Annotated in this window: 56 protein-coding genes and 1 riboswitch (2 of these 57 only partly in view); of the genes, 28 read left to right on the top strand and 28 right to left on the bottom strand. The window is 48.2% G+C overall.

Annotated features, from left to right (window positions below; all coding sequences use genetic code 11):
- Window positions 1–341, top strand: the 3' portion of a protein-coding gene (degS, locus tag SHEWANA3_RS03630) for an outer membrane-stress sensor serine endopeptidase DegS (RefSeq protein WP_011715859.1). 742 nt of this gene lie to the left of the window's left edge; 341 of the gene's 1,083 nt are visible here — the last part of the coding sequence; its start codon lies beyond the left edge, outside the window; the stop codon is at window positions 339–341.
- A 165-nt stretch (window positions 342–506) separates the two neighbouring features.
- On the opposite strand, the gene SHEWANA3_RS03625 is transcribed toward degS, so the two are convergent.
- The 3 genes from SHEWANA3_RS03625 to SHEWANA3_RS03615 are packed head-to-tail and all read right to left on the bottom strand — an operon-like array spanning window position 507 to window position 2,242.
- Window positions 507–947 carry a PaaI family thioesterase gene (locus tag SHEWANA3_RS03625; RefSeq protein ID WP_011715858.1) on the bottom strand — a complete coding sequence of 147 codons (441 nt, stop codon included), beginning with the start codon at window positions 945–947 and terminating at the stop codon, window positions 507–509.
- Between the two features lie 33 nt (window positions 948–980).
- Window positions 981–1,385 (bottom strand): hypothetical protein, encoded by a 405-nt coding sequence (locus SHEWANA3_RS03620; RefSeq protein WP_011715857.1) that lies wholly within the window; start codon window positions 1,383–1,385, stop codon window positions 981–983.
- Window positions 1,382–2,242, bottom strand: coding sequence for an alpha/beta fold hydrolase (locus SHEWANA3_RS03615; RefSeq protein ID WP_011715856.1), 861 nt, complete (start codon window positions 2,240–2,242; stop codon window positions 1,382–1,384). The genes SHEWANA3_RS03620 and SHEWANA3_RS03615 overlap by 4 nt, the downstream gene beginning before the upstream one ends.
- Window positions 2,243–2,322: 80 nt before the next feature.
- Between SHEWANA3_RS03615 and SHEWANA3_RS03610 the strand changes: the two genes are divergently transcribed.
- Window positions 2,323–2,901: a TetR family transcriptional regulator gene (locus tag SHEWANA3_RS03610; RefSeq protein WP_011715855.1), complete on the top strand. Its 579-nt coding sequence runs from the start codon at window positions 2,323–2,325 to the stop codon at window positions 2,899–2,901.
- A gap of 99 nt (window positions 2,902–3,000) precedes the next feature.
- Here the strand turns inward: SHEWANA3_RS03610 and murA are convergent, their stop codons facing one another.
- Genes murA through mlaF form a run of 7 tightly spaced genes read right to left on the bottom strand, consistent with a single transcriptional unit; the run spans window position 3,001 to window position 7,624 of the window.
- Entirely contained in the window at window positions 3,001–4,260 is a 1,260-nt protein-coding gene (gene murA / locus SHEWANA3_RS03605) for a UDP-N-acetylglucosamine 1-carboxyvinyltransferase (RefSeq protein WP_011621482.1), read from the bottom strand.
- A 12-nt stretch (window positions 4,261–4,272) separates the two neighbouring features.
- Complete coding sequence (locus tag SHEWANA3_RS03600; protein WP_011621481.1) at window positions 4,273–4,524, bottom strand: BolA family protein; 252 nt, start codon at window positions 4,522–4,524, stop codon at window positions 4,273–4,275.
- Between the two features lie 16 nt (window positions 4,525–4,540).
- Window positions 4,541–4,825: an STAS domain-containing protein gene (locus tag SHEWANA3_RS03595; RefSeq protein WP_011715854.1), complete on the bottom strand. Its 285-nt coding sequence runs from the start codon at window positions 4,823–4,825 to the stop codon at window positions 4,541–4,543.
- 5 nt (window positions 4,826–4,830) lie between these two features.
- A complete protein-coding gene (locus SHEWANA3_RS03590) occupies window positions 4,831–5,484 on the bottom strand; it encodes an ABC transporter substrate-binding protein (RefSeq protein WP_011715853.1) in 654 nt (217 codons plus the stop codon).
- A gap of 11 nt (window positions 5,485–5,495) precedes the next feature.
- Window positions 5,496–5,969, bottom strand: a complete 474-nt coding sequence (mlaD, locus tag SHEWANA3_RS03585; protein ID WP_011715852.1) for an outer membrane lipid asymmetry maintenance protein MlaD — start codon at window positions 5,967–5,969, stop codon at window positions 5,496–5,498.
- A 54-nt stretch (window positions 5,970–6,023) separates the two neighbouring features.
- Window positions 6,024–6,809 carry a lipid asymmetry maintenance ABC transporter permease subunit MlaE gene (gene mlaE, locus SHEWANA3_RS03580; protein ID WP_011715851.1) on the bottom strand — a complete coding sequence of 262 codons (786 nt, stop codon included), beginning with the start codon at window positions 6,807–6,809 and terminating at the stop codon, window positions 6,024–6,026.
- Window positions 6,806–7,624 (bottom strand): phospholipid ABC transporter ATP-binding protein MlaF, encoded by an 819-nt coding sequence (gene mlaF, locus SHEWANA3_RS03575; RefSeq protein WP_011715850.1) that lies wholly within the window; start codon window positions 7,622–7,624, stop codon window positions 6,806–6,808. The genes mlaE and mlaF overlap by 4 nt, the downstream gene beginning before the upstream one ends.
- Window positions 7,625–8,186: 562 nt before the next feature.
- On the opposite strand from mlaF, the gene SHEWANA3_RS03570 reads away from it, so the two are divergent.
- The 11 genes from SHEWANA3_RS03570 (at window position 8,187) to mgtE (ending at window position 16,571) form a co-directional block, all read left to right on the top strand.
- Complete coding sequence (locus SHEWANA3_RS03570; RefSeq protein ID WP_011715849.1) at window positions 8,187–9,164, top strand: KpsF/GutQ family sugar-phosphate isomerase; 978 nt, start codon at window positions 8,187–8,189, stop codon at window positions 9,162–9,164.
- Complete coding sequence (kdsC, locus tag SHEWANA3_RS03565; protein ID WP_011715848.1) at window positions 9,164–9,715, top strand: 3-deoxy-manno-octulosonate-8-phosphatase KdsC; 552 nt, start codon at window positions 9,164–9,166, stop codon at window positions 9,713–9,715. The genes SHEWANA3_RS03570 and kdsC overlap by 1 nt, the downstream gene beginning before the upstream one ends.
- On the top strand, window positions 9,712–10,272 hold the full coding sequence (gene lptC, locus SHEWANA3_RS03560) for an LPS export ABC transporter periplasmic protein LptC (RefSeq protein ID WP_011715847.1): 561 nt from the start codon (window positions 9,712–9,714) through the stop codon (window positions 10,270–10,272). The genes kdsC and lptC overlap by 4 nt, the downstream gene beginning before the upstream one ends.
- Complete coding sequence (lptA, locus tag SHEWANA3_RS03555; protein WP_011715846.1) at window positions 10,259–10,810, top strand: lipopolysaccharide transport periplasmic protein LptA; 552 nt, start codon at window positions 10,259–10,261, stop codon at window positions 10,808–10,810. The genes lptC and lptA overlap by 14 nt, the downstream gene beginning before the upstream one ends.
- Window positions 10,807–11,538 (top strand): LPS export ABC transporter ATP-binding protein, encoded by a 732-nt coding sequence (lptB, locus tag SHEWANA3_RS03550; RefSeq protein WP_011621471.1) that lies wholly within the window; start codon window positions 10,807–10,809, stop codon window positions 11,536–11,538. The genes lptA and lptB overlap by 4 nt, the downstream gene beginning before the upstream one ends.
- Window positions 11,539–11,643: 105 nt before the next feature.
- Window positions 11,644–13,119, top strand: coding sequence for an RNA polymerase factor sigma-54 (locus tag SHEWANA3_RS03545; protein WP_011715845.1), 1,476 nt, complete (start codon window positions 11,644–11,646; stop codon window positions 13,117–13,119).
- A 28-nt stretch (window positions 13,120–13,147) separates the two neighbouring features.
- A complete protein-coding gene (gene hpf, locus SHEWANA3_RS03540; RefSeq protein ID WP_007650503.1) occupies window positions 13,148–13,435 on the top strand; it encodes a ribosome hibernation promoting factor in 288 nt (95 codons plus the stop codon).
- A 2-nt stretch (window positions 13,436–13,437) separates the two neighbouring features.
- Window positions 13,438–13,881: a PTS IIA-like nitrogen regulatory protein PtsN gene (gene ptsN, locus SHEWANA3_RS03535; protein ID WP_011621469.1), complete on the top strand. Its 444-nt coding sequence runs from the start codon at window positions 13,438–13,440 to the stop codon at window positions 13,879–13,881.
- Window positions 13,878–14,732, top strand: a complete 855-nt coding sequence (gene rapZ / locus SHEWANA3_RS03530; RefSeq protein WP_011073702.1) for an RNase adapter RapZ — start codon at window positions 13,878–13,880, stop codon at window positions 14,730–14,732. The genes ptsN and rapZ overlap by 4 nt, the downstream gene beginning before the upstream one ends.
- The gene (locus SHEWANA3_RS03525) at window positions 14,719–14,994 is read left to right on the top strand and encodes an HPr family phosphocarrier protein (protein ID WP_011627201.1); all 276 of its coding nucleotides are present in this window, start codon (window positions 14,719–14,721) and stop codon (window positions 14,992–14,994) included. Before rapZ ends, SHEWANA3_RS03525 begins: the two co-directional genes overlap by 14 nt.
- Before the next feature lie 212 nt (window positions 14,995–15,206).
- A complete protein-coding gene (gene mgtE / locus SHEWANA3_RS03520; protein WP_011715844.1) occupies window positions 15,207–16,571 on the top strand; it encodes a magnesium transporter in 1,365 nt (454 codons plus the stop codon).
- A gap of 74 nt (window positions 16,572–16,645) precedes the next feature.
- Here mgtE and SHEWANA3_RS03515 read toward each other — a convergent pair whose 3' ends face one another.
- The gene (locus SHEWANA3_RS03515) at window positions 16,646–17,473 is read right to left on the bottom strand and encodes a molybdate ABC transporter substrate-binding protein (protein ID WP_011715843.1); all 828 of its coding nucleotides are present in this window, start codon (window positions 17,471–17,473) and stop codon (window positions 16,646–16,648) included.
- 239 nt (window positions 17,474–17,712) lie between these two features.
- Entirely contained in the window at window positions 17,713–18,405 is a 693-nt protein-coding gene (locus tag SHEWANA3_RS03510) for an OmpA family protein (RefSeq protein ID WP_011715842.1), read from the bottom strand.
- A gap of 655 nt (window positions 18,406–19,060) precedes the next feature.
- On the opposite strand from SHEWANA3_RS03510, the gene SHEWANA3_RS03500 reads away from it, so the two are divergent.
- Window positions 19,061–19,294 carry a transposase gene (locus SHEWANA3_RS03500; protein ID WP_011621463.1) on the top strand — a complete coding sequence of 78 codons (234 nt, stop codon included), beginning with the start codon at window positions 19,061–19,063 and terminating at the stop codon, window positions 19,292–19,294.
- Window positions 19,295–20,019: 725 nt separating this feature from the next.
- Here SHEWANA3_RS03500 and SHEWANA3_RS03495 read toward each other — a convergent pair.
- Both SHEWANA3_RS03495 and SHEWANA3_RS03490 read right to left on the bottom strand, forming a co-directional pair.
- Window positions 20,020–20,877: a PA4780 family RIO1-like protein kinase gene (locus SHEWANA3_RS03495; protein WP_011715841.1), complete on the bottom strand. Its 858-nt coding sequence runs from the start codon at window positions 20,875–20,877 to the stop codon at window positions 20,020–20,022.
- Window positions 20,878–21,147: 270 nt separating this feature from the next.
- Window positions 21,148–21,483, bottom strand: coding sequence for a hypothetical protein (locus SHEWANA3_RS03490; RefSeq protein WP_244096596.1), 336 nt, complete (start codon window positions 21,481–21,483; stop codon window positions 21,148–21,150).
- A gap of 207 nt (window positions 21,484–21,690) precedes the next feature.
- On the opposite strand from SHEWANA3_RS03490, the gene SHEWANA3_RS03485 reads away from it, so the two are divergent.
- Complete coding sequence (locus tag SHEWANA3_RS03485; protein ID WP_041412925.1) at window positions 21,691–22,239, top strand: DUF2799 domain-containing protein; 549 nt, start codon at window positions 21,691–21,693, stop codon at window positions 22,237–22,239.
- A gap of 34 nt (window positions 22,240–22,273) precedes the next feature.
- Here the strand turns inward: SHEWANA3_RS03485 and SHEWANA3_RS03480 are convergent, their stop codons facing one another.
- Entirely contained in the window at window positions 22,274–23,044 is a 771-nt protein-coding gene (locus tag SHEWANA3_RS03480; protein ID WP_011715838.1) for a phosphatase PAP2 family protein, read from the bottom strand.
- 205 nt (window positions 23,045–23,249) lie between these two features.
- Between SHEWANA3_RS03480 and SHEWANA3_RS03475 the strand changes: the two genes are divergently transcribed.
- The gene (locus SHEWANA3_RS03475) at window positions 23,250–25,190 is read left to right on the top strand and encodes a GGDEF domain-containing protein (RefSeq protein WP_011715837.1); all 1,941 of its coding nucleotides are present in this window, start codon (window positions 23,250–23,252) and stop codon (window positions 25,188–25,190) included.
- 175 nt (window positions 25,191–25,365) lie between these two features.
- Here SHEWANA3_RS03475 and nrfA read toward each other — a convergent pair whose 3' ends face one another.
- The gene (gene nrfA / locus SHEWANA3_RS03470) at window positions 25,366–26,769 is read right to left on the bottom strand and encodes an ammonia-forming nitrite reductase cytochrome c552 subunit (RefSeq protein WP_041412542.1); all 1,404 of its coding nucleotides are present in this window, start codon (window positions 26,767–26,769) and stop codon (window positions 25,366–25,368) included.
- Between the two features lie 242 nt (window positions 26,770–27,011).
- Here nrfA and narQ point away from each other — a divergent pair, with 242 nt between their 5' ends.
- A complete protein-coding gene (narQ, locus tag SHEWANA3_RS03465; protein ID WP_011715835.1) occupies window positions 27,012–28,808 on the top strand; it encodes a nitrate/nitrite two-component system sensor histidine kinase NarQ in 1,797 nt (598 codons plus the stop codon).
- The gene (locus SHEWANA3_RS03460; protein ID WP_011621455.1) at window positions 28,801–29,430 is read left to right on the top strand and encodes a response regulator; all 630 of its coding nucleotides are present in this window, start codon (window positions 28,801–28,803) and stop codon (window positions 29,428–29,430) included. The genes narQ and SHEWANA3_RS03460 overlap by 8 nt, the downstream gene beginning before the upstream one ends.
- Before the next feature lie 88 nt (window positions 29,431–29,518).
- Here SHEWANA3_RS03460 and SHEWANA3_RS03455 read toward each other — a convergent pair whose 3' ends face one another.
- On the bottom strand, window positions 29,519–29,893 hold the full coding sequence (locus tag SHEWANA3_RS03455; protein WP_011715834.1) for a YacL family protein: 375 nt from the start codon (window positions 29,891–29,893) through the stop codon (window positions 29,519–29,521).
- Between the two features lie 180 nt (window positions 29,894–30,073).
- Between SHEWANA3_RS03455 and SHEWANA3_RS03450 the strand changes: the two genes are divergently transcribed.
- A complete protein-coding gene (locus SHEWANA3_RS03450; RefSeq protein ID WP_041412541.1) occupies window positions 30,074–31,039 on the top strand; it encodes a zinc transporter ZntB in 966 nt (321 codons plus the stop codon).
- Between the two features lie 54 nt (window positions 31,040–31,093).
- Here the strand turns inward: SHEWANA3_RS03450 and SHEWANA3_RS03445 are convergent, their stop codons facing one another.
- The 3 genes from SHEWANA3_RS03445 to SHEWANA3_RS03435 all read right to left on the bottom strand — a co-directional run bounded on the left by SHEWANA3_RS03445 (window position 31,094) and on the right by SHEWANA3_RS03435 (window position 34,559).
- A complete protein-coding gene (locus SHEWANA3_RS03445; RefSeq protein WP_011715832.1) occupies window positions 31,094–32,209 on the bottom strand; it encodes a succinylglutamate desuccinylase/aspartoacylase family protein in 1,116 nt (371 codons plus the stop codon).
- Window position 32,210: 1 nt separating this feature from the next.
- Entirely contained in the window at window positions 32,211–33,566 is a 1,356-nt protein-coding gene (gene lysC, locus SHEWANA3_RS03440) for a lysine-sensitive aspartokinase 3 (RefSeq protein ID WP_011621451.1), read from the bottom strand.
- 143 nt (window positions 33,567–33,709) lie between these two features.
- Window positions 33,710–33,884: riboswitch (Lysine riboswitch) on the bottom strand.
- Between the two features lie 240 nt (window positions 33,885–34,124).
- Window positions 34,125–34,559: a DUF3293 domain-containing protein gene (locus tag SHEWANA3_RS03435; protein ID WP_011715831.1), complete on the bottom strand. Its 435-nt coding sequence runs from the start codon at window positions 34,557–34,559 to the stop codon at window positions 34,125–34,127.
- 586 nt (window positions 34,560–35,145) lie between these two features.
- Between SHEWANA3_RS03435 and arcA the strand changes: the two genes are divergently transcribed.
- A complete protein-coding gene (arcA, locus tag SHEWANA3_RS03430; RefSeq protein ID WP_007644695.1) occupies window positions 35,146–35,862 on the top strand; it encodes a two-component system response regulator ArcA in 717 nt (238 codons plus the stop codon).
- Window positions 35,863–36,214: 352 nt separating this feature from the next.
- On the opposite strand, the gene SHEWANA3_RS03425 is transcribed toward arcA, so the two are convergent.
- Window positions 36,215–38,506, bottom strand: coding sequence for a S9 family peptidase (locus tag SHEWANA3_RS03425; protein ID WP_011715830.1), 2,292 nt, complete (start codon window positions 38,504–38,506; stop codon window positions 36,215–36,217).
- Window positions 38,507–38,802: 296 nt separating this feature from the next.
- On the opposite strand from SHEWANA3_RS03425, the gene SHEWANA3_RS03420 reads away from it, so the two are divergent.
- The 6 genes from SHEWANA3_RS03420 (at window position 38,803) to SHEWANA3_RS03395 (ending at window position 44,961) form a co-directional block, all read left to right on the top strand.
- Entirely contained in the window at window positions 38,803–39,795 is a 993-nt protein-coding gene (locus SHEWANA3_RS03420; RefSeq protein ID WP_011715829.1) for a class 1 fructose-bisphosphatase, read from the top strand.
- 607 nt (window positions 39,796–40,402) lie between these two features.
- Window positions 40,403–41,392, top strand: a complete 990-nt coding sequence (locus SHEWANA3_RS03415; protein ID WP_011715828.1) for a nuclease-related domain-containing protein — start codon at window positions 40,403–40,405, stop codon at window positions 41,390–41,392.
- 116 nt (window positions 41,393–41,508) lie between these two features.
- Window positions 41,509–42,072: a hypothetical protein gene (locus SHEWANA3_RS03410; RefSeq protein WP_011715827.1), complete on the top strand. Its 564-nt coding sequence runs from the start codon at window positions 41,509–41,511 to the stop codon at window positions 42,070–42,072.
- On the top strand, window positions 42,069–43,061 hold the full coding sequence (locus SHEWANA3_RS03405) for a DUF262 domain-containing protein (RefSeq protein ID WP_011715826.1): 993 nt from the start codon (window positions 42,069–42,071) through the stop codon (window positions 43,059–43,061). The genes SHEWANA3_RS03410 and SHEWANA3_RS03405 overlap by 4 nt, the downstream gene beginning before the upstream one ends.
- A gap of 533 nt (window positions 43,062–43,594) precedes the next feature.
- Entirely contained in the window at window positions 43,595–44,083 is a 489-nt protein-coding gene (locus tag SHEWANA3_RS03400) for a TIGR00645 family protein (RefSeq protein WP_011621445.1), read from the top strand.
- Window positions 44,084–44,490: 407 nt separating this feature from the next.
- Complete coding sequence (locus tag SHEWANA3_RS03395) at window positions 44,491–44,961, top strand: hypothetical protein (RefSeq protein ID WP_011715825.1); 471 nt, start codon at window positions 44,491–44,493, stop codon at window positions 44,959–44,961.
- A 62-nt stretch (window positions 44,962–45,023) separates the two neighbouring features.
- Here the strand turns inward: SHEWANA3_RS03395 and SHEWANA3_RS03390 are convergent, their stop codons facing one another.
- From SHEWANA3_RS03390 to SHEWANA3_RS03360, 7 genes are all read right to left on the bottom strand, one after another.
- Window positions 45,024–46,274 (bottom strand): dicarboxylate/amino acid:cation symporter, encoded by a 1,251-nt coding sequence (locus SHEWANA3_RS03390; protein ID WP_011715824.1) that lies wholly within the window; start codon window positions 46,272–46,274, stop codon window positions 45,024–45,026.
- A 390-nt stretch (window positions 46,275–46,664) separates the two neighbouring features.
- Window positions 46,665–47,537, bottom strand: coding sequence for a Wadjet anti-phage system protein JetD domain-containing protein (locus SHEWANA3_RS03385; protein WP_011715823.1), 873 nt, complete (start codon window positions 47,535–47,537; stop codon window positions 46,665–46,667).
- Window positions 47,525–48,745: a hypothetical protein gene (locus SHEWANA3_RS03380; protein WP_011715822.1), complete on the bottom strand. Its 1,221-nt coding sequence runs from the start codon at window positions 48,743–48,745 to the stop codon at window positions 47,525–47,527. Before SHEWANA3_RS03380 ends, SHEWANA3_RS03385 begins: the two co-directional genes overlap by 13 nt.
- A gap of 42 nt (window positions 48,746–48,787) precedes the next feature.
- Window positions 48,788–49,441 carry a hypothetical protein gene (locus SHEWANA3_RS03375; RefSeq protein ID WP_037422308.1) on the bottom strand — a complete coding sequence of 218 codons (654 nt, stop codon included), beginning with the start codon at window positions 49,439–49,441 and terminating at the stop codon, window positions 48,788–48,790.
- An 11-nt stretch (window positions 49,442–49,452) separates the two neighbouring features.
- Complete coding sequence (locus tag SHEWANA3_RS03370; protein ID WP_011715821.1) at window positions 49,453–53,124, bottom strand: ATP-binding protein; 3,672 nt, start codon at window positions 53,122–53,124, stop codon at window positions 49,453–49,455.
- A 224-nt stretch (window positions 53,125–53,348) separates the two neighbouring features.
- Window positions 53,349–53,960 carry a response regulator gene (locus SHEWANA3_RS03365; RefSeq protein ID WP_011715820.1) on the bottom strand — a complete coding sequence of 204 codons (612 nt, stop codon included), beginning with the start codon at window positions 53,958–53,960 and terminating at the stop codon, window positions 53,349–53,351.
- Complete coding sequence (locus SHEWANA3_RS03360) at window positions 53,957–55,945, bottom strand: PhnD/SsuA/transferrin family substrate-binding protein (protein ID WP_011715819.1); 1,989 nt, start codon at window positions 55,943–55,945, stop codon at window positions 53,957–53,959. Before SHEWANA3_RS03360 ends, SHEWANA3_RS03365 begins: the two co-directional genes overlap by 4 nt.
- A gap of 254 nt (window positions 55,946–56,199) precedes the next feature.
- On the opposite strand from SHEWANA3_RS03360, the gene dsrO reads away from it, so the two are divergent.
- Both dsrO and nrfD read left to right on the top strand, forming a co-directional pair.
- On the top strand, window positions 56,200–56,955 hold the full coding sequence (gene dsrO / locus SHEWANA3_RS03355) for a sulfate reduction electron transfer complex DsrMKJOP subunit DsrO (RefSeq protein WP_011715818.1): 756 nt from the start codon (window positions 56,200–56,202) through the stop codon (window positions 56,953–56,955).
- Window positions 56,945–57,200 carry the start of an NrfD/PsrC family molybdoenzyme membrane anchor subunit gene (nrfD, locus tag SHEWANA3_RS03350; RefSeq protein ID WP_011715817.1) on the top strand. The gene runs 839 nt beyond the window's last position, so 256 of the gene's 1,095 nt are visible here — the first part of the coding sequence; it begins with the start codon at window positions 56,945–56,947; the stop codon falls past the right edge of the window. The genes dsrO and nrfD overlap by 11 nt, the downstream gene beginning before the upstream one ends.

Genomic DNA, 57,200 nt, shown 5'->3' with positions numbered 1-57,200 from the left:
TTATGGGTAAACTGATTAAAAATGGTCGAGTGATCCGTGGTGCCTTAGGGATATCTGGCGAACCGATTAACCCTGTTGTGGCGCAAATCCTCAACCTACCCGATTTACGTGGGGTATTAGTCACAGGCGTCGATCCTAATGGCCCTGCGGCACGGGCGCATCTACAACCAAGGGATGTGATCATCAAATACGATGGCGAAGATGTGCCAGGGGTCGAAATGCTGATGGATAGAATTGCCGAAACTACGCCCGGCAAGAAAATCATGATGACGGTTATCCGCCAAGGCAAAGAGCAAGTATTGCCGGTGATTATCGATGAAAAGGTCGTCGTCGATAATTAAGCTCAGTAAGCTACCTTGATTAATCTCAGAATGAGGCATGTATAGAACCTCATTCTGAGCCATCCTAAAATCACCTATTACTTCATCCCTCAATTAGCAAAGCTATTTATCTCGCACTGCAATTTTTAACTGACTTTGCTCAAACAGTGACTCTTGTTATCGCTTTTAAAAGTTTGGCCTCTTGATAAAACAAGTGGCAGAACCGCTCGCAAGTAACTTCCCCTCACTGTTTCGAATCGTGCCTTCGGCAATACCCAGCGAGCGAGAAATATGTGTCACTTTCGCTTCAGCAATAAGCTGCTCATTCATGGGGACAGGTCTCATCATTTTAACGGCTAAATCCACAGTCCCGTAGCTAACACCGGCTTCTAGCAGGCTATGTACAGCGCATCCGGTGACAGAATCCAATATCGTTGCAGCAAACCCTCCGTGTACGCCTCCCATAGGATTACAATGTTGTTCCGTTGCACAGCAACCCAATACAACCGCGCCGGAGCTCACTTGAAGATTAAACATACCCATAGTGTCAAAAATCGTTGGAGGTGGTATGTCGCCGTTGATGATAGCGCTTAAATGTTCCAATCCGCTGAGATGAGAGATATTCAATTTTTATCCTTGTAATAAATAATGCAGAGTGAATTAACGAGCAACAATACGAAGCGAATTTTTATAAAGCAGCAAGATGTAACCAATTAATATGCATCCCATTATTGCTTCTAAAGCGATAAACAAATGGATTTTCATCGCAATGCTATTTATCGGAGCGTAGTTGTAATGCCCAAGCGTAAGTATGTTGCATACTCCGTAAACGATAAGAATTGCGGCGCCTATATGATGATGCCCTTTTTTAATCACGTAGAATCCTAACGGCGCCAGAGGTGTCATAACAAACCAAAAGAGATCAACAAGCTTAGGATTTAACCAGTTTGGTTCAGGGTAATGGGCAAAAAAAAGTATGTTATCGACGTAATGCAGAACACTGCTCAAAAACGTAGCAATCAGTATCCATTTGAGGGGAATTAACCATGGTCTCGATGTGCTCATATTGCTTTATTTTCCTTATTAATCGCCGTGAACCAATCTAAACTGGCTTGCCATAGAGGAATCGCGTTTTTACGGAAGTACCCCATATGCCCAATCTTGCCGCCTAAGATCTTTGGAGAGAGATCAAGACGGGTTAATGGCGCATTACTGTAGTGCTGAATAAACGCATCTCGCGATTCAGGCATAGCCCAAAGATCATCTAGCGCATTGGCTGCAACCATAGGGGTCTGTACCGATTGGAAGAGTTTTTCAATTCCATCCATGGTGGGATCATCAAAAAAGTAATGACGAAAACGACACCAGTGCCGCCATTGCTTAAACACGTTTTTTGGCAGATCTTCGCCCATTCCCAATAGGTTCCAAGCGCAGTATCCCTTCCACCACGTTAGGAGCGGCAGAACGATATTCCACATCGTTAGTACTTTAGCTTGTTCAAACAAGGGCATATAACCATGCCACCCCGCGCCTGTACCAAATATATAAGCACCTGTGACTTTTTGATGATTTGGCAGTAAACCAAATGCATGACCACCATAGGAATGGCCAACAATAAAGAGTGGGGCGTCATCTTTACTCATAAACTGGACTGCGGCAGCGAGATCTTGTTTACCCCAGTCGAGAAGGTTCATTTCAAAACCCTCTAGCGTTTCAGGTTTGGATTGTCCTATTCCACGGTAATCAAAGGTTAATGTTTCAAATCCTTGTTCACTTGCAAATTGAGCAAAGCGGCGATAAAACGCCTGCGGCACACCAGTCGCCCCCGCAACAATGACTCGACCTTGCATAGCCTTTTCTGTGCAAAACAGCTGGCCACGGAGTAAATAATGATCTTCCGTGTAAAACGATGTTGAGATCATAGCGCTCACTAATTATAACGAGTGTCTTAATGTGTTTTTGATGCTAGCCTATAACAACTGTTATAACAAGTGGGATTTTCATGGGCACAATCTCTAATGAGGGTCGTCAGCGGGTCATTGAAGCCGCCGCAATCATGCTTGCTTCAAGCGGTTTACGAGCCATAAGCATTCGTGAAGTGGTCAAGTTTTCAGGTACTCCGCTTGGTTCCGCGTATCACAACTTCCCCGGAGGAAAACAGCAGATAATTACTGAAGCCATTATTTGGGCAGGTACTCAAGCATCCGCGCAACTCAGTGCTTGTCTTGATAAAGATCGAAACAACGGCATTAATTTGTTTTTATCACTGTGGCGCCAACGTCTTGTTGGTTCACAATATCGTCATGGCTGTCCGATTGTTGCAGCAGCGATAGAACTGCCAGAAGAGGATGAAGCTTCAGAAATAAAAGCGGCAGTAGCACGGGTATTCAGTGATTGGCAATCATTATTAGCTCAACACTTTGAGTCATTAGGTCACACAAAGGCCTCAGCCAATGCCATGGCACTTAGCATTATTGCCTGCATTGAAGGCGCGGTTGTAATGTGTCGGGGATACCAAAGCATTGAACCCTTCGATACTATTTTGGAATGTATTCCTAAATTAGTTGAGAGGACTCTCTAACTTACTCTTACTTATTCCCCTGTCTTTTCAGCTGAATGAATACAATAAAAAAACCAGCACTTGGCTGGTTTTTTATTGGGAGCGAATCCTACGCGAATGTTATTGCACACGCTCTACATGCGCGCCCAATCCTTGGAACTTCTGCTCGATATGCTCATAACCGCGATCTAAGTGATAGATGCGATCGACGATGGTTTTACCATCGGCGACTAAACCTGCGATCACTAAACTTGCCGAAGCGCGTAAATCGGTCGCCATCACCTGCGCACCACTCAAAGACTCAATGCCTTGAATAATGCAGGTATTGCCTTCAAGCTCCATGTTCGCGCCCATACGGATAAGTTCTGGCACGTGCATAAAGCGGTTTTCGAAGATGGTTTCGGTAATGGTCGCCGTGCCCTGGGCTAATACGTTGAGCACGCAGAACTGCGCCTGCATATCGGTTGGAAAACCTGGGTATGGCGCCGTCTTGATATTTACCGCTTTCGGACGCTTGCCTTCCATATCGAGCTCAATCCAATCTTCACCAGTGGTGATCTTGGCGCCCGCATCTTCAAGTTTCGCGATAACAGACTCTAACGAAGCAGGATCGGCCTTTAAGCAACGGATACGACCACGGGTCACAGCTGCGGCCACGAGGAAGGAACCGGTTTCGATACGGTCTGGCATCACGCGGTACTCACAGCCCTGTAGACGCTCAACGCCTTGAATACGCAGTGTGGCACTGCCAACACCGGTGATCTTCGCGCCCATGGCAATCAAACAGTTAGCCAAGTCGATCACTTCTGGTTCACGGGCTGCGTTTTCAATCACGGTTTCGCCATCGGCAAGTGCCGCGGCCATCAACAGGTTTTCGGTCGCTCCGACGCTCACCATGTCCATAAAAATATGGGCGCCCTTTAAGCGACCATCGACACGGGCCTTGATATAGCCTTCTTTCACTTCAATCTTGGCGCCCATCATTTCGAGGCCATGTAAGTGAAGGTTTACTGGACGGGCACCAATGGCGCAGCCACCGGGTAATGACACATCTGCGGTGCCATAACGGGCTAATAACGGGCCAAGGATCAGAATCGAGGCACGCATGGTCTTAACGAGATCGTAAGGTGCGCAGAACTCGTTAAGGTTCTTGGTCGAAATACGGATTTGACCATTGCCTAATTCATCCACATCGGCGCCTAGGCAGCGCAGCAATTTACAGCTGGTGCTCACATCGCGCAAATTGGGGACATTCGACACAATAAAATCAGTCTCGGCTAACACGCCTGCCATCAGAATCGGCAGCGCAGCATTTTTAGCGCCGGAAATAATCACATCACCAGCAAGCGGAGGGCTTGCTTGAATCGCTAATTTATCCACTTTTCCTCACTACTAGCTGTTGAAAATTTTCTCGCGTTTCCATTGAGTCGGCGTGAAAGTTTTAATCGTTAATGCATGTAACTCACCGCTGGCGATATAGCTCATCAGGGGTGCATAAATGGCTTGTTGTTGTTTTACACGGCTCATGCCGTCAAAACATTCACCGACGGCGATCACTTTGTAGTGGCTGCCATCGGAGCTGGCGTGCACTTCATCGAGTGCTAACGCGTCACGTAAAATCTGTTCTATTAAGCTGCATTCCATGAAATTCGTTACCTTTTCAATTCGCTTCTTCGGTGAAGAAGGACTGTAAATCATATAAATCGATTAATTTTTTTAGCTGATCCGACGCTGAGCACAACTGCAATGGCGTGCCATGCTGACGCACTAACGCCAGCAAAAATGCCACGCCAGCACTGTCGCTGTACTCCAGCTCAGTGAGCGACAACATTTGGGTATCTTGGCTTAACAGGCTCTGCCTTTGCGGCCAAAGTGCGACCACTTGCTCCTGTGATAAACGCCCTTTGAGGTGGCAAATTTTACCCTGTTGCACAAATTCAACCACGGCGCTTACTTCCCTGCTTTAGACTGTTTAGTCACTTTGTCTTTGGTGCGCTCTTCCAGCATCTTGATCACGGCATCAATTCCCTGTTGGCGGATAAGATTCGAGATTTCAGATTGCTTAGAGGACAGCAAACTCACGCCTTCGGCAACTAAGTCAAACGCCTTCCAAGAGTCATCCTTAAGGCGACGCACTTTAAACAACAGCTTAATCGGCGGACGACCCGCTTCGATAATCTGTACGTTGACATCGACAATCTTCTCATTGCTGAAATCACTACCGGGAGAAAACTCCACTTTTTGGTTAGTGTATTCGGTAAACGCTTGGGCATAGGTTGAGACTAGGTAGCCTTCGAAGGCATCGACGAAGCGATTGCGCTGATCTTCGGTAGACTCTTTTAAATACTGGCCTAACACTTTGTATGAGGCGTATTTATAGTCGATATAAGGCATCAACTCTTCGCGCACAATCACTTTTAAATGATCCGCATCGGCGTCGATCAAGGCTTTATCTTGATGAAAGCGGTCGAAGGTTTTGTTGGCAACGGATTTCACCATGGCGTACGGGTCCATAGTGTTAATCGGTGCATCATCCGCCAGTGCGGTCGTTGCGGTAAATATCCATACTAACGGCAGTAAAAAGCGCGATAAGCGTTTCAACATAGCGGTAACCCCTATTTATCCTTTGAACCCATACTATATAAGAACTGACCAATCAGATCTTCTAACACTAATGCGGAGCGAGTATCGTCAATCTTGTCGCCATCCTTAAGCATACTCACGTCATCATCGACAAAGCCCGGTGTTAATCCGAGGAACTGCTCACCGAGTAAACCTGAAGTTAAAATAGCTAAGCTACTGGTTTCAGGGAATTTATCGAAACGCTTGTCCATTACAATCGTCACCACAGCCACCAGTTTGACTGGGTCTAAATCTATCTTACTCACGCGGCCAACCACTACGCCGCCGACCTTGACCGGAGAGCGTACCTTTAAGCCACCGATATTGGTGAAGTTGGCGGTGAGGGTATAGCTGCTGTCGCTGGTCTGCACTTCGATATTGGCGACTTTAAACACCAACACCAAAAAGGCCGCTAAGCCCGTTAAGAGAAACATACCCACTAATAATTCAATTTTTCGTGTCAACATGCTCAGTTACCACTCTGTTAATCCGTCTATCTGTATCCTTGGCGCTGCAATCCGTTAGCGGCCAAACATCAGGGCTGTTAGTAAAAAGTCCAATGCCAGTACGGCGAGGCTCGATTGCACCACGGTTGAGGTGGTTGCACGGCTGATCCCTTCCGGATTCGGCACCACTTGATAACCACGGTATAAGGCAATCCAAGTCACCACCACGGCAAACACGCCGCTCTTAATCAGGCAGTTCACTATGTCTTGGCGCCATTCGACCGAGGCTTGCAGAATCGACCAGAAGGCCCCGCCATCGATGCCTTTCCATTCCACACCCACTAAATGGCCGCCATAAATGCCTACCGCAGTAAACATCAGCGCCAATAACGGCATGCTGATCACCCCCGCCCAAAAGCGTGGCGCAATGATTTGCCTAAGTGGGTCAATCGCCATCATCTCTAAGCTGGATAACTGCTCTGTACTCTTCATCAGACCGATTTCGGCGGTCAGCGCCGAACCAGCGCGGCCAGCGAATAATAATGCTGTGACCACAGGACCGAGTTCACGTAGTAAGCTTAAGGCCACCATGGGGCCTAAGCTCTCCTCAGTACCGAAACCAACTAAGATGTTGTAGCCCTGCAGCGCCAACACCATGCCGATAAACAGGCCCGAGACCACAATAATGACCATAGATTGTACGCCGACCACATAGATTTGGCGCACTAATAATGGAAAACCTTTACGCACCCGAGGCCAGCGAAAAATCGCGCCCCAGAGCATCAGGCCCGCACGGCCAAAACCGAGCACTAAATCGATAGCGCTGCGGCCGAGGTCGGCAATACTGTCGAATAACTTCACTTGCCAGCTCCTTTAGCCATTAATTCTTGCTGATAATCCTTCGCCGGATAGTGGAAAGGCACAGGGCCGTCGGGCGCGCCTTGAATAAACTGTTTGAGCTGCGGATTGTCCGCATGCTTTAACTCCTCAGGCGTGCCATGGGCAATCACTCTTTTATCGGCCACCACATACACATAATCTGCAATTCCGAGCACTTCATCCACATCGTGGGACACGACAATCGAGGTCAGATTCAACGCATCGGAGAGTTCACGGATAAGCTTCACCAGCACGCCCATGGAAATCGGGTCTTGTCCGGCAAAAGGCTCATCGTACATCACCATTTCAGGCTCAAGGGCGATCGCCCGAGCAAGGGCGGCGCGGCGCTGCATCCCACCGGATAACTCACTTGGCATCATCTGCGCGGCGCCGCGCAGACCAACGGCTTCGAGCTTCATTAATACGATTGAGCGAATAATCTCTTCAGGTAAACCCGAGTGCTCACGCAGCGCAAAGGCAACGTTATCGAAGACGTTGATATCGGTGAATAAGGCGCCACTTTGAAACAACATGCTCATGCGCTTACGCAGTTCGAATAATTGGCTACGACTCGCGGCATGCACATCCTGACCATCGAACAACACTTGGCCGCTATCGGGCGTTAATTGGCCACCGATAAGCTTGAGCAAAGTGGTTTTACCTATACCACTGGGGCCCATAATGGCGGTGACTTTGCCCCGAGGGATAGACAGGCTAATATCTTCATATATGACACGCTGGCCACGGCTGAAGCCCAAATGACGGATCTCAACCAACGGCGTTTGTTCTTGAGTCATGCTTGATTCCGATATTTGAAAAGAGGTGGCCTACGCTTCCTGCCCAGACCAATCGAAGAGCCGCAAATTGTACGTAATTGCGCTTTAACCTACAACAGAATCGACACTATCGTCCTGCGATACTTTCAATTTGCCTCATTTCCAGCGAGAATGCGCCCTAAGTTTTCGCTCTGTGAAGCTAAAGTGTTACTTAATGTTTTCGCCCTTGTTGATAAATCAGCAAGTTTGTTTAGTTAAGGCTAATAAGATAAGCGAAATCACACTGAACTAGGCAAGACAACTTAACTCAAAAGCCATATTGAATGTCAAACTGGTTATCATGGCGGCCATAGCCATAAAAGTGGCAGCGCTAAAACAACCAAGACGATGATTTTGCTCAAGGCATTCAATCGCTAAACGGGTTATCCTGCCCCATTGCCGCCAACCCTATAGGCAAGGGCAGAACAATAAAACGCTACTCCGAGTAAGAAGCCGTTAATTTTATCATCTTTATCGCGTACCAAATTGTGCTATTCCAATCCCAGAACGGGGCGACAAAGACAATGCAAGAAGAGAGATAGACATGGTAGACCAATCACAATTGCGCCAGTGGGGCTGTAAAGTCATCGATATTGAAAAATCGGCCCTCGACAATCTTTATCAATATGTCGATTCCGTTGAATTTGCCCAAGCCTGCGAGTTAATTCTCAACTGCACCGGCAAAGTGATAGTGATGGGGATGGGGAAATCAGGCCACATTGGCAATAAAATCTCGGCCACCCTCGCCAGCACAGGCACCCCAGCGTTTTTTGTCCACCCCGGCGAAGCCAGCCATGGTGACCTAGGCGTGCTTTCGGACAATGATGTAATTCTTGCGATTTCAAACTCGGGCGAGTCGAGCGAAATCCTCGCGCTGATGCCGGTCATTCAACGTAAAGCCATTCCCGTGATTGCCATGACAGGCAAGCCAGAATCCACCATGGCGCGTCTCTCTAAAATTCATTTATGTATTGAGGTGCCAGAGGAAGCCTGTCCGCTTGGGCTGGCGCCAACTTCAAGCACCACGGCAACCTTAGTCATGGGCGATGCCATCGCCATTGCGCTGCTGCAAGCTAAAGGCTTTACCCGGGAAGATTTCGCCATGTCCCATCCGGGCGGCGCCTTAGGTCGTAAGCTGCTGCTAAAAGTCAGCAACGTGATGCACAGCGGTGATGATTTACCTTTGGTTAAACACGATATCTGCATTACCGATGCCCTGTATGAGATCTCCAAGAAAGGCTTGGGCATGACTGCGGTTATCGATGAGCAAAACAAACTCGTGGGTATCTTTACCGACGGCGATCTGCGCCGGGTTATCGACGCCCAAGTCAACCTTCGCACTACGCCGATTGCCGATGTGATGACGCGAAACTGTGTCACAATTACTGAAAACGTTTTAGCGGCGCAGGCGCTGCAAGTGATGGATTCCAAAAATATCAACGGCCTGATAGTGATAGATAAAGAACATCATCCTGTCGGAGCCCTCAATATGCTCGATATGGTTAAAGCGGGAGTGATTTAATGCCACAGCAAGGTTTTTACGGCCCCATCAGCGACGATGTTTGGCAAAGGGCGCAAAAAATTAAACTGCTGATCTGCGATGTGGACGGAGTGTTTTCCGACGGCCGCATTTATTTGAGCAACGCAGGGGAAGAGCTCAAAGCCTTTCACACCCGCGATGGTTATGGCGTGCGTTCATTACTGACCAGTGGTTTTAATCTGGCGGTTATCACTGGCCGTCAGTCTAAAATTGTCGAAAACCGCATGACGGCGCTGGGTGTGACGCATATTTATCAGGGCGTGGATAATAAATTCGTGCCCTATGAAGAGCTGCTGTCGCTCTACAATGTCACCCCAGAAGAAGTCGCCTATATCGGTGATGATATTGTCGACCTGCCGGTGATGAATGTGGTTGGCCTTGCCGTCTGCGTCGCCGATGGGCATCCCTATGTCCGCCAACACGCCCATTTTGTGACTCACTTAAATGGTGGACATGGCGCACTCAGGGAACTCACGGATCTGCTCTTATTGAGCCAAAATAAGTTCACCTCCGCCCATGGGATGAGCATATGAGTCGTGTGACCCTCGCCATTATCGCCTTTTTTGGTACTGCGCTGGTGCTATATTGGCAAGTGCAGCAAAAACGTGGTGGCGATACGGATGACAGCTTGAACGTCAGCGACAGACCCGATTACATTATCGAAGATCTGCGCAGCATTGAGTTTAATGAGCAAGGGCAAGTTAACAGTCGCGTCACGGCAAAGCACATGGAACACTATGAGCTGAAAAACCAAACCGACTTTACTGAGCCCGTCTATCTTGTCTATCCCGACCAAGGTAAAGCAAAATGGCAGATCCGAGCCGATCAAGGTCGACTCAATAAAGATACCGGCAAGGTTGTATTAGAAAATAATGTTATTATCGATGCCATCAGCCCTGGTGAACCCATACAGACATTGTCCACCAGTTTTTTAGAACTCGATCTCAACACTATGATAATGACCTCTGACCGCATCATTTACGTCACAGGGAAAGATTTTAATATTCAAGGGCAAGGCCTTTATGCCGACCTTAACGCGCAGGAAGTGCAATTGACCAGTCAGGTAGTAGGAACCTATGAAGCAAAATAACATATTACTTGCCGGCCTAATGCTAATCACCAGCATGAGCGCCTTCGCCAAGGTCGGTGACTTACAGCAAGAAGTGAAAATTAAAGCCGTTAGCCAAACTGCGGACATTAAAAACAACCAGATCATTTTCTTCGGTCCGGTTGAAGTCACCCAAGGCTCGATTAAAATCCATGCAGATCAACTACGTGCATTCTCTGCCGAAGGGGAAAACAGCAAGATTTTAGTGGCAACGGGTAACCCTGCAACTTACAGCCAAATTCTCGACGATGGACGCCCAGCGTCGGCTAGCGCCAAAGAAATTCGCTACGAAATGGCGACCCGCACCCTGACCTTAACAGGCTCAGCAACCCTAGACCAAGCGGGTAGCCAAGTGACGGGTAACCTCATCCGTTACGATATTATTCAGCAGAAACTGATCGCTGAAAGCACGGGTAGCGGTGATGATCGCGTGATTACTATTATTCAACCTGACAACTATCAGGAAGAGATCAAGAACCAGCCCGCGGACAAACCTGTGAAAAAACAGGACTCTAAATGACCCAAATCACCTTAAAAGCACAAAATCTCGCTAAGAGTTATAAGAGTCGTCAGGTTGTGAAAGATGTCAGCCTGACGGTGAAAACGGGTCAAGTCGTCGGCCTACTCGGCCCAAACGGCGCGGGTAAAACCACCACCTTTTACATGGTCGTGGGCTTAGTCAAAAGCGATAAAGGCCATATCTTTATCGACGATGATGATTTAACCGCCGATCCCATGCACCTGCGCGCCCGCAAAGGCATTGGTTACCTGCCACAGGAAGCCAGTATCTTTCGCAAGCTGACCGTGCACGACAATATCATGGCGGTACTGCAAACCCGTAAAGAGCTCAATCGCGACCAACGCGAAGAAGAGCTGGAACATCTGCTCGAAGAGTTCCATATCACCCATATTCGCGATAGCCAAGGCATGTCGTTATCGGGCGGTGAACGTCGCCGCGTCGAAATTGCCCGCGCCTTAGCGGCCAATCCTAAGTTTATTCTGCTCGATGAACCCTTCGCCGGTGTCGACCCGATTTCGGTTATCGATATCAAGAAAATCATCGAACAACTTAAGAGTCGAGGCCTTGGGGTACTGATCACAGACCACAATGTGCGCGAAACCTTAGACGTCTGTGAACATGCCTACATTGTCAGTCACGGAAACCTGATTGCCGAAGGAACTCCCGCAGAGATCTTAGACAATCAGCAAGTTAGGGCTGTGTACTTAGGTGAACAATTCAGGCTATAGTTACTTAAACAGAGCCAATTAGCCTTGAATTTTGGCTTATCAGCGCCATCAATATGATAACAAGCGGCCTAAATTCAAAATAATAACGTAGGGATCAGCGGTAACATGAAAGCGTCACTCCAGCTCAAACTGGGTCAACAGTTAACCATGACGCCACAACTTCAACAGGCCATTCGTCTGTTGCAACTGTCGTCATTGGAACTGCAGCAAGAGATCCAGCAAGCCTTAGACTCTAATCCTCTTCTTGAGCTGGAAGAGGAGCAATTCGACGCGCCTACCGAACGTAAGCAAGATATCGCCGATACCGACTTTAGCGAAACGACAGCTCAGCCACAGGAACAAGATAATTCCACCGTGGACATTGCCGAGTCGTTGACCAAAGAATCCCTGCCCGAAGAACTACCCATGGACACCACTTGGGATGAAGTCTTTACCGCATCGCCAAACTCAGGTTCTGGCGCCAGCCGTGAAGATGACATGCCCTTCCAAGGGGAAACCAGTGAAGGCCTGTACGAACATTTAGAATGGCAGAAAAACCTCACGCCCTTCTCTGAAACCGATTTAGCTATTGCCACCGCGATTATTGATGCCATCGACGATCAAGGTTATCTGACTCAAAGTACTGAAGATATCCTCGAGGCCATGGGCAATCCTGAGATCGAGCTGGATGAAGTCGAAGCCGTACTCAAGCGCATTCAACACTTCGATCCCGTCGGTGTCGCCGCAAGGGATTTAAGCGAATGTCTGCTTATCCAACTCTCTCACTTTGCGCTGGATACCCCACACCTCGAAAACGCCCGCATGTTGATCAAAGACCATTTAGATCTGATCGCCGCCCGCGACTTTAGATTGTTGATGCGTAAGACCAAACTCAAAGAGGACGAGTTAAGGGAAAGCATAGCGCTGATCCAAACCTTAAATCCTCGCCCCGGTTTGCTCATCACTCCTGTTGATGAAGAATATGTCATCCCCGATGTATCAGTGTCGAAGAAAAATGGTCGCTGGGTGGTCGAGTTAAATCCAGACTGCATGCCAAAAATCAATGTTAATCAGCAATATGCAGCCATGGCGCGCAGTACCAAAAGCCAAGCCGATAGCCAATTTATCCGCGGGCACCTGCAAGAAGCCAAGTGGTTTATCAAAAGCCTTGAAAGCCGTAACGAAACACTGCTCAAGGTGGCAAACTGCATAGTGCAATATCAACAGGGCTTCTTCGAATACGGTGAAGAAGCCATGAAACCTATGGTCCTAAACGATATCGCCGAGGCGGTAGAGATGCATGAGTCCACCATTTCACGGGTGACCACACAAAAATACATGCATACCCCAAAGGGACTTTTTGAACTAAAATATTTCTTCTCAAGCCACGTCGGGACTGATGATGGCGGTGAGTGCTCATCCACGGCAATCAGAGCCTTCATTAAGAAACTGGTTGCAGCGGAAAACCAGAAAAAACCATTAAGCGACAGCAAGATGGCGCAACTTCTGGCAGAACAGGGAATTAACGTTGCGCGCAGAACCATTGCGAAGTACCGAGAGGCGATGCTTATTCCCCCTTCCAATCAGCGTAAAAGTTTATAGCCTAAAGTGGAAATCGGAGGACGTTTATATGCAAATAAACCTGAGTGGACACCATATCGAGATTACTGAATCGTTACGGGCTTATGTTGAGGAAAAGTTTTCAAAACTTGAACGTCATTTCGAACAGATCAATAATGTGCACGTTGTGCTCAATGTTGAGAAAATGCAACAAATTGCCGAAGCGAGAATCAACCTCACCGGTGGTGAAGTCTTCGCGACTTCAGAGCATGCAGATATGTATGCTGCCATAGACGTCCTGATCGACAAGCTTGATCGTCAGGTTATTAAACACAAAGAGAAGTTAACAAAACACTAGCAATGGAACTTCGTACCATACTGCGGCCGGAATGCACGACCTGCGCCACTCCGGGCAGTAAGAAAAAGGTACTGGAACTTATCAGCGACTTAGCCGCTGCCCAGTACCCCACCCTCTCATCTCAAGAGATCTTCGAAAGCCTAGTGGCGCGCGAAAAGATGGGGAGCACAGGTATAGGTAACGGCATCGCCATTCCACATGGTCGATTAACCGATATAACACAACCCATAGCCATATTGGTGAAATGTGAGGAGCCGATAGCCTTTGATGCTATCGATAAACAACCTGTCGACATTTTATTTGCGCTGCTGGTGCCTGCTGACCAATGTCAACAGCACTTAAGCACTTTGTCCTGCATGGCAGAAAAGCTCAGCGACAAACAAATATTGAAGCAATTGCGCAAGACGCATGATGAAACGGAACTCTATCAGGTAATCACTGGATGAAACTGGTCATAGTGTCAGGGCGCTCAGGCTCGGGCAAATCGGTCGCACTAAGAGTGCTTGAAGATCTCGGCTACTATTGTGTCGATAATCTTCCTTTGCCGCTGATTGGCAGCTTACTCGAACAGCTCAAGGGCAGTAACGATCTCGTCGCCATCAGCGTCGACGTGCGTAACCTGCCGGAGCAAGACAAGGTACTCGTCAAACAGCTCGCAAGCCTGCCAGAGGGCACTGAACTTACCAGCTTTTTCTTAAATTCCAGCGATAAAGTACTGTTAAAGCGCTACAGCGAGACTCGGCGCTTACATCCCTTATCTAAGAGCCGAGTATCGCTGCAGGAAGCCATTAAGCTTGAAGGCAAATTGCTCGAGCCACTGTCACAGCAAATGGATCACTACATAGATACCTCGAATCTGAATATCTATGAACTGAGCGACCAAGTACGGCAAATCCTGCTTGGAAGTGTCGATAAGGAACTGGTGATCAACTTCGAGTCCTTCGGTTTTAAGCATGGTATGCCAACCGAAGCCGACTTTATGTTCGATGTGCGCTTTTTACCCAATCCCCATTGGGAACCTGAGCTGCGCCCCCTCACCGGCTTAGATGAACCTGTGGCAGAGTTTTTAAATCGCCAGCCACTGGTCAATAAGTTCATCTGGCAAATCGAGAATTTACTCGAAACTTGGTTGCCCCACTTAGAGCGTAATAACCGCAGCTATCTGACCATAGCCATCGGCTGTACCGGCGGTCAACACAGATCGGTTTACGTGGCCGAGCAACTGGCTAAACGCTTTAGCAACGGCAAACACAAAGTGAATGCCCGCCATCGAGAGTTAAGTCATGCCAAAGCTTGAGCGCCAAGTCACCATCTGCAATAAACTCGGCTTACATGCCCGCGCCGCCACTAAGCTCGTGGTGCTTGCGTCTGAGTTTGATGCCAGCATTACGCTGATCCAAGGTGAAAAACAGGCCTCTGCCGCCAGTGTTTTAGGGCTACTGATGCTAGAAACCGGCATGGGTAAAACCATTACCCTGATTGCCGAAGGCCCAGATGCCGAGCCCGCGCTCAATGCCATTTGCGCGCTTATTGACGCTAAGTTCGACGAAGCCTGTTAATCGTATCGACATCTCATCTCGATGATCCCTGCCGTTATTCAGTACCCTGTTTGGTTTTGATTTCAGCACCTTATACCAGTAAAACACATTTGTGACTCGACGCCCTCCCGTGCACTCAATTACAATATACTGCTGCGCTTTGGCTTAAGTCCTTTGGCTTAAGTCCTCAACAGCCAAACGTCCCTATCCACCGTCGCCACCTTGGAGGAAACATGCCTGTAGAAGCCTCAGACAGCTTACAAGTCGAACAACGTCTCGACCAACTGAGCCATGCCCTCAATAGCGGTATGTTTGTGCATGTCAGGCAAATGCTGCAAAACATGGCGGCGTCGGATATCGCATTGATTTTAGAGTCCTCGCCCCCTAAAGCGCGGCAAGTGCTATGGCAACTTATCGATCAAGATCAGCTCGGGGATATTCTCGATGAACTCAGTGAAGAGCTAAAAGATCCGTTGATCCGCGCCATGAGCCCTGAACGGGTCGCCAAGGCCACCGCCAGTATGGATACGGACGATCTCGCTTATATCCTGCGAAGCTTGCCGGATACCGTCTATAAGCAAGTATTGCAGTCTATGAGCCTGCAAAACCGCCAGCGGGTCGAGCAGGCGCTCTCCTACCCCGATGAAACCGCGGGCAGCCTAATGAACACAGATACAGTGACCTTAAGGCCCGATGTGAATATCGATGTGGTACTGCGTTATTTGCGCCAACGGGGCAATCTGCCCGACACCACTGACACCTTATATGTGGTGGATAAACACGATCGCGTACTCGGCGGGGTTAAACTTGCGGATCTGCTCACCTGCGATCCCAATACTCATATCAGCAGCATTATCGATACCGATATCGAGAGCATTCCCGTGGGCATGTCCGACAGCGAAGTAGCACAGCTGTTCGAGCGCCATGACTGGGTATCTGCGCCAGTGGTCGACAGTGATGGCAAGTTACTCGGGCGTATCACCATCGATGACGTGGTGGATGTTATCCGTGAAGACGCCGAGCACTCCATGATGGGGATGGCGGGGATGGACGACGATGAAGACACCTTCGCCCCTGTGGTAAAGAGTACTTTACGCCGCTCACTCTGGCTGACGATTAACCTGTTTGCCGCCCTGCTGGCGGCCTCTGTCAGCAATATGTTTGAAGGCACAATCGAACAATTCGCCACGATTGCGATTTTAATGACGATTGTACCGAGCATGGGCGGGGTCGCGGGTAATCAAACCTTAGCCCTAGTGATCCGTGGGATTGCCTTGGGCCATATTGGCCAGAGTAACGCCCGCTGGCTGATTGGCAAAGAACTCGCCATTGGCTTTTTGAACGGCCTAATGTGGTCGATTTTGGTGTTTATCGCGGTATTAGTTTGGAAAGATGATATGGCGCTTGCCAGCCTGATTGGCGGTGCAATGCTCATCAATATGACTGTCGCAGGACTGGCTGGCGCCAGTATTCCGCTGATCTTAAAGCGTTTAAAAGTAGATCCGGCGTTAGCGGGCGGTATGGTGCTTACCACAGTCACCGATGTTATTGGCTTATTTGCCTTCCTAGGATTAGCGACCCTGTATTTAATGCACTAGCACAGGCCTAAGCCTTGCTAAAACGAGCAACAAAAATGGCGCCATAGGGCGCCATTTTTAATAGACGATTAGCACTATTTTTTAGGCGGCTGAAAGCCATAGCCCGTTAAAATCGCTTGTCCATCAGGGGATAAAATAAACTCGGCCAGAGGCGCGGCCGCACTATTGGCATCCTTTAACACCAATAGGCCATAGTCGGCGCCAACGGCTAACTCTGGCGGTAAATCGACAATCTTGAGGCTAGGCACTTCTTTTTGTGCCAGCACCGCATTGGTGCAATAGGTTAAGAATACGTCCGCCAGCTTATTTTCCATCACCCAAGCATAGGGATTGCGATCTTTGGGTGGTTTAGCACTCTCTGGCCCACCCGTTAGCTGCAAGGCTTTGGTTTCTAATGTGGTTTTTGCATTAGCTTTTAAAGCCTCGGCTTTCGCAAACACTGCCCAAGCATAATCCCCCGCGGGATCGGCTTTTGGAGTTGACGTACCAAGCTTAATTTGCGGCGCGAGCAGGGTGTCTAATAAGTTCGCACTGGTGAGTGGTACATCCGCCAGGGCAATGGCACAGAGCTGGTTACGGGCAAACATTTGCACCTGTTGACCCGCTCCCGCATCGACTAAGGCCTGCGGGTGTTTCATATTCGCCGAAGCGAAAATATCCACTCGCTCACCCTCTTGGATCCGCTTGAGTAATAAGCCCGAAGGCGCATATTGCGCCGCGACTTTAGCGTCGGATTTCGCTTGATAAGCGGCAATAATATCGTTCATCGCCGCCTTTAAACTGCCTGCAGCCCTGAGTTCAATAGGGGTTGTCACCTCAGCGCTCGTTGGCGCGCCTTGTACCATTCCCGCCATCAATGTCGACCCTAAACTGATTGCTAACACTAAACCCTGTTTTGCCATGCTGTTATCTCCGTTTGCACAGGAAAATGTCCTAGTGCATACAAGACGGCAAAACCTTTAGCGGATCAAGTATTACCGCTGCTGGATAAATTCAAATCGGGACGATTGTGGCCAAGATCACTTAAGTTGTTTAGGTGAATGGACAAATTGTCCCCGAATGCAAAATGTTGCCTAATGCAAAGAATCAGCGAGTGCAGAGAGTAAAAAGTCGCCCGTAGGCGACTCTTATTTTATGGAAATTATTGCCCCGTTGGGGTTAACACAATTTCCACTCGACGGTTTTGCGCGCGACCTGCGGCATTCGCATTCGATGCGATAGGACTCGCCTCACCCATGCCCTTAGATTTAACGCGAGCAGAAGCCACGCCTTTGCTCATCAGGTAGTTGCCCACTTCGCTGGCGCGGACTTGTGATAAACGTAGGTTGTAAGAATCTGAGCCGCTGCTGTCGGTGTAACCTAATACGTTCAGTTGAGTCTTGCTGTATTCCTTGGCCACCAGCGCCACTGAGTTAAGTACGCGTTTAGCGCCATCACTCAGCTCAGTTTGGTCGACACCAAAGGTCACTTCGTTTGGCATATTGAGAACAATATTGTCACCGTCGCGGGTCACACTCACGCCTGTCGAGGCCAGTTGTTGGCGCAGTTTGGTTTCTTGCACATCCATGTAGTAACCAATACCACCACCGACGGCGGCGCCTGAGGCGGCACCAATTAAAGCACCTTTACCACGGTCGCTCTTGCTAGAGGACGCAACCCCAACAGCCGCGCCGGCAACCGCACCAATTAAGGCGCCCGTCGTTGCTTTTGCCGTTTGTTGCTCATTGGTATAGGGATTGACTGTAGAACAGCCAGACGCAATCAAGGCGCCTGTCACCACAACAATCGCAAGCTTAGATGCTGGCAGTGATTTGATCAGAGAAGGCTTCATCATTTATGACCTCATAACATGATTGATGATGGTATTTGCCCGCCAAAAGGCAAAGGGCGTGGCAAGTCGCCAAAGGACACCATAAAAAATCGCAGTATATAAGCATTCTCTTTTGAGACAATCTTTAATCGCTTCTTTGCTCAGTTTATGACTGATCCAATCGAAAACAACACTAAATAAAAACATCTTAAGATCATCTGTACAACATTTAGAGTAAAAGCACTGAAATAGTGCAAGCTGCACCGTTTCAGACATGGCTTAAAAAAGTCACCGTTTGAAACATTTTAATAAGTTTATGATTTTTAATATAAATATAAATTTATAAATGTTGGCACGGATTTTACATACTAATAAATAGGTAGAAGAGCAGAGGCGCTCAAAGCCACTCACTCAACACCTTATGTAAGCTGTTTGACATCAATGGACGTTAATCTAAGTGCCCGTTGTGAGGCATGTAATCGAAGCACAATCCCTAAGTGGATTGAGGAGAATAGAGATGAAACATCTGATGAAACTTATTAGTCATTGTCGCCACGAATGGTTGTCCCTGCGCCACCTAGGACATAGCCAGTGGGATATAGAACAGCGTCATTAATCACCAAGGAAAGCACCGAAAGAACCAGCAAGCAGACAGAACATAGAGTAAGAGGGATAACCCATGGGAATCGCCAATCATAGTCTTAAACCTGACGTTATTTTTGAAGTGAAAGTCAAAGGCAGATTACTCTCTGATGTCGCACGACAGTACGGTATTTCGGCTAAAGCGGTTTACCAATGGGTAAGGGAAAGTGAGCAACAGCCGCAGCAAAGGGAGTGCGCTTTAATCTCTGAAATTGCGCAGTTGCAGAAACGTATTAAACAGCTAAACAGTGAATTACGCACTATAGGTTGAGGTAACCTCGCCCAGTGCCCTTATCGACAAGGCCGGACCCCATTGCATATTGCCCTGTAGGTCTAACGCGGTATGAAAGTTGTGCTAAAAACAATAATAACAGCGCCCTTTTACGTCCGGCCTTGTCATCCAATAAATAGAATGCGTGATCAATAACAGTTTAGACAGGGTCGGATGGGTATCTATTATCGCTCCCCAACGACCTAAGATATAAATCGTACAAATAACAATAATAACTGTGCTGTTTACTATCCGACTCTGTCAACTTAATGCTCAAAGGGTATGCAGTAGCAACAAAAGAAAGGTTTTGACAAGGCTTTAGAGGGAGTTATCTCCCCCAAAGATCAAATATGTGAATTGTGCTCCCCCAAGTCACGAACATATTACCCTCTTGGGTCTTGTCCTTTTATTCACGGATCAATGACGATCCAGCGCTAGGCTAGGATAGCGCGCCACGGATGGCTGTGTTGCTTGCAACACCTAAGGTTTCGGCAAGGCTCGAGGGAGTTATCTCCCCCAAAGATTAAATATGTCGATTGTACTCTCCGACCAATCCAACATATTTTCTCCCTTTGGTCTTGTCCTTTTATTAAGTGGTTCAATGGAAAGGAAGGGGCTGAGTGCCCATGCCAAGGATGGCAATGTGAGATATTCAAAATCAACACGTTAATAATATTCTCCAATAAAAAAGACGCTTATCAGCGTCTTTTTTATTAGGATGTCAGCTAATAGTTTTCGTTAGCTTCTTGAAGTCGCAGCTTGCGCTCCTGCGCCTCATCATAGGCGGCTTGAATTTCATCCAATACAGAATTGACATCGGCATCGACTAATACTTCGGTAAATTTACCCGTGAGCGGCGTATCCGCTTTTAATTGTCCCGCCTCAAACAGCGCCCACATTTCTTTGGCATATTGGGTCTTGAGTAGCTCGGGGGCGTACTGACCGTAATATTGCGTCATGTTATTAACATCACGCTCCAGCATCCATTTCGCATGGTTGTTGGCTGCGGCATCGACGGCCTGAGGTAAATCGATAATCACCGGGCCATTAGCATCCACTAGGACGTTAAATTCGGATAAGTCGCCATGGACTAAACCTGCGCAGAGCATACGTTTAACATAGGTCATCACTAACCCATGGTCGTGGATGGCTTGCTCGGCACTGAAACTCACATCATTCAAACGGGGCGCAACATGGCCTTCGCTGTCGGTGACGAGTTCCATCAACAATACGCCATCGAAACAGCCAAAGGGCGTAGGCACTCTGACTCCCGCATCGGCTAAACGAAACAGCGCATCGACCTCGGCGCTCTGCCAAGCCTCTTCCATCTGTTCGCGGCCAAACTTAGAGCCTTTCTCCATCGCCCTAGCGCGGCGGCTATTACGGACTTTACGTCCCTCTTGGTAAACCACCGCCTGCTTAAAACTGCGTTTCTCCGCTTCCTTATATACCTTGGCGCAGCGAATATCCTCACCACAGCGTACCACGTACACTGTAGCCTCTTTACCGCTCATCAGTTGGCTAATGACTTCGTCAACCAGCCCTTCATCAACCAGAGGTTGGATTCGTTTAGGAGTTTTCATACCGACCTTATACCTTACTTAGGCGTAAGATGGAATGTGCCGGGCAAATCTTCATATAAAAGCAGCCTTATAAAGAGAATAGATAAAAAGATTCAGTTAAAGATACCTGACTTCAGTAAAAACTAAAGCACCTCGTGCAGGAACACAATAGCAAAACGCAGTGGATTTACCGTCAGTAAAGCTGCTGAAAATTACCTCTTATTGCCTGTACCTTGGCTTAACGAGCGCATCGATTGACTCATGCAACAAGACACTGAAATCCATTGTGATTTATACAAAGAGTGCTATCACACTGCCCACGGTTGCGGCGACTTTCAGCAATTGCCCGGCTTTGTAGTAGCCTTGGTTGCCCTCTTGAGGTGGAGTTTCGCGATCACAAAGAGGTTCAGGGGTCTTAGGTTCTGCCAAACCAAGTGCGCCATGGGCGAAAGATTGCAGGGCACCGACCTCTGTCGGAGTATTGTTATCACTCGATTCTTGAGGTTCAGTGCCTTTTTTAAGTTCTGCTTGCACCTCTTGAGAAGACGTAGAAGTCGTCGCCATGTGCGGCGCAGACCGTTTTACTCCCAAGGGCGAGCTATCTGATGGCGGCAGCGGAGCCAACATAAGGATTTCCAATACAAGATACTGAAAAGTAAAACTAACATTAACTCAATACCTTAGCATTATCACAGCGAGTAAGTTGTGACTCAGATAGGAAAAGTTGCCCTGAATTCTGCGCCAGCTAACCGTATTCGCGGCGAAATATAGCGCTAGCTCTCCCCTTCCCTAGGCTTTATGCTGATGCCATTTTGTGACTTGTCAGATTTTAGAATGCGCTACCTTAATTTTGCTTTGGCTCTTACCGCCCTCTCCCTCACCCAATGCACTAGCCTCTCACTCGAGGAATGTCGAGATAATGACTGGTACGCCACGGGTTTAGCCGACGGTAATCGGGGCGCTAACGCGAGCCAGCTCAATCAGTATCAGCAGGATTGTCGTGAGTTTAATCTCAGAGTGGATGCAGCCCAGTGGCAACAGGGATATCAGCAGGGACTTATCAGCTATTGTCTGCCCGAAAATGGCTACCGTGTAGGTTTAGCTGGAGAGAATTACTATGGCGTTTGTAGCAACAATCAGTTTGTTGAGCGTTATAACCAAGGACACGAGCAGTATCTGGTGAATAAACGTCTAGCCGAAATTGCCGACCGCTTAAATGCCATCGATAGCGAGATCAGTAGCATCAACAACAAGCTAAACAACCTCACCGATAAAGCCGAACTGCTAAAGCAAAAGAACACCCTATTGAACGAGAAAAACCATCTCCTCGACGAAAGACTACGCCTTCGCCGAGGTGATATCCGCTTTGAGTTTCGCTTCTAAGCGTTCGTCTCAGAGTTACTTGGAGGATAAGCCATCACTTAGAGATGGCTTCTTTGGTACTAATAATACTGATTTTGTTGGCGACTTTAATCTTGTTGACCTTGGGCACACGCAGGAAGAAGCCATAATAGAGCAAGCTAGCGGATGTCCAAGCGATGGCCAAACTCCATAAATCATGGCTTAAGAAATGGGCACCACGAAGCTCCTGCGCAAAACCAAACAGCGCACCTAAAACAATACCGAAGATTAAGCCGGTCTTAGCATACTGGGGTCGGTATTCCTTCAGCACATAATAGCTTGCTACCCAAGCAAAACCGCCGCTCGAATGTCCACCGGGGAAACACTGACCAAACTCAGCCCCCTCTGGCAAGCGAGCAAATAGGGATGAGTGCAGCATGCGACCGCCAAACTCAAGCACATCCCAGGGACAAGTCATATGGGTAAGACTCTTACCAAGGCGCACCAAGACCACACTCGCTAGCACACTGCAAAACAAATAGATAAAACCTTTACGATAAGGTCGCAACTTGTCGACGCGAAAGCTTAAGCCAATGCAGCTAACCACGACAACGGCAAGCAGAATCACCAGATTTCGCCCAGTGACATGCAGTAGATTCTCAGTCAACCAATGGCCACGCAAAGGCCAAGAATCGACCCCACCCTGCCAGTGAAATAACAAGCTGGCGAATCGCATATCGGCATGGGTCAGTTCGAGCCAAAAAATAATCACCGCAAACACAAGCCAAGGTGCAAGCAAATGTCCCTTTGCGAAGCTGAAAAATGTCGTCCTAACATTACTTTTCATAGTGTGATGCACTTAGTTATCCACTCGCCAAAATACCCAGCACCAGACTACGGGCGAATTCTTATCAAAAGCTTAAGGAAATTAAAACACAGAAATTAACATATCAGTTACAAATTAAAGCAAACTTAATCGTGGTGGTAAACTCGAAAACGAAGAAAAAGGCTATAGTGTATAAATAACAAAGTGCTTTTTGGATGAGCCTCAAATGCCCTACAAGTTTGCCCTCCAACAATCTCAAAAAGAACGTTTATTCGCGGATATCGCTATTGATACAGGCAAGATTACCGTGCCGCCTGAGATGCTAGAGAATTGGCAACAAACCTTAGATCTGCTCTCCGAGATAGTGGATACGCCGGCCGCGCTTATCATGCGTGTTCATCCTACCGAGATTGAAGTATTTGCCTCGAGCCATAGTCAGGGAAATCCCTACAAGCCCCACGATAAAGAGCATTTAGGCCATGGCCTGTATTGCGAAACCGTGATGAAAGAATGTCGAGAGCTCCACATCCCCAACGCTTTGAAGGATGCCGATTGGGATAAAAATCCCGACATAAAACTGGGGATGATAGCCTACTGCGGCCTGCCCTTGCATTGGCCCGATAACAGCACCTTCGGCACCATTTGTATGCTCGACAGTAAGGAGCGTAACTACAGCCAGCAGTTCCGCAGTTTATTGGCACGATTTCAAAATGCTATCGAAACCAATCTGATCACTCTGTTCCAACAGGCTAAGTTGCAGCTCCATAACCAACAACTCGAACAGAAAGTGCAGCAACGCACCCATGAACTGGCAGAACTCAGCGCCAAGTTAATCCGTGAAATTGAAACCCGTACGACGACCGAAAGCTCACTTGAGTATCATAAAAGCTACGATCCGCTGACAGGGTTACCCAACCGGCTCAATCTCATCAACACCCTAGCGAATATGCTGGAAGAGATTAATCGTAAAGAAAAAATATCAGTGTTTTACCTAGGGCTGCGTAACTTTAAATCCATTAACGACAGCTACGGTTATCTTATCGGCGATAAGATACTCACCATCTTGAGCCAACGCTTACAACATTGCACAGACGGTCATACCTTTATTGCCCGCATCGCGGGGGCGGAGTTTGTGCTAGTGCAAGCCCATAAGCCCTCACAGCGTGAGACTCACAAACTGCTGAATCAGATCATCAACTGCTGCAATTCCCCCTTTGGTATCGCAGACTTCGTGATCACTATTCCCTCGTCAATCGGCATAGCACAGGCGCCAAGCGACGGTATCGATGCCGCAACCCTGCTGCAAAAAGCCGGAGCTGCCATGACCATCAGCAAGGCCGAAGGCATTCCCTACAGCTTTTTCAATCAAGACACCCAAATCGCACTGAGCCAGCGCTATCAACTCGAGTCGCACTTAGTCGATGCCCTGAGAAACAATGAATTAAGCTTGCACTACCAACCCTTTATCGAACTCAAGACTCACAAAGTGATTGGCGCAGAAGCGCTGCTGCGTTGGCACAATCCCGTGCTAGGACAAGTTACCCCCGACCGATTTATCGCCTTGGCCGAACGTAATGGGCAAATCATGGAGATAGGTAACTTTGTGCTCCACAGCGCCATTAAACAAGCCGCCGACTGGTGCCGAATACTGCAGCGGGACTTTAAAATCGCCATCAATATCTCCCCCGTACAAATGCGTAATCCCCGCTTTGCCGAACATATTGCCGAGCTACTAACCCTGTACCAATTACCTGCCACGGCACTGGAGCTCGAGATCACCGAAGGAATGCTATTGCAGGACGAGCACTTAGCCCATAACGCTATTCAGCAATTGCAGGAACTGGGGATCCGCATCTCACTCGATGATTTTGGCACCGGCTACTCTTCCCTAAGCTATCTGCAAAAGTATTCCTTCGATACCTTAAAAATCGACCGCTGCTTTATCAGTAAGCTCGAAAACAGCGAGCAGGACAGGGAGTTAACTAAGGCCATTATCGCCATAGGTAAAAAGCTCAAACTGAAGGTGATTGCCGAGGGAGTTGAAAACACCCATCAGGACAGTTTTATCCGCAGTGAAGAATGCGATTTAGGCCAAGGCTACCTCTATGGTAAACCCATGACGCCAGCGCAGTTTGAGCGGGAGTTCATCCGCAAGCCAGAGGCTTAAATTGATTCTGTAAAAGCAAGCACTGTGGCTGTGATGCCGTCATGCCTTGTTAATGCCAAACAAGCATCTAGCTTGAATAAGCCCGAACAAACAAATCGACCGTTAAAATAAAAAGCCCCCGCAACCTAAATTGCGGGGACTTTACTATGAGGGGTTAGCTCATATTCAAGGATGTTTACTTGTAAGTTGCTTCGCGTTTTTTCGCTTCTTCATCCCACTTAGGTAACACGTCTTTCTTGAATGCTTCTTTCTCTGCATTCATCTTGTCCATGTCCATACCCAGTGCAGCTTGAGCTTTCGCTTTGGTAGAGATATCAGGGATAGCAACCGCGTCAGTCACGCCTTTCTTCGCCAGTAATTGGGCTAATTTCACGCGAGCATCAGCCGCTTTATCAACCGCAGTACCTAGGATACGCAGTGCTTCTTCTGGCGCGTGAGCCGCAACACCGTGAGAAGCAATCGCGAAGTCCCAGCGCCATTGAGCGTGACGGATATCAGTCAGGATTGGCTTCATTTCAGCTTCGGTGGCACCCACTTCCCACGCTTTAGCGGCTTCGAAGTGTGCTTTCACTAATTGACCTTCAGCGCGAGCTTTCAGCTCTTTCACTTTGGCATAACGCTCTTTAGTGATGCCTTCTAAGAACTCTTTGCTTTGGCTATGGCAAGTTGCACAGGTTTCGTCGAAGCGATCGAATGGGTTACCCACTTTATGATCTGTGTACTTACGACCTTTGTCGTTAGTCACTTTAGGCATGTGACAGTCAACACAGCTCACATCATTCTTACCGTGTACGCCCAGTTTCCAAGTTTCATAACCAGGGTGTTGTGCCTTCAGCATTGGTGTCTTAGACAGCGCATGAGTCCAGTCAGAGAACTCGATAGCATCGTAGTAAGCTTCCATTTGTTCAACAGTAGTACCTGAATCCCATGGGAATTTTACGAAACCTTTGCGATCGTCTTTCTTCTCGAAATAGTATTCAACGTGGCACTGACCGCAAACCATAGATTGCTTGTCTTTCTTCGAAGCTTTGTCGAATGGTGTGCCGATAGTTTCCATTGCGCGCTCAGCGAATGGACGTGAAATGCGTAGTTTTGGGGTGCCTTTTTCGTGGCAGTCGCTACAACCGATAGTGTTAACGACTTCTGGACCACCTTTAGCCCACTTGCCTTTGAAGTAACCCTCTTCGCCTTGTTCTTCGATCAGACGAGGTACATCAGGGCTCTTACAGCTCCAACATGCCATTGGCATTGGGCCGTCTTCGGCATTGGCTGGTGCGCCAGTACGTAGGGTGTTACGAACGTCAGTCACGGCATACATGTGGCCGCGAGGTGCGTTGTAGTCTTTTGCGAAACCATAACCGGCCCACAGAATTACTAAGCTAGGATCGCCCGCTAATGCGTCGGTGATCTCTTCACTTTTTGCGGTGTCATGCCAGCTATTGTATTGATTAGCAAACTTATCTTTGTATACTTCGTTGCGTGGCTCGGTCTTATCGCTTGCCATCGCACCCGCCGCCATGAAGCTCGCGGCAACCAATGCACTGAGTGCAAAGGACTTACCTGTCATCTTCTTCATCATCTCATCTCCGTGTTGCATTATTTTAATAAATCACGACATCTCCAAGGCCAAAGTTAGTGGCTTAAACCCTCCAAAGACATACCTCTTAGGGGGTATCTAGAACGAAGTTTGCGCTAGATCAAAATGTAATAGTGTTGTTGTTCACACTTTTATGTTTTCGTTAATGTAGTACATTATTTTCTAATGTAAAACACGACTAAAGTGCCATTAAATCAATGGCCCATATATTAGGTAATGGACATATGAAACGAGGCAGCCTTACCTCTAAAATTTTGGGTTTAATGTTAGTACTGATTTTGCTTTCTAGCAGCTTGGCCATCTTCGCAATCATCAATTTGTCTTACAGTTTAGGCGATGCAAAGGCCATCAACGCCTCGGGTTCACTGCGGATGCAAAGTTATCGGCTGATGTTTTATGCCAATTCGGGCAGTGACGCCGCCCAAGAGAAGATTGCCGAGTTTGAAAACACCTTGCACTCCGAGGCATTGCAACCTTCCACAGGTTGGCTTAGCCCGAAAAAAATCGCCGATCAGTATCAGCTCGTTATCGATAAATGGCTGGTGATGAAGTACTACATTGAGCAGGAAAACTCCCGCGATTACGCCGCCTCGCTCAAGGACTTTGTCGATACCATTGATTTATTGGTGTTAGAAATGGAGCACCACGCCGCCTTTAAGCTGCGCCTGCTTGCCGCGAGCCAGATCTTTGGACTCGGGCTAATGCTCGCCATCGCCTTTTTAGCGGTACGTTTTACCAAACGAAAAGTTGTTGTCCCCTTACAGCAGTTAATGGAATCGGCCAACACCATTTCAAAGGGTAACTTCGAGATAGAAATGCCCGAGACCGAATATATTGAGCTCACCGCCCTGACCCACGCGCTGCAAAAAACCGCCCGCGAGCTCGCGACCCTGTATGGTAACTTAGAATCCCAAGTGGCCGAAAAGACTCTCGCGCTCACTAGGGCAAATAATGAACTCGCGTTTTTATACGATAACCTATTGACGCTTAACGCGAATAAACTCGATTACAAGGCACTTAGAGCGGCGTTAAATCAATTAAAAGATTATGAGTCTATCGACTATTTACGGCTCATTATTCAGTACCCAGAGCAAGAGTTAGAAGTGGTTGAAGCCGATGGTGGCTGGCCAGAAGATACCCAAAACAGCACCCGCTTCCCACTGCAATTTGAGCAGGCAGATTTAGGTTACTTAGAGCTTATTTCAGCGCAGGATACGAATACACCGCTGTTTAAAAACTTCGCCATCATGCTCACTCGCTCCATCGTCATCCATAACGCCACCGAGCAACGCCAGCAACTGGCCTTGATGGAAGAACGCGGAGTGATTGCTAGGGAATTACACGACTCCCTCGGTCAGGTACTGTCCTTCCTCAAAATCCAAATTAGCTTGCTGCGCAAAAACTTAGATCATAGTTGCCGCAGCCCTGCGATCGAGGGGCAACTGACGGAAATCAATGAAGGCGTCAGTACAGCCTATGTACAGCTCAGGGAGTTATTATCCACCTTCAGATTAACCATCAAAGAACCGAATCTGAAGAACGCGATGGAAGCCATGCTAGAACAGCTTAGGGCCAATACCGATATCAAGATCCATCTCGATTACAAACTCTCGCCCCAATGGCTCGAGGCGAAGCAGCATATTCATATTCTGCAGATCACCCGTGAGGCTACACTCAACGCGATAAAACATGCCAATGCCAGCCAGATCAATATTCGCTGTTATAAAGATGACAATGGCATGGTCAATATCAGTGTGAGCGATAACGGTATAGGAATTGGCTATCTAAAGGAGCGGGATCAACACTTTGGCATAGGGATCATGCATGAGCGTGCCAGTAAATTAGCCGGTACTGTTGTATTTAGTAGCAATGATACGCACACTAATAGCAAGGGAATTACCGAACAACTAGACCAAGAACAACCGGATGTGCCCTTAGCGTCTAATAACAAATCCAATTTGTCACAGGGAACCAAAGTTACTTTAATCTTCCCTTCCCAACAGGAGCCTACACATGGGTAAACCTTATTCAGTCCTCGTGGTCGATGACCATCCCCTCCTACGTAAAGGGATCTGCCAACTGATCGCCTCCGATCCAGATTTTAGTCTCTTCGGCGAAGTCGGCGGAGGCTTAGATGCCTTAAGCGCCGTTGCCACCGATGAGCCCGATATTGTACTGCTGGATCTGAATATGAAGGGAATGACAGGACTCGATACCCTCAATGCCATGCGCCAGGAAGGCGTGACCTCACGGATAGTAATCCTCACAGTGTCGGATGCCAAACAAGATGTTATTCGACTGCTACGCGCGGGCGCCGACGGATATTTGCTTAAAGATACCGAGCCGGATCTGCTGCTCGATAAGCTCAAAAATGCCATGTTGGGCCACAGAGTGATCAGCGATGAAGTTGAAGAATATCTGTACGAGCTTAAAAATGCCGCCGATGAGCAGGAATGGATTTCAAGCCTCACGCCAAGGGAACTACAGATCCTGCAACAGCTGGCAGAAGGGTTAAGTAACCGGATGATTTCAGAGCACTTACATATCAGTGAAGGCACGGTAAAAGTACACGTTAAAAATCTGCTGCGTAAGGCCAATGCCAAGTCGAGAACCGAAATGGCGGTAAGGTATCTGAACAACTAACGCTTCAAATCGAGTGGTTCAGCACTAAGCTAAAAAACAAAGGCAATCAATCGATTGCCTTTATTGTCTGCAGGAGTAGAAATTTGTGCTATCGCCCTTTTTGCACAAACTCATACCAACTTAGCAGAGCTTCCTCTAAATCTTCTAATCCACAATAGGCTTCCGATTCCGCATCGTAGAGGGACATCGATTCCTCGAGTTCATACTCTTGCTCAAAACCTAAGGCATTGGCATAAATGCGCGCCTGCTCTTCATCCAGATCTAGGGTGAGATCGCCGCCAATTAACCGCCAAGAATCACGCTTACCCGCTTGAATTTCTTTGATAATATCGAGCACTTGTTGAATTTTGGCTAACTCTGGCCCTAACTCTTCCGAAAACCATTGGCCCAGCACTTCATGGTCCATACTAAAGCTGGCTAAATAAGTGCCCGTCAAACTGTTACGCCGAAATTCATATTCCATTTTATCTTCTCAATGCATTACAACTATGGCTAATTTTAATCTATTTCATCGTAACTTGCTTGGCCAGCAATTTAGCCCCACCAAGGGCTGCAATTGTCAGCACAATCATCGCCTAGACTTCATTTTCACAACGAAATCAGTTAGCTTGAGTCCATGATTTAGCAAGAGATGGAATGCGATATGCACGATGGATTTATCTACAGCTTAGTGCTTAGCGGCGCGCGCGCGGGGTCAACCTTAACCCCAGAAGAGCTTGAGAACTGGGATCCCAATGATGGGCTGATCTGGATACACCTACGTTATCGCCACAAAAAAGCCCGCCACTGGGTATTAAATAGCGGCTTGAATAAAGTCGAAAGTGACGCCCTGCTCGCCCAGGATACTCGCCCGCGGGCCGTACTGGCTGGTGAAGGCGTTTTGCTGGCCCTACGCGGGGTTAACTTAAACCCCAATTCAGCCCCAGAAGACATGGTCGCGGTGCGTATTTACGCCGATAAACAGCGGATTATCTCAACCTGCGATCGTGAGTTGCTCTCAGTCAAAGATGTTGCCGAACTCATTATGGAAGGCGCAGGCCCCACCACCACAGGGGACTTTATCGTCGCCGTATGCGAAAGACTCACCACCCGTAAAGTGGATTTTATCGACACCCTCGAAGAGCAGCTGTCTGAGTTAGAAGAACAAGTAGTCTCTGGCAATGTAAAAGACTTACGCACAGATATCGCCGAGCTACGCAGGCAAACCGTGGCGCTACGACGTTATTTAGGCCCGCAGAAAGAAGCTTACGCTAAGATGCTGTCCGATCAATTTGTGCTGTTTAACGAGCCCGAAAGACTCAAGATGCGTGAAACCACGGACAAACTGATCCGCACCATTGAAGACTTAGACGCCCTGCGTGACCGAGCCAATGTGACCCAGGAAGAATTACTCAGCCAACAATCGGAGCAGCTAAACAAGCGCTTGTATTTCTTATCCTTAGTCTCGGCAATCTTCTTACCGCTAGGCTTTTTAACCGGCTTGCTTGGGGTGAATATTGGCGGCATTCCCGGTGCGGATAACACTTGGGCCTTTGCGACCTTCTGCGGCATTCTTATCTCGCTGGTCGCCCTGCAAATGGCACTCTTCTATCGCTTTAAGTGGTTGTAGATTGGAATAAAAAACGCCAATCACATGATTGGCGTTTTGTTTTGTGGATTGCCGTTACTGCGGCAACTCAAACAGATTTGTCATGACTTTATACAGCTCGGTGCCTTGATGCACTGACGCCGAGGCAAAATGGAGTATGGGCACACAATCCTGCGGCAAGCTAAGCGCCGTCAGCTCCCGCTCACTACCATATAAGTCAAGGCGCAGCAGATTAACTAAGGTCTCACCCGCCGCCAGTTGCTCTCCCACGGGCGCCACATATTCCACCAATCCCGCCATAGGCGCATGGTACTTTTTGTAATCCTTAAGATAACAGCCAAAACGCGGCATCTTTGCGGGCGCCACTCGCTCGGCGATCACCCCACGATGACTCAAGTAGGCCAAAATCCCCTGAGCATCGACTAAAGCATCCTCGAGGCAAATGCGTTCTTGGCTCGCCAGTTCTAAGGTAAAGGCCGAAACGGCAATCTCGAGATCTCGCCCCTGTGCTTTCGCGACTTCACTCAATTGCCACCAAGGGCAAAATGCCGCTTCATCCATAGCCCCGCCAAAACTATTGGGGATCACTAAGGTGTAAGGAATCGAGAAATACTGCGCCGCCGCAATATCATATTCTGGGCAATACAAGTGTTTACAGGATTTAGGCCCAGTATGCAGATCGAGTACTATATCCGCCTCGTGGGCCATGGCCTGCAGGTTAACCGCTAATCTGTGGCCAGTCGTCACGCCCCACTCATTGCGTAAACGCTGCTGACACGCCTCGACTAAAGTGCTGCGGTAAGCTTGGATAAGCGCGCTATCGCTCAGCTCAGCATGCTCACGGTACCAAGCGGCTAAATCAATCGAGTGATTTAAGTACTCGCGGTTCCAGTTTGCCCCTGTGATAGGGTCAAAACGCCCCAGCGTAAACTCGCCACTCTTTTGATTGATCCCCAGCGGATTTGCCAAGGGCACTAAGGTTATTTCCCCTAAGATGTCGCAGCGCTCGAGCTGCTTCATCAACTGAAAAATCACCGCGTTGCCCTGCACCTCGGCGCCGTGGACATTGGCCTGAATATACACTTTAGGGCCAGCGGCATGGCCACTTGGCTTAAAGTGGTAAATCGGCAGGGTGAGTGCTTGCCCTGCGGCAAGCTCCCCAATGGTTAAAGACGACGCAGTCGGTTGCATATTACGCACCTTCGAACAGGTTTTCGTGCAGCGCTTTAACCACTTGCGCCGCTTCAGATTCGGCTACCAATACGCACAAGTTATGTGGGCTGGCACCTTGGCAGATCATGCGCACATTGTGGGGCTCGAGCACTTCAAACACTCGGCGACAAATGCCCGCTGTGGTGGCAATGCGGTTACCGATAATCGCCACCAGTGCTAAACCATCTTCAACACGCACGCGGCAATGCTGTGATAATTCCTGCAACAGCGCTTCGCTCAATAGCCCCTGGCCGCTCGAATCAGAGCCAGTTTTATCTAGAGTGAGCGATACGTTAACTTCGGAGGTGGTGATCAAGTCCACACTGATCTTATGCCTTGCCAAGGTGGCAAAGGTTTCAGCCAAGAAGCCCTGTGCATGCAACATTTGCAGGCTGTGTAAATTGAGTAGCGTTTGGTCGCGGCGCAGCGCAACCGCGCGAAACACGGGCGCATCTTCAACCTGATGACGGATCCAAGTACCGCCCTTTTCAGGCTCCTTACTCGAGCCGACAAACACTTGAATTTGCTGGCGCACAGCAGGCAGAATCGTCGCAGGATGCAGCACTTTAGCACCGAAAGTCGCCATTTCGGCGGCTTCGTTAAAACTGATTTCGGCAATAGGGTGCGCGTTTGGCGCAAGGCGCGGATCGGTCGTGTAAATCCCGGCCACATCGGTCCAAATCTCAACCGCAGAGGCTTTTAAGGCTTCGGCTAACAGTGCCGCAGAATAGTCGCTACCGCCACGGCCAAGCGTGGTGGTTTGCCCTGCCTCATCTGAGCCAATAAAGCCTTGAGTCACAATCACTTGTTCAGATAACAGCGGCAGTAAATGCTCACGTGAGAGAATGGCAATTTGCTCAACCTGTGGCTCGGCGCGGCCAAAATGGCTGTCGGTGCGCAGCACTCTGCGCACATCGAAGGCACTCGAGTTAGCGCCTTTTTCCCGCAATACCGCCGCAAATAATGCCGACGAGCACTGCTCGCCAAGGGACAATAACTCATCCATGGTGGCCTTGCTGCGCTGGGATGCTAGCGCTTCGCTCAATACCGCCATACGGCTTAACAGCTTATCCAATGCCGCAGCTACGTCGTTGGGGCGACCCAGTTTATCTAAGATAGCGTATTGAATTTGCGCAATTTGCTTTAAGCGCTGTAAACGACCATCGTCGTTCATTGACTCTTGAGTGAGTTCAACCAAGAGGTTAGTCACGCCACTGGAGGCGCTAACCACCACTAAACGACAATCGGGATTGCCCAGTACGATATCGGCGCAGCGATTCATTGCACCGTAATCGGCGACTGAGGTACCACCAAATTTTGCGACAACAAGAGACATTATCGTACCTCCGCAGAAGCAGAAGACACGGCACAAACTAGGATAAGATCTTGATTAACTAACATGATTACGCTCCGAACCAACTTCGTTCGAAGAGCCTGGTGCTCAATGATACGCACCCCAATAGAAGGGAAACAGCAATCGTCACCAGAAGCTCTCCACCAATTACAGGTGACAATCGTTAGGATTCAGCCTAAGCGACCGACATAAACATGCAGCAACCACATCTATGCCTCGGCGTTAATCTCCCTCATCAATCATCGCTGGAGTTTGTGCTCCTCTGACTGACTACCTAGTTAACGCTCCTCTTCTGTTCCTTTCCGCCGGAAAAGGACGAAAAAAGTAGCAATAAACCCCTAATGAAGTCAATGCTAATTTCACATCGCATAAACAAATTCAATAAACGCTTTTAAAAACAATGAGCAATTTAGCGGTAAAGCCAAAGCAAAAAATGGCGGCGAGGTATCATGCAGGCATTAACAGGATCAAAAAATAACTGACCTAGCCTTGCCCTTTACAGGCAAAGCCGGATAAGAAAAATAGTAATAAACTCGCGGGTTAGGTCGCTAGATCAGGCAGTTCGTACACCAAACGCACGTGATCATTAAACAGGCCTAAACACACTTCATCATGCCCGGTTAAGGTGCAAGGCACTAAACTCACCTCACCCTTTTCCACCATATAGATGGCATATTGATTAAACTTTTTCCCTAGCTGCAGCGCCATGCTTCTGTCGACAAACACCGCCCAGCTCTTTTCCATATGGGATAAATCTGGCGATGCGCCCACCATTGCACGATAGGGGCTGCCTAATAATTCAATATCACGGAGAAGTTGGCGGTCGAGTAAACGGTTTTGGCTGGGACTGAGGAGGGTTGAAGCGGGATTATGGGCGGTAATTACAGCAAAGGAAAAATCACAGGATAATGCTTGAGTAAGCAAAAACAACGGCTTCTGGTAATGCTGCCACAAATCTTGAGTCATGTTGTCCATTGGTAGTCTAGTCGAAAAATGAACCCGGGTTAGTGTAGCAGAGCGCCTCAAAAATCCAAAGAGGCGTGAACTGGCTCACAAGAATCAAAAATACATTAGTTATACTAATCAATGACTAAAGTAAATATCATGGTAAATCAGGGCCTCAACCAGAAATTTGTTAACATTTCATTTGTTAACAAATGCCTAAAACGAGTACAATGACGCCATTGGCTAGTTAAGCAGATAACATTAAGTTTGCTTAATCTTGACAAGGGTTTGTTAGATTCCTCTGCGAAATCACCCTAATCTGGCCAGACATCTTTTAAAATGTGTTCTACATTTGAGTTATCATTTAAACATTTTAAAAAAAACAATAGTTAAGGAACTATTTATAACTATTGCTTATCGAAGTTGATACTGGTTACGTTTTATCGTATTACACTTTAAACGTGCACTTTATATACATCCTGATGTGTCGCCGTAAAGATCTTTCCTTTGAAGCACAGAGCAGTTAGAGGAAGTATCAACATTTTATGAATATAAGGATCCGATGTAAGCGGTCCTTATGGTTAGAATAAAATTGGTTAAAATTTAGGTAATTAATATGCAAAATCCGCACATTCTGATCGTTGAAGATGAAGCCGTTACCCGTAACACGCTGAGAAGTATTTTCGAGGCAGAAGGGTATGTGGTAACTGAGGCCAATGATGGCGCAGAAATGCATAAGGCTATGCAGGAAAACAAAATTAACCTAGTGGTTATGGACATTAACCTACCAGGTAAAAACGGTCTGTTGTTGGCACGTGAATTACGTGAAATCAACAACATCGGTCTGATCTTCCTGACAGGCCGTGACAACGAAGTCGACAAAATCCTTGGACTTGAAATTGGCGCGGACGATTATATTACCAAGCCGTTCAACCCACGTGAATTGACGATTCGTGCTCGCAACCTTCTGACTCGTGTGAATAGCGCTGGTAACGAAGTCGAAGAAAAGAGCTCTGTCGAGTACTACCGTTTCAACGATTGGAGCCTAGAGATCAATAGCCGTTCTCTGGTGAGCCCACAGGGTGAATCTTACAAACTGCCACGTAGCGAATTCCGCGCTATGCTGCACTTTGTTGAAAACCCAGGCAAAATCTTAACTCGTGCCGATCTGCTGATGAAGATGACTGGCCGTGAGTTAAAGCCACACGACCGTACTGTTGACGTAACTATCCGTCGTATCCGTAAGCACTTCGAAAGCTTGCCAGATACGCCAGAAATCATCGCAACGATCCACGGTGAAGGCTACCGTTTCTGCGGTAACTTAGAAGACTAATCTTCTAAGTCCGTTTGAATAATAAAAACCAGATCCTCGGATCTGGTTTTTTTATCTCAGCAATATGGCAAACCCTCTGCCCCGCTTTATCACCCCGCCAAACTTGAGTAGCTAAACTTGAATAGCCACACTTAAACAGCCATCGCAAACTTTAAGCGTATCAATTGGAATGGAGCCCTTACTCACGACCAAGTGCTATCCACAGCCTTAACTCAGCTATTAGCTAAGGTGGTAGCTAAGGTATTAGCCAAATACCGCGTAAAAAAAAGAGTGAGGTGTTAACCTCACTCTTGGATAACTGCATGCGTTAGATTAACTGCATACGCTTGGTTAAACAGCGCTCTGCTGTGGGTTATTCGCCGCTTTTAAGCTGTCTATCGAGGAAATCCGCCAGCGAGCGATATAAGTGATTACGCACTTTTTCACCGCGCATCGAATGCTTAGAGCCAGGATAATCAATCATCTGGAACAGTTTGCCTTCGTCCTGCAACGCCTTGTACACGCGAGTGCTGTTTTCAAACAACACGTTATCGTCGGCCATGCCGTGGTACATCAACAGCCCCGACTGGTAGTTTTTCACATAGGGGAACACGCTACTGGCTTCGTAACCTTGTTCATTATTCGCCGGATGGGCGAGATAACGCTCGGTGTAGTGAGTGTCGTACAAACGCCAATCTGTGACGGGCGCGCCCGAAATCGCCGCCTTAAAGTAATCCGGCGCCTTAAACAGGCTCATCAAGGCCATATAACCGCCGTAGCTGTGGCCATAAATCGCCACGTTGTTGCTATCGACAAAGGGCAAGCTGCGCAGATAATCGACGCCAACCTTTTGGTCGTTCACCTCCGCTTCACCCAAGTGACGGTAAATCACTTGCTCGAACTGGGTGCCTCTGTGGGCGCTGCCACGGTTATCCAGTTGAAATACCACATAACCTTGTTGCACTAAGTATTGGGTAAAGTAATCCTGCTCACTCCAGCTATTGGTAACCAATTGCGCATGCGGGCCGCCATAAACACGTACGACTACCGGATACTTTTTGCTCGCATCGAAGGGCATGGGTTTAAAGAGGCGCGTTTGCAGGACTTGTCCGTCTTCCGCCTTAAGCTCTTTAAACTCTGGTAATTGCCAAAGGCCAGCATAGTCATACAGAGGATGGCCCGCTTTGACTTGGTTCTGCTCTACCCACGCCAGATGTTGGCCCTTATCGCCGTGCAAACTGATCTGTGGTGGCTGAGATAAGCTATTGAAATAATCTAGATACACGCTTTGATTATCGGCAAATACCGGATTGTGCATCCCCGCCTCGCTGCTCACGCGCTCAACCTTGCCACCCGCTAACGGCACACGGTAGAGGTGTTTTTCGATAGGGGTATCTTTGCGGCCAGTGAAATACACCCAACCTGCGGTTTCATCAATATATTCCAGCTCATCGACCGCCCAATTGCCCTTGGTCAATTGCGTCTTCAGCTTACCTTTTAGGTCAAACAAATACAGATGATTAAAGCCGTCACGCTCCGAGGCCCAGATAAACGCCGATTGTTGCTTTAAGAAGTGCAGGTCATTGTTAAGATTCACCCAAGCATCGCTACGCTCTTTGACTAAGGTTTTCGGCTTGGTCAGCGCATCGAGAGCCACCAGTTGCAGGTCTAATTTTTGTTGATCGCGGCTCTGCCACTGGAAGGATAAGTGCTTGCTATCCGGCAACCAATCGACGCGAGGCAAGTAAATATCTTTATTTTTATCATCGCTTAAGGTGACCCAATTGATGGCTTTATTCTTAAGGGTCACAACACCCAGTTGGATCTCGACATTGTTTTTACCCGCAGCCGGATAACGCTGCTCGGTAAGCTTAATGCCATCGGCGTAGATTTCATTGCGGGTGGCCAACTCAACGCCCGACTCATCGATACGGGTAAAGGCGATGGCCGATTCATCGGGCGCCCACCAGTAACCCGTCATACGATCCATTTCTTCCTGGGCAACAAATTCCGCCATGGCATTTTTAATCGCGCCGCCACCGTCTGTAGTCATGGCCTCAAGCTTTTTAGTCGCTAAATTGAGCACATACAGATTTTGGTCCCGCACGAAGGACACAAAATTCCCCTTGGGCGATAGGCGAGCATCGGTGGCAAAGCCCTCGCCTATCGGCAGTTGGCTAACGCTGTTATCCGCTAAGGAGAAGTAATACAGATTACCCGAGGCAGGGATCAACAGCGCCTTGCTATCGTCGGCCCAGAAATATTCCATAATGCCTTCGCCATAAATACGTTGGCGCTCGCGGCGGGCCTTTTCTTCATCGGATAACTCATTGCTCGCCAGCTTATCGGCGTTTAGCAACAGGCTAGATTCGCCCGTCTTCACGTCCATCTGCCAGAGATCGTAAAAATTTTGGTTGTCTTTACGTCCCGCAAGATAGGTCACCCTTTGACCATCGGGGGATAATTTTAATCCTCGGGGACTCGTGCCCGCCAAGGCAGGCGACGCATTCATGCGCTCGATAGTCAGCGGCGTTGTGCCGCCCTCAAGCGCATAGGCGGGGGTAAATATCGCGCTAGAAACCATGGCCAGTTGACTCGCTATCAGTAGAGATGAGGCGCCCAATGTCACCGAGCGCAGGGAAGAAGCTAACCCATTTTTAGTCATTATTATTCCTTGGAAGCATATTCGCCTTTAGGTGGCGATCAAAAACTGCCGTCATTGTGCCAAGGCAAAGCCTAAATAAAAAGCGCAGGCAATATACAGATACAAATTAGCAGGCAAACCCCTGCGGTTAGCTCAATTTTCACGATAACCCACTCAGCCTGGCACAAAGGGATAACCCTCTTGGCTTAATTTGATTAAAACCCACAGCAACATCGCTGAAATTGTCGACTAACTGAGTTATTATTCGCGGCAAATAATGAAATTGACCTCAATGTTGAACCCCTAAAGGACCTAACATGCAGACTCTTGCCCAGCACTTAACCTCAAAGGCAGTGAACGAATCCCTCTCGCAACTGATTTTGACCTTAGCCGACACCTCCAAAGCCATCAGCCATGCCGTGCGCCATGGTGCCTTAGCCGGTGTGTTAGGCGCGACCGAACAGGAAAACGTGCAAGGTGAAACCCAGAAAAAACTGGATATCATTACCAACGATATGCTCAAAGATGCATTAAAAGCCGACGGCACAGTGCGCGGCTTAGCCTCTGAGGAAGAAGATCATGTGGTTGAAGTCTGCGCCAATGGTCAATATCTGGTATGTTTCGACCCTTTAGATGGTTCATCGAATATCGATATCAACTCACTGGTCGGCACGATTTTCTCTGTTCTGCCCGCCCCACAGGGCGAGTTGACTGAAACAAGCTTTTTGCAATCGGGTCGCAATCAGTTAGCCGCAGGTTATGTGCTCTACGGCCCATCAACCATGCTCGCCCTCACCACAGGCCAAGGCGTGCAACTCTTTACCCTGCACCCAGAAACCAACGAATTTTTACTGACCAACGCGGCCATGAGCATCAGCCCAGACACCCAAGAGTTCGCCATTAACATGTCGAACCAACGTTTTTGGGAAGCGCCAATGCAGACCTACATCGCCGATTTACTGCTAGGCAAAATTGGCCCGCGCGAAAAATCCTTCAACATGCGCTGGATTGCCGCCATGGTCGGTGACGTGCACCGCGTACTTTCTCGCGGCGGTATCTTTACTTATCCAACCGACAATAAAGATCCGAAAAAGCCATACAAGCTGCGTTTAATGTACGAAGCCAACCCAATGGCCCTTTTAGTCGAGCAAGCTGGCGGTAAAGCCTCTACGGGTTATGAAACCATTTTGGATATTCAACCAACGCAAATTCACCAACGCGTTGCAGTTATCCTAGGTAGCGCCAATGAAGTAGACGCTTGCCTAAGCTACCATGGTTTGGATTACAGTGAAGAACCAAGTCTAGACTAAGCCGAATCGCTTAAGCTTTGATTTTTTTTCAGATAAAAGCCACTGACCACAGTGGCTTTTTTGTTATCGCAGAATGCGACATTTGAGTTTTATGCGGCTTTACCGCTGAAGAAATTGCGGCCTAACGGCCGAGGTGAATCAAAGTCGTGGGGCTTCACCCCCTGATTTTTAATAAAGAGTCGACCAAGGAGGACTGCTCGTCCTATCAAAAACGTCCATGTTAAGCTGCCAGCTCGATATCCCTATCTCGCGCTCAAAACGGCCGCTGGCCTTCGCCCTTGGATGCTCCAAGACGCCCCTAACGGAGTTGAAAGCCCCTTGGGCATTAAGCGTTCTTATGCTATCGCGTCAGACGCTCGTCCCTGATTCGACTGACGCTATCTCGGCATCCATGCCTCGCTCACGCAACGAACGCAAATGCCCTGCGGCAACTCCGAGGGGATGGTGTATTCTGTAACTTCTGTGTTGACTGTAAATCTCCAAAGATTTGCACTTTCCCATCATTGATCAACGTTAACCTTTAGCGATTTTTATCTTTATCTTTCAATGGCACAGTGGGTATTATGAAACCGATTATTATCAAGTTATGAATGGACGCTGTTGATAAATGATTCTAAAAACTAAAACACTGCAAAATACCCAAACACCACAAACTATTGCGGGTCAAAAACAAGAACAGGATGTTGCCTTTTATCTGCGCCGCGCTTTCAAAGATCATCCAGAAGTACTCGTTATCAATGATTTTCGATTCACCTTTAACGGCGAAACAGCTCAAATTGATCACTTAATTATTTATCCATACGGCTTTGTTTTAATTGAGTCTAAAAGCATAAAAGGTCATGTGGATGTAAACCAACATGGCGAATGGACTCGCAGTCACGGCAATAACTGGTTTGGTATGCCATCACCAATTAAGCAAGTTGAACTGCAACAATCGCTGCTTAAAGAGATGCTAAAACAGCATCGAAGTGAAATTCTCGGTAAGTTACTCGGGATAAAACAGCAAGGTTTCGGTATGCGTTGCTGGGATCATTTATGCGCGGTCTCAAGCGATGCCGTGATCAATAGAGAAACGATGCCTGCGGCAGTTTCAGAGCAGTTAGTTAAGACAGAGTTTTTAGTCGAGAAGCTTGAAAAGATCATGAATCTTAAAAGCAAATTCTTCCGAATTATTAATGTGAGTGATACCCGTCCAGACTTTAATCAAGAAGAACTGAATTCAATCGCTAAGTTCTTAATCGATCGCCATCTAGACCCATCTCAAGCTACGAGTGAAATAACGTCCGTACAAACACCACAAGTCAAAGAACCTGTTGCCTCCTTTGCCGTTAACAAAGTGGCGGAAGCGAAAAACCCTGCAATAGCACAACCCACAACTAACAGCATCCTTCGCTGCAAACATTGTGGCGAATCAACAAACTACACCCCGATGTACGGTAAGTTTGGTTACTACATAAAATGCAATCAATGCACCAAAAACACGCCAATGAAACAAGCATGCCCAGAGTGCCAAAGCAGACAAACAAGAGTAATCAAGGCAAAAGATAGCTATACACTACGGTGCCAAGATTGCAGTCATAGCTCAGAAGTGATTTAAAAGTTGGTGAAAATTTGCTCTCAGTTACATTTTAAAGGTAAAGGTTTAAACCATGAAAAAAATAATGAGATAAACGCACACATGCACTAATAAAAAGTAGTTTAGGAAGGATAAAAATGGAGAATATGGAAGATTTCAAAGCTGACTTAACAAAACTCAGCAGCCTTCAGATTGTGCGTAAGCATGTTTTTAATGGTCAGAGTAAAATCCTCTGTGAGGACATGGTCTATGAACTAAAAGAAGAGATCTGTTCTTATCTAAATATTGATTTCAATGATGTGGTGCTGGTTGGTTCAGGTAAAATGGGCTTTAGTATAAAACCCAGTCGTCGATATGGGGAATTTAACGATGATTCTGATTTAGATATAGCGATAGTATCGCCACATCTTTTCCATACAGTATGGAAAGAAGCATTTTCTTATAAGAAGAGTCGAGCATATTGGCCCGACTCAGACTCATTCTTTCAATTTTTGGCAGCTGGCTGGGTTCGTCCAGATAAGCTTCCATCAAGTAAATACTTTGAATTTACCGGGCATTGGTGGAACTTTTTTAACAAAGTAACTAGTTCGGCCAAGTATGGACCATATAAAATTAGAGCAGGTCTATACCAATCATGGTTTTTTTTAGAAGAATATCAGAAAATATGCGTAGAACAGTGCATAGATGAGGTCAAAAAATGAATACATCAGCAACAAACAGAAGACTTCGAGTTTTATTAACAGCAATAAGTAAAGAAATATTAGTTCCTCAGCCGGAATTTCAGCGTAGGTTAGTTTGGTCAAATAAAGATAAAGTTGAGTTTGTAAAAACAGTACTTGAAGGATATCCGTTCCCTGAAATATATATTGCAGCAGGAAACGTAGACCCAAAAACCGGTGAAGGCTGCGAGCTTCTTGTTGATGGCCAGCAAAGAATTACAACTCTTTATCAGTATTTTAAAGATTCACCAGATTTAAAACTACCAGCTAATGTGCCTAGTTATGCTGAGCTTGAAGAAGCTAAGCAAATAGAGTTTCTCGAATATGAAGTTGTAGTTAGAGATCTTGGAAATAAACCCATAGAAGACATAAAAGAAATATTCCAAAGGATTAACTCAACTAGTTACGGATTGAATGCCATGGAAATTCATAATGCTAGATATGGCGGCGAGTTAAAAAAATTTGCAGAGGATATGTCTCAGAAGGATTTTTTTGATCAGCACAAAATTTTTAATACAACAGACATAAAACGTATGAACGATACTAGGTATTGCTTAGCTTTAATTGTAACAATGATGAGCACATACTTTAATCGTGATGGGGAAATTGAATCCTACCTTGAACGGTACAACGAGTTTTTTGATGAAAAAGAAAAGTACAACTCTCAAATTGATGAAGTTCTAAAAACTATCACACAATTGAATTTCCCTTCAGATTCTCGCTCCCTAAAGAAAGCTGATTTTTTCACTCTATTTATCGAAATTCATAAAGCTATTTATAAATTAGGTAAAAGCATAAATATTGCTAACTTGCGTTGTAATCTTGATGACTTCTATGATCGTGTAGATAAAGCTGCAGCTGAAGAAATTAATGATGAAGTGGCCGAGAAATATTATAAGTCAGCATTACAAGGTAGTAATAATCGTAGTAATCGAGCATTACGTGGTGAGATCGTTCAAGAGCTGATTTAGAGATAAAGCAAGCACAACACTTTTCAGATTAACAAACAACGCCAAGGCCACAGAAGTTCACCCTCCCCTCGGAGTTGCCGCAGGGCGAATAGACAAATTGCGTGAGACTTGCCATGGATGGCAAGCTAGCTTTCGCAGGTGCAGGGATGCATCCTTCGGAAGCGATAGCAAATTTGGCTATGAGCCCAAGGGGCTTTCAACTCCGTTGGGGCGTCTTGGAGCATCCAAGGAGGATAGGACGAGCAGTCCTCCTTGGTCGGGTGTGGGGTGAAGCCCCACGACTTTGATTCACCTCGGCCGTAAGGCCGCAATGACTAAACATCAGCATAATCAGGTGCGGGTGAAACCCCACTAACCTAACTCACTTGGCCGTAAGGCCGCAAAACCAAATCTGCTATGCTCGCAACTTGAGCTTAGCTGCATATACCTCACGCCTTTGCGATTGGCCGATAGCGCGGCGTTAACCCAGTATGTTATTGTTTTGGCTTCATAGATTCGATTATTAAGCTTTAACCACTAAGGATTTACTCCATATGGAAAAAATATTTGAAAGGCTAATGTACGCATCACGCTGGATTATGGCGCCCATCTACTTGGGGCTGAGTCTAGTGTTGTTGGGTTTAGGCATTAAATTCTTCCAAGAGATCTTCCATATTCTGCCGATTATTTTTGAGATGACCGAAGTGGATCTGGTGCTGGTCACCCTGTCCTTGATTGATATCACCCTAGTGGGCGGTCTGATTGTGATGGTGATGTTTTCTGGCTACGAGAATTTTGTCTCGCAGCTGGATGTCGGCGAAGACAGTGAGAAGCTCAGCTGGTTGGGTAAATTAGATTCTGGCTCACTAAAAAACAAAGTGGCCGCGTCCATTGTGGCGATTTCGTCTATCCACCTGCTGAAAATCTTTATGGATGTGAAGAATATCGATAACGACAAAATCATGTGGTATTTGCTTATCCATATCACCTTCGTGGTGTCGGCATTTGCCATGGGCTACTTGGATAAAATGACTCGTAAATAAACAGCGACATCGCCCCGTAAGCGACGTTGCTGTTTGAGAGTGAGTGCTAAGCGTCACTAAACCCGCCATAGCCAAACAATGCCGAGTGCCAAAGATTAAAACAAGCCACTGATAATAGTGGCTTTTTTATTTCCTGAACAAAAACTGTGCCTCGCACTTTGGTATTAATTTAGTCTGCATTGCATAAGTGCATGTTTGAATTGAAATTATTGCTTGAGATAATAGCCCGAGTCTTAACCTAAACGGCGTTTGATACCAAAGGCTAACCTTTTGAATCAAATTCAAGACCAATTAACCCAAAAGGGTTATTAAAATGCGTCAAGATTCTTTATAATCGCCAACATTTTGACAATGTAGCAACACAAATCATCACCTGTATTCGTCCGCACAATTAACAAGGTAGTAAAGTGAAAACACAGTTACTGGCCCTCATGCTCGTCAGTCATTTAGGCTACGCATATGCCAAGGAAGATTTAGCCACAAGCTTAGACACCGCAGAACCCGCCCCTAAAAGCCATAGCATCGACTTTATTGATAAAGGCCTCAAGCTGAGCTTGAGCTGCTCCGTTGGCGAACCCCAACCCATTTTAAACGTCACTATGGGTGAATCCTTTGCATTTGGTAGCGATCCAAGCGTGCTAATTATTCGCAGCGACAAGCAGCACAGTGTGAAATTTCGCGGCACCGCGACCTTGATGAACTTTACCAGTTTGCCAAAGGCTGACGACGATCTGTGGCAGGCGTTAGCTCAGCTACAAACTCAAGAACTAAGCCTTGAGGCCGTTTCGTTTCGCTCAAGCAAATACACTAGCTCAACCTTAGTGGCCGTGGGATTTAGTGAAGCGGTCAGCCAGCTAAAACAGAAGTGTAGCCAGTAAGGGCGTGTCTCGTCCTGATACAAAAAAGCCACTGTAATCAGTGGCTTTTTTAGTTGTGCGATTTAAGACTCGCTATCGACCAGCTCGACTTGATGGGTCTTTTCGGTTTGGTCGACTATGGTCAACACCGCCGTATCCCCCACTACGTTGCAGGAGGTCAGCACCATGTCGATGATACGGTCCAGTGCGGCCACAATCGCAAAGGCTTCAATCGGCAAACCCATTTGATGGATTAATACCCCAATCATCACCATGCCGCCACCGGGTACACCACCCGCGCCAACGGATAACAGGAAGATACTAAACAGCAGCGATGGCAATTGTTCGCTGGTGATTGGCATGCCGAAAGCATTGGCGACAAAGAAAATCGCAATCGTGATATAAATTGCCACGCCGCCCATATTCATGGTCGCCCCAAGCGGCACGCCAAAGCCTGCCACGGCGCGATTCACCCCAAGCTTTTCCGTTAGGGTGCGCATAGTCACAGGAATGGTGGCATTAGAGCTGGCGGTAGACAGGGAAAACAGCACTTGCTCTTGGGTTTTCTCGCGAAAGCTCTTGGCCGAAATCGGTGTGAAGAACCCCACCGCCAGCGGATAGACCACAAAAATCCACAGTAATAACAGCGCCAGAATGATCACGACATATTCGAGCACACTGATAAATACCGCCGCATCTAAGGTGGCGCCTAACTTAAACATCAGCGCAAACACGCCATAAGGCGCAAGGCTCATCACCACAGAAATCAGTTTCATCATGATTTTATTGGCGGTTTGAAAACCTTGTACCGCGCCAGCCACATGCTCGCCGAGGGATTTAATCACCCCACCCAGCATCAGTGCCATAAAGATCACTTGCAGCATATTGCCCGACATAAAAGCCGCCACCGGGTTGCGCGGCACTATATCAATCAGCAACGCCATTAAGCTGGGGAGTTCGGTCGCGGTAATGGCCACACCATCTGTGCTGCTCATATCGACGCCTTTACCAGGGTCGAGCAGTAATACGACTAATAGGGCGGTTGAGATAGCGACCAGGGTATTAACGATGTAAAAGCCGAAGGTTTTGCCGCCAAGGCGGCCAAAGCTTTTTAAGTCCTGCAGCTCACATACGCCGCAAACGATACTGACAAACACCAGAGGCACGACCAACATCATGATCATATTGACGAACATGGTACCGACGCCGCCAGCCAGTTCGACTAAATTGCCAGAAAAGAAGCCAATATCGTTTAGAAAATATTGCACTAAGGTGCCAAGAATAAGTCCCGCAAACAGACCGATAAAGATCCGTGTCGAAAGTGATTTAATCATGCTTATGGTTTCCCCAAATAGCTCATCTATTATTCTTCATCTTCCTTGATGAGCAAAATCGCCATTCCCTTTTCGGTTCAGGCGGGGATAGTGAAACATGCTGGCAGTAAATTCAATGAATAAATTTACTTATTTCATTTTCAATTAAGCCAAACCCATCACAAAAAATTTGTATTTGGCTGATTTTTATTAAAAATAAAATTATCGATTAATAATCACGCTATTAACGTGCAAGTTAAAAAATCAAAATTTAAACAGTATTTAAACTAAATAAACACAACTGAACGATTAAGCATGAATAACGCTAGATTTAAAAACCAAATAAACATTTTAATTAGAATTTAAAACTACAAATAGTGATATTTACAGAGAGATGGGGAAGGGAAACGACTAACAATATGCCAGTAGCACTAGCTCAAGCCGATGCGCCAGCAGGTGCTGCTGTTTAATGCTAATGCGTTGCTGAGTTAACCAAAGGCTTAATTGCCGCCAATTTTTTAAATCGGCTGACTGTAAATATTTAGCCTGAGGCGCTTGCTTGGCAAAATCATCAGCGGAATTAATCTGTGGGATAGCGAGTAACTCGTTGGGCGCAAAAAGCGCTAACTGCGGCACGATACAATGGGTCATGCCCGTTAAGGTATGGGCAATTTGCAGCCCAGCGGGGTCGAGATCGGTAAAGGCAATGATCGGCACTTTACCCGCCATCGCCTGTAAAAACTGTCGCACACCAATGGGGGAATGGTGGCCGCTACCACGGTAAATCACCATAACGCGGCTAAGTTCGGCGGGTAAGCGCGCTTGAGTGATGGCATCAAATATATCTAGGTTTTCAATCACTAAGATGGCGTTAACATTAAGCTCATGGCAAAGCTGTTGCGCTTCATCTATGGGAATACGTAACGAAGAGCGCGTAGACATCCCCATGGGAGGCGAGTCAAACCCGAGATACTTCAACAAAACATACTCGGCTTCGGGGCGGATGCTCGCCAGCTTTTCATTCTGGCTTTGGGCGGACATGGCGATACGGTTTAGATTAAAGTCCAGCGCCTGTAAATCCACGCCCTCTTTTGCCAATACACCTTTGCGCAGCAACTCAAAATCTCGCGGCGCAAAACACAAATATTTTTCCGCGCCATCCAGCTCGCCCACTTCTAACTCGCGGTAAATCGTTCGCCAATTCGGGCTGAGTTTTACCCTTGGAGAGCGATTAAGATAAACGCCCTCCAAGAGTTGCAACTGCTGCTTGCCTAGGCGAGCCATAATTCCACATCGCGGATAATAAAGTTACCGCTGTAGATGGGGTGAGGTTCGCCTAAGGGTTCTAACTCAAAGTAAGCCTTATGCTCATCGGGTAAACCTTCGTAGCCGCCAATCACTTGATAAATCCAGCTTTCGGCATCCCATGGCAGGGCTTTTTCGGCTAAGTAATCGAGCGCCGACTGGCGTAAGCCCGACTCAATCACATCGACAAAGTAAGTGTCGACCGCTTGCTTGAGTGGATTATCAGGAATATCAAAGTCTTCATTCTGCGTCAGCGGCACGGCCACATCCTGCTCGCGCACCGTTTCGACTATGCCCTGACGGCTAATCGCCTTGATATGGGCAACGATGTTCATCAGCTCAAACTCTTGGCTGGCGTTATGCACATCCACAGACGCTGGGGCCAACAGCACTTCGGCGCGATTGAAAAGACTCGGGATCTCCTTGTGGGACACATGGTCCGCAGGGCGATAATCCGGATGCAAATCGGTGTACAGTAACCAGCCCTTAAGCAAGCGGGTACGGCCGCGAATTTGCCTAAAACGGCCGAGAAGTTCCAGCAACCTGCCCTGCACCACACTGAGTTCCTGAGCGCAGTCGCTCATGGTTTCCTGCAAAGTCGTCACCAGCAGCTTACGCAGCTCACGGATATCACCGGCGATTTCACCTAATTCGCTAAACTGGAACATCTCCAAGCCATTGAGCAATTCAGACACTTGGCTTTGGGCGAGTTCGTTTTCACGGATCTTAGCGTTAATGGTACCGACATAACCGAACTCGTTGTTGATGCGTCCCCACAACACGCGGATGGAGTAACGTAAACTGTCGGCAAAGCTATACACATGCTCACTTAAATCAGACAGATACGCCTCGGCGGCACTGTAATCTGAGCTGTGGCGCGCTTCTTTATAGTGGTCGGCCAAGGTCTTAATGGTGGCGAGCGCCGAGCCGACGTTGGAGTCGATTTGGCGATTGCGCTCATCACTTAGGCCCTCTTCGAGCAAGGCACGCACCGAGCGTTTAAGGCGCAGCTCTTGGTCTGGCTCTGGGCGCCATAAAATCCCCGCCTGCTTGAGTTTTTCAACTACGGCGGGATCATGGCTCTCTTCCTTGAGTGAGCCAGCCAGATAGGCATCCATAATGATGTCAGCATGGCGACCTAACTGCTTGAGTAGCTTCACCCCAGCCTGATGTAAGTTACTGCTCATCACGACCTCCTTGGTTGATGCAGTGCGTTATCGTCCAAGGCATCATAGTAAATCCCGCTGCGTCGCCGTTTCCGCCTGCGCTTCAAGGCTGAGGCCTTCGGTCTCGTCGATAAAGCGGATCACTTCGTACAGGTAATCCAGCTTGCCGGTGGCGATATAAATTTGTTTTTCCACGTTAGGGCGCACCAGATAACCAAGCTCCACTAAACGCTTGAACACTAACTTAATTTGCGCATCGCTATTGGTACTGGTTGAACCGAATAAGCGGTATTGGCTGAGTTTGGCCAACTGCTCACGAAACGCGGGCGTATCTTCAATTCGGCTTTGCAACTCAGTTAAACGTACTGGCGCGCCTTCGCTTAGGGGGGCATCTTGGCCGCTGGCTTCCTGCACTAATACCAGCCACTCCACCATAGGGATAAGTGCCTGACAAATATCCTTAAACTGTGATGAAATCACCTTGCGCTCACTTTCGCCTAACTGCAAATAACCGCAGAAAAACACATCGCCCTCGGCGGCCGAAGCCACGGTGCGATTGATTTGATTCAAATAAGCCTCGACCCGCTCGCGGGTGCTGTTATTTTTCAATGCGCGCCAGCCATCTTCATTGGTGGTGCGGCAAATAAACTCACCTTTTAGCAAGAGTTCGATAATGGCGCCCGTGCCGACTAATACGGTTTGGTTTGACTCATTCATGGCAGCACTCATTAGATGGCCTCCTTGCTCAGGCGTTTACTCAACATATCGGCAATCGGATTGGCTTTGGGCTTCACCACCTGCAACTTCTTAGTTTGTTTATTAATAATGTAACGGTTCTCGAACAGGTTCAGCACTTCTGACTCTGGGTTCGGGAAAGCGCCTAACACGCTGATATTGTTGTTACCACAGGCATCGAAAATCTTCTTCACGTTGGTGTGGTGCAGCGTGCCCAGCTCGTCGATCGGCCAGTGAATGGTCACATCGGCACGGCCACGTAACAAGCGCGTGAATGCCAACAGGAACTTACACAGGATCAAGTAAGCCATACCGTGGCTCGAGGATTCGTTCAGCTGTCTGTCGGTGCGGATAATCAGGTCGCTATTGCCCTCTTTGAGGCGCAGTTCGATTTCCAGCAACTTAGCAATGCCACCGGTTAAGGCCGCGCGGCCAATAATGTCTAAGGCGCGGCGCATGCTGTTGGTATATTCCTCATCGGGCAGACCATTAAAGCCGTCGGCCTTCCATTGTTTGAAGGCTTTAACGAACTGTTCAAGCTCAGGCCAAAACTCTAATTCACTGATCTTAGAGCGAATACGTACCGCAGATTCGGATACGCCATCGAGGAATAACTCCTCGCCCACTTCGCGGGTAATGCGCGCACTTTGGGAGGCGATGCGACGGTCGATATCGGCAAGCACATCGTAGAAGGCGGTTAAGTCGACACCGAAGATCCGTCCCTGCTCACGCAGCGCCATAATCGATTGCGGCACCATCACATTGAGTAGCTGCTCAAGCTGCGGCACTAGTTTGCGGTAATCCAGCAGGCGAATACCTTTGTCGTTGATAAAGCTCGATTCTTCGCGGGCGCGCTCCCAAGTCTCGGCTAAACCTGAGCCTGACTTGCTGGCAATCACAGAGTCGAAATGCTCCACATATTGCTTAACCGAGCCCATCAAATAATCGCGTTTTAGCAGTAAATCTTCGCCCTGACGCAAACGCTCGCCGAGGCTACCCTGAGCCTCTTCATTGTTGGCGGGCAATTTCAGCTCGGCCAACTTACGCATCACGGCGCGCAATTTAGTTAAGTTTTCAGAGGCTTCAATCTGGGCCGCATCCGAGGCCTTACGCTCGGTCTCGAGTTGTTGACGGCGGGTCTTCACTTCTTGAGTCTTGGCTTTAAGCTGCTGATCGATTTCCGAGGCGGCGCGTTTCACGTCGCTTAACTGGGTTTGCAGCTTGGGCTTACGGATAAGCCAAGTGTGTTGATACCAATCGTCGAAGCGCAATACTTCGCTGCGACGCTGCTCGGCGCGGCTGATTTTGGTTTCAAGCTCACGGATTTGTTGCTTGAGCTTAAGGATATTGTCCTCATCCACACCTCGGGATTTAAGCTCGTTTTTGTACCAGGTTTCACAGGCTTTTTGCTCGGCCTTAGCGCTTTCGCGGCGGGCATCGATAGTGGCCTTGATTTGCCCCAGTTGATTGTCGAGCGCGCCAATGACTTCCTGCCAGTAGGCTTGTTTTTCCATCCGCGCTTCGAGCGCCTGCTCTTTTTGCTCTTCGAGCCAGAGCTGATGTTGGTGCTTAAGCTGTTTTAGCTCGCCATCGAGTTGAGTTAAGCGCTGCTGGGCAAAGGCTTTACGCTCGGCCAGCGCCTTGTTGATCTTGTCCTGCTCACTGCGTTTTTCATCGAATAGACGACGTAAATCATCGCGGCTATTCTTGTAAGCCGTGCGGGCAAAGGTCAGTTCGCGGCTGAGCTTATCCAGCTCGCCGTTAATCGCCACCAGCTGTGATTCGGCCTCGGCCTGTAATTCCTGCGCGCTTTGCAGCGCCTCTTCGGCCTTGCTTAAACGAATACGCAGTTCCTGCTCGGAGGCGGCATATTCAGGCACATCAATGGCTTTAAGATCTAAATGCACCCCAAACACAGTGTCGCTCTCGCCCGTGACCGTTGGGTGTAAATCGGTGCGATGCAGTAACTCTGGCGCAATCACTTTACCCAGACTCTGCTCCCAGCCTTGGGCTTCCTTACGCAGGAACTCGAGCAAGGTATGGGATTGCGGGAACAGCATATGGTGCAGTTCATCGAGCGCGGTTTGCCGCTCGTTAACACGCAGGCTAGCAATGCGCAGCGCTTCGTTGGCTTGGTCGCGTTTGGCGCGCAGCTTACGCTCCTCGCCCGTTAAGCGCTCAACCTTGGCATTGCAGCTTTCTTGCTCTTCGTCAGCGCGGTGAATCCGCTCGTCGAAAATCGCAAGGCTTAGCTTTTCTTCCTCGGTGTAGGTCACGCCATCGACACGTAACTTAAGCTCGGCGGCATTGAGTTTGAATTGGTATTCCTGCTCACTAAAGCTCGCCTTACCCGCATCCATTTGGCTTCGCCATTGGGCTTCGAGGGCATCGAGATCGGCTCTTGCCACTTCACGCTGTTTGTCGCGCGCTTCGCGCTGTTTGTCCTGTTCGGCGTGTAAGCCTTCCAGCTCGCGGTTTAACTGCTCGCCAATTTTGCTGCGGCGGGCATTGTAAGCCGCTTCAATATCTTGATGTTTTTCGGTTTGTAATTTATGGCGCTCGCTTAAGTTTTCCATGTCCGCGCGCCAGTTTGGCAGCATGTCCAAGTCGGCCTTGGCTTGCTCAATATTGGCATCTAAAAAGGCGCCGTGCTGATCTTCAATGGCATCTAACTCGTACTCGCACTTAGCTACGTCACCCTTGGCGGCGGATAGGTCGAGGTTAAGCTCATCGCGCACTTCTTTCCATTCGTCATCCAACATTCGAAGCTTTAAATTCAGCTCCTTAGACAGAGTTTGTTGGATCTCTAAACGGTCGGCCTCTAAGGTTTCGTCATTGCGATAACCACGGGACAGACTCGAGAGACGCATCTCAGCGCTGAGCAGTTGGTTAAATTCCTGCTCGAGCTTTTCAAACTCGGGGCGGATCACTTCAAAGCCTTGAATTAACTGGCTCTCGCGGATCCACGCCTCGACGCGTTGCGGATTGAGGCGTGAGCTGGGCGGATTCACCCCGTCTTCTTCCAAAATGGCGGCGATCATGGATTTGACCGTTTCCATTTTGCCTTCTTTGGAGTGCACCGCTTTAGCGAGTTTTTCGATATGGCGCAGTGAATGCTCACCTTCACACAGGGCGAATTGGTGCGCATAGGCTCGCAGTTCGCTGCGGTTACTGCCCGTGCTTAACAAAGTGCGATCGTTTTGAATAATCGCGCGGTATTCGCGGGTATTCAGTAAGTTAGTGGTGGCTACGCCTTGGCGTTTTAATTCTCGGCCGAGTTCTGCCATGGTGTGACATAAAATGGTGTCACCATTTTGGGTTTTAATATAATCGCTTAACTCGAAACCTTTGCCGATAAAGCGGTAGTTCACCCCTTTACCATCACCCGCCGATGCCAGCACGGCTTGATAGAGCAAGCCATCGGCCTTTTGGTATTCGTAAATGATGTAGCTTGAATCGTGTGGCAAGTACCAACGCTCGAAACTATCGCGGGTTGAAGGCACCACGCGGCTAGGATATTCGCCATAAAATACCGGCACTAAACGTTGCAGCGTGGTTTTACCCGAGGCGTTAGTACCACAAATATTGGTATGGCCATTGAGGGCGAGTTCCACAACGCCCGGAAGGTGCGTATCAATCAGCACAATACGAATCAAGCTTGGCATTTCATTCCTTATCCAAACGGGAGCACCTTATGCACAAAGCGAACGATAAGGTCATCCAAAAGCGGCCTAAGACTTCATAAATCAGCGTTAAAAGTCTTGGCCTTAAAAGTTAGCCCCTAAAATAAGGCAATCGTCGAGCCTTGGCAATTAAGCACCTAGGGCTGAATGCGTTAGCTCACATCAAACGGCCAAGGATACGCCAATTCGCGCGAACAACGGCGGTTTTATGTGGGGGCAAGGCGATCGACAATCCGGCCGTAGATTAATATCATCTCGGCGAGCGAGCCGACCTGCATGCCTTTCATTAAGTTCGCACGGTGAATTTCGACCGTACGCATGGCGATGCACAGCGTATCGGCGATCTCCTGATTCTTATAGCCTTTGGCGATAAGGGTAAGGATTTCCCGCTCCCGCGGTGTGAGAGTCTGATAAGTCTGAAGATATTGATTATCTTGATAATGCGCCTTGGCATGCTCTAGCGCTTTAACGACTGCGTCGGCCAACTTGGCACCATCGGCGGGCTTTTGGAAAAAATCCACCGCCCCGAGTTTTAGCGCCTCCACCGCCATGGGCACATCGCCATGGCCAGTCAAATAAATCACCGCCAACGGACTATTGTGCTGCACTAATTGCGCATGTAATTGCGGCCCACTTAAGCCCGGCATACGCACATCGACTAAGGCGCAACCCGGCTGGCTTAAGTCGATGGCGGCAAAAAACGCCTCGGCGCTATCAAAGTCGCGGATATTCAAGCCATAACTTTCGAGCATAAACCGCAGCGAGCGGCGCACCGACTCATCATCATCGATTAAATACACGGGCAATGCGTGGCTCATGCTGGTGCTCCATCAAACTTACGGGGTAAGGATACCTGCGCTTGGCAGCCGCCACTTAAAGCGGTTTCTAGGCTAAAGCGGCCGCCATGACTCTCGGCGATATCACGGCAAATCACCAGCCCTAGCCCTAAGCCCTCTGACTTAGTCGAATAAAAGGCCTGCATCAGCAGATTGGCATCCTCAGTTAAACCTGTGCCATTGTCTGTGACCGTCAGCAGTAGCTTGTGTTCTTGGTAACGCAGGTCAATATCAATCGTGGGCTGATAGGGTTTCGACGCATCGACCTCGCTCTGCTGGCGTTGCACACAGGCATCGGCGGCGTTTTTCAAAAGGTTGAGCAATAGTTGCTGCATGCCCACTTCATCTAAAGGCAATTGATAGGCTTCGCCGCTCACATTGGTCGAAAGCTGGATATGGTGCTGCTCCAGTTCATAGGCGAGCAGCGGCGCAGTATCGTTCACTAACTGATGTAAATACAGAAGCTGCTTAGACACAGGCCGCTTTTTCAATAAATTACGTAAACGGCTGATAATACTGTCGGCGCGGCTGACTTCTTGCTGGATTAAAGTCAGCACGGATTGTAATTCTTCAGGACTCGTCCCTCGTTGTAAACGTACCTCGGCGCCATGGCAATAATGGCCAATCGCCGCCAAAGGTTGATTGAGTTCATGGGAGAGGCTCGCCCCTAACTCCCCCGCAATCGCAATCCGCTGGGCGTGCTCCAATAGAACGCGGTTTTCACTGAGTTGCCTCTGGGTGTTTATCAACTCATGGCCGCGGCGACTAAAACGATATTCGAGCCAGAAATGGTACACATTGAGCAATACCAATATGGTTAACACAAACCATGCCCAATGTTGATGCAGTTTTACCCATTGCCACGCCCGCTGCCACCAAGGCGTTTGCAGGGGATGCATATCGAGATCTTTAAGGAGTTGATCTATCGCCAATTGACTCACAGCCGTGGTCCAACCCGCAGATTCGGCGGCTTTAGCAGCGGGACTGTCTTCGGGTAGGGCAAACAGGGCTTGAGTCACCTGTTTCGCGAGCGATTGAGTCGCACGGTTGGTTTTAGCCATAGACCAGTTGGGGTATAACCGACTCGAGACTTGGCAATGAAACCCCGCTGGCGCCTGATTATCGAGCACCCGATAATTTTGCAGCTTGATCAAACCTTCAGCCTGCATTTGCTCAAGCTGACATACAGGCACGACCGCTGCATCTAAACTTGGGGATTTATCGCTTGGCTTATCTGTCGCGCCGAGCTGATAAATAAGGTTATCGAGTGGAAAACCTAAGGGAATAATCTCCCCCACAAAACCAGGTAATTCTATGCCCTTAAGCTGTGCCTCATAAACTAAAGTAAGATAACCACCAAAGGCATTTTTGGAGACAATTCCAAGGCGCTTGCCCTTAAGATCCTGTAAGGTCTGATAGGGTGAATCGGCTCTGACCACCAGCGCAGACCCCACTTGCATCGCGGCGCCATTATTGATTGGGCTTCGAAGGGTAGCGAGCCAAGACAGGGAAAATTGCCGCGCCAACATCACCGACTGCCCAGGGTTAGTGATAACAAAGTCCAACGCTTCGGTTTCAACGCCTTTGGCTAATTCTTCAATGCTTAAAGGATGCAATCTAAAGTAACTATTAGGTATTTGCGACTCTAGCCAGCCCATCAAAGGTTGCCAACGATTGACTGTGCTCTTATAGCCCCGAATGGCCAATACGCCTACATCGACCACTTGATAACCCGCCTCTGCAGACAAAGTCGAAAGACTGTCGCTAACCAAAGCGTTATTTGCATCGAGGGCGGCTAAGGTAAGGGATGTTGATGATTCTGTGGTGGACTCTTGCCCCCCAAGCACGTTAACTGCGGCAGGATTCACGCCCGTGCTTGACATGGCAGCAGGGCTACACACTAATAATATCAATAAGATGATAAGCGTATTACTAGGCCATCGCGCAGCACAAAAGCCAACGCTCATCGCTGTTTGGAGTATGCAAAATAACGTCCTGTACAATACTTCGTCCCCATAACTTACAAAAAACAATCACAGCAGAATGCGCTATTGTAGCGAATATTTGTTGCGCTAGATCAAACCCTCTGCCGCTATGTGGAAAACCACTATAGTTATCCCCCCTTCACTTTACCAGAATGCCCTTAAACCCAGCCCTTAGTCTCAGCCGCTGATATCTACGGGCATGAAGTGAGCTTTCTGTAAGAGTGAAGGAAATCCCTATGGACAAGAGTAAACGTCAGTTTCTCGGAAAAATGGCCAGTGTGAGCGTCGGCGCCGCGCTCATTCCCGTCGTGCAAGTGCAAGCCCAACCGGCTCAAACTGCAACTACGAGTAAACGCTACGGCATGGTGATTGATCTGCGCCGCTGCGTCGGCTGTCAGGCCTGTACCGTGGCGTGCACCTTCGAAAACCTGCCACCCTTGGGGCAATTTCGTACCACAGTGCAGCAATACGAAGTGTCGCAACAGGATTCTGCTACGCCGCCCGCATTTTTGATGTTGCCAAGACTGTGTAATCACTGTGAAAACCCGCCTTGCATCCCAATTTGCCCCACGGGTGCCACCTTCCAACGCCCAGATGGCATTGTGGTCGTCAACAACGAATGGTGCGTCGGTTGTGGCTATTGTGTACAAGCTTGCCCCTACGATGCGCGCTTTATCAACCATGAGACCAACACAGCCGATAAATGCACCTTCTGCGCACACAGGCTCGAAGCTGGACTCTTACCCGCCTGTGTCGAAACCTGTGTCGGCGAAGCAAGGGTGATTGGCGATCTAAACGATCCTCACAGCCACATAAGCCAGTTACTCAAGGCTAATCAAGCGGATATCAAGGTGCTCAAGCCCGATGCCAATACAGCACCTAGAGTGTTTTACATCGGCATGAACAGCGCCTTTGAAGATCGCATTAACGGCCAAGCCCCCGTTCGCACCCTACTGACAGACTCTGGCGAGGAGATCCACCATGGTCATTAAAGAAATCTTTACTCCAGATATCGCCATCACTTGGCTGCCATGGGCAGTGCAATACTTCTTTTTAATGGGTTTGGCCTACGCCAGTGTGTGGGTGGCGACCATTCATTTATTTAGTGCGAAACAAACCGATGCCAGACTGCTCAAACTCTGCGCCTGTTTGATGCTTACCGCTGGCATAGTCGCCCCGATTGCGCTGCTTGCTGACCTGCACCAACCGCTGCGGGCATGGCATTTCTATGCCCAAA

This window comes from Shewanella sp. ANA-3 (assembly GCF_000203935.1).
Taxonomy (GTDB): domain Bacteria; phylum Pseudomonadota; class Gammaproteobacteria; order Enterobacterales; family Shewanellaceae; genus Shewanella.
The sequence above is the reverse complement of the archived record's forward strand: the minus strand, read 5'-3'. Positions and strand labels throughout refer to the sequence as shown.

Excerpts from the sequence above, each read along its gene's own strand:
- SHEWANA3_RS03495 (WP_011715841.1), bottom strand. The coding sequence starts at position 20,877 with ATGAAAACTCCTAAACGAATCCAACCTCTGGTTGATGAAGGGCTGGTT.
- SHEWANA3_RS03485 (WP_041412925.1), top strand. The coding sequence starts at position 21,691 with ATGCGCTACCTTAATTTTGCTTTGGCTCTTACCGCCCTCTCCCTCACC.
- SHEWANA3_RS03380 (WP_011715822.1), bottom strand. The coding sequence starts at position 48,745 with ATGAGCAGTAACTTACATCAGGCTGGGGTGAAGCTACTCAAGCAGTTA.
- kdsC (WP_011715848.1), top strand. The coding sequence starts at position 9,164 with ATGCCACAGCAAGGTTTTTACGGCCCCATCAGCGACGATGTTTGGCAA.
- SHEWANA3_RS03385 (WP_011715823.1), bottom strand. The coding sequence starts at position 47,537 with ATGGCTCGCCTAGGCAAGCAGCAGTTGCAACTCTTGGAGGGCGTTTAT.
- mlaD (WP_011715852.1), bottom strand. The coding sequence starts at position 5,969 with ATGTTGACACGAAAAATTGAATTATTAGTGGGTATGTTTCTCTTAACG.
- SHEWANA3_RS03370 (WP_011715821.1), bottom strand. The coding sequence starts at position 53,124 with ATGCCAAGCTTGATTCGTATTGTGCTGATTGATACGCACCTTCCGGGC.
- SHEWANA3_RS03590 (WP_011715853.1), bottom strand. The coding sequence starts at position 5,484 with ATGTTGAAACGCTTATCGCGCTTTTTACTGCCGTTAGTATGGATATTT.
- hpf (WP_007650503.1), top strand. The coding sequence starts at position 13,148 with ATGCAAATAAACCTGAGTGGACACCATATCGAGATTACTGAATCGTTA.
- narQ (WP_011715835.1), top strand. The coding sequence starts at position 27,012 with ATGAAACGAGGCAGCCTTACCTCTAAAATTTTGGGTTTAATGTTAGTA.
- SHEWANA3_RS03405 (WP_011715826.1), top strand. The coding sequence starts at position 42,069 with ATGAATACATCAGCAACAAACAGAAGACTTCGAGTTTTATTAACAGCA.
- mlaF (WP_011715850.1), bottom strand. The coding sequence starts at position 7,624 with ATGACTCAAGAACAAACGCCGTTGGTTGAGATCCGTCATTTGGGCTTC.
- SHEWANA3_RS03525 (WP_011627201.1), top strand. The coding sequence starts at position 14,719 with ATGCCAAAGCTTGAGCGCCAAGTCACCATCTGCAATAAACTCGGCTTA.
- SHEWANA3_RS03600 (WP_011621481.1), bottom strand. The coding sequence starts at position 4,524 with ATGGAATGCAGCTTAATAGAACAGATTTTACGTGACGCGTTAGCACTC.
- lptC (WP_011715847.1), top strand. The coding sequence starts at position 9,712 with ATGAGTCGTGTGACCCTCGCCATTATCGCCTTTTTTGGTACTGCGCTG.
- SHEWANA3_RS03445 (WP_011715832.1), bottom strand. The coding sequence starts at position 32,209 with ATGCAACCGACTGCGTCGTCTTTAACCATTGGGGAGCTTGCCGCAGGG.
- SHEWANA3_RS03475 (WP_011715837.1), top strand. The coding sequence starts at position 23,250 with ATGCCCTACAAGTTTGCCCTCCAACAATCTCAAAAAGAACGTTTATTC.
- SHEWANA3_RS03390 (WP_011715824.1), bottom strand. The coding sequence starts at position 46,274 with ATGATTAAATCACTTTCGACACGGATCTTTATCGGTCTGTTTGCGGGA.
- SHEWANA3_RS03480 (WP_011715838.1), bottom strand. The coding sequence starts at position 23,044 with ATGAAAAGTAATGTTAGGACGACATTTTTCAGCTTCGCAAAGGGACAT.
- SHEWANA3_RS03490 (WP_244096596.1), bottom strand. The coding sequence starts at position 21,483 with ATGTTGGCTCCGCTGCCGCCATCAGATAGCTCGCCCTTGGGAGTAAAA.
- ptsN (WP_011621469.1), top strand. The coding sequence starts at position 13,438 with ATGGAACTTCGTACCATACTGCGGCCGGAATGCACGACCTGCGCCACT.
- SHEWANA3_RS03500 (WP_011621463.1), top strand. The coding sequence starts at position 19,061 with ATGGGAATCGCCAATCATAGTCTTAAACCTGACGTTATTTTTGAAGTG.
- lptB (WP_011621471.1), top strand. The coding sequence starts at position 10,807 with ATGACCCAAATCACCTTAAAAGCACAAAATCTCGCTAAGAGTTATAAG.
- SHEWANA3_RS03375 (WP_037422308.1), bottom strand. The coding sequence starts at position 49,441 with ATGAATGAGTCAAACCAAACCGTATTAGTCGGCACGGGCGCCATTATC.
- SHEWANA3_RS03415 (WP_011715828.1), top strand. The coding sequence starts at position 40,403 with ATGATTCTAAAAACTAAAACACTGCAAAATACCCAAACACCACAAACT.
- SHEWANA3_RS03615 (WP_011715856.1), bottom strand. The coding sequence starts at position 2,242 with ATGATCTCAACATCGTTTTACACGGAAGATCATTATTTACTCCGTGGC.
- SHEWANA3_RS03610 (WP_011715855.1), top strand. The coding sequence starts at position 2,323 with ATGGGCACAATCTCTAATGAGGGTCGTCAGCGGGTCATTGAAGCCGCC.
- SHEWANA3_RS03360 (WP_011715819.1), bottom strand. The coding sequence starts at position 55,945 with ATGAGCGTTGGCTTTTGTGCTGCGCGATGGCCTAGTAATACGCTTATC.
- SHEWANA3_RS03425 (WP_011715830.1), bottom strand. The coding sequence starts at position 38,506 with ATGACTAAAAATGGGTTAGCTTCTTCCCTGCGCTCGGTGACATTGGGC.
- SHEWANA3_RS03420 (WP_011715829.1), top strand. The coding sequence starts at position 38,803 with ATGCAGACTCTTGCCCAGCACTTAACCTCAAAGGCAGTGAACGAATCC.
- nrfA (WP_041412542.1), bottom strand. The coding sequence starts at position 26,769 with ATGATGAAGAAGATGACAGGTAAGTCCTTTGCACTCAGTGCATTGGTT.
- SHEWANA3_RS03400 (WP_011621445.1), top strand. The coding sequence starts at position 43,595 with ATGGAAAAAATATTTGAAAGGCTAATGTACGCATCACGCTGGATTATG.
- SHEWANA3_RS03455 (WP_011715834.1), bottom strand. The coding sequence starts at position 29,893 with ATGGAATATGAATTTCGGCGTAACAGTTTGACGGGCACTTATTTAGCC.
- SHEWANA3_RS03620 (WP_011715857.1), bottom strand. The coding sequence starts at position 1,385 with ATGAGCACATCGAGACCATGGTTAATTCCCCTCAAATGGATACTGATT.
- SHEWANA3_RS03515 (WP_011715843.1), bottom strand. The coding sequence starts at position 17,473 with ATGGCAAAACAGGGTTTAGTGTTAGCAATCAGTTTAGGGTCGACATTG.
- SHEWANA3_RS03450 (WP_041412541.1), top strand. The coding sequence starts at position 30,074 with ATGCACGATGGATTTATCTACAGCTTAGTGCTTAGCGGCGCGCGCGCG.
- SHEWANA3_RS03435 (WP_011715831.1), bottom strand. The coding sequence starts at position 34,559 with ATGGACAACATGACTCAAGATTTGTGGCAGCATTACCAGAAGCCGTTG.
- SHEWANA3_RS03510 (WP_011715842.1), bottom strand. The coding sequence starts at position 18,405 with ATGATGAAGCCTTCTCTGATCAAATCACTGCCAGCATCTAAGCTTGCG.
- SHEWANA3_RS03570 (WP_011715849.1), top strand. The coding sequence starts at position 8,187 with ATGGTAGACCAATCACAATTGCGCCAGTGGGGCTGTAAAGTCATCGAT.
- arcA (WP_007644695.1), top strand. The coding sequence starts at position 35,146 with ATGCAAAATCCGCACATTCTGATCGTTGAAGATGAAGCCGTTACCCGT.
- lysC (WP_011621451.1), bottom strand. The coding sequence starts at position 33,566 with ATGTCTCTTGTTGTCGCAAAATTTGGTGGTACCTCAGTCGCCGATTAC.
- dsrO (WP_011715818.1), top strand. The coding sequence starts at position 56,200 with ATGGACAAGAGTAAACGTCAGTTTCTCGGAAAAATGGCCAGTGTGAGC.
- lptA (WP_011715846.1), top strand. The coding sequence starts at position 10,259 with ATGAAGCAAAATAACATATTACTTGCCGGCCTAATGCTAATCACCAGC.
- mgtE (WP_011715844.1), top strand. The coding sequence starts at position 15,207 with ATGCCTGTAGAAGCCTCAGACAGCTTACAAGTCGAACAACGTCTCGAC.
- SHEWANA3_RS03365 (WP_011715820.1), bottom strand. The coding sequence starts at position 53,960 with ATGAGCCACGCATTGCCCGTGTATTTAATCGATGATGATGAGTCGGTG.
- SHEWANA3_RS03460 (WP_011621455.1), top strand. The coding sequence starts at position 28,801 with ATGGGTAAACCTTATTCAGTCCTCGTGGTCGATGACCATCCCCTCCTA.
- SHEWANA3_RS03410 (WP_011715827.1), top strand. The coding sequence starts at position 41,509 with ATGGAGAATATGGAAGATTTCAAAGCTGACTTAACAAAACTCAGCAGC.
- SHEWANA3_RS03545 (WP_011715845.1), top strand. The coding sequence starts at position 11,644 with ATGAAAGCGTCACTCCAGCTCAAACTGGGTCAACAGTTAACCATGACG.
- rapZ (WP_011073702.1), top strand. The coding sequence starts at position 13,878 with ATGAAACTGGTCATAGTGTCAGGGCGCTCAGGCTCGGGCAAATCGGTC.